The 56,069-nt window shown below is 68.9% G+C and carries 55 protein-coding genes (1 of these 55 running past the window's edge); 20 read left to right on the top strand and 35 right to left on the bottom strand.

Annotated elements, in window-relative coordinates:
- The 5 genes from AC3RX1_RS16990 to AC3RX1_RS16970 form a co-directional block, all read left to right on the top strand.
- On the top strand, positions 1–444 hold the 3' portion of the coding sequence (locus AC3RX1_RS16990) for a RecB family exonuclease (protein ID WP_491502390.1). Its footprint begins 1,197 nt before the window's first position; 444 of the gene's 1,641 nt are visible here — the last part of the coding sequence; its start codon lies off the left edge, out of view; its stop codon occupies positions 442–444.
- 69 nt (positions 445–513) lie between these two features.
- On the top strand, positions 514–1,083 hold the full coding sequence (locus AC3RX1_RS16985; RefSeq protein ID WP_491502389.1) for a hypothetical protein: 570 nt from the start codon (positions 514–516) through the stop codon (positions 1,081–1,083).
- 70 nt (positions 1,084–1,153) lie between these two features.
- Positions 1,154–2,002 carry a hypothetical protein gene (locus AC3RX1_RS16980; RefSeq protein WP_491502388.1) on the top strand — a complete coding sequence of 283 codons (849 nt, stop codon included), beginning with the start codon at positions 1,154–1,156 and terminating at the stop codon, positions 2,000–2,002.
- Between the two features lie 134 nt (positions 2,003–2,136).
- Positions 2,137–3,015 (top strand): hypothetical protein, encoded by an 879-nt coding sequence (locus tag AC3RX1_RS16975; protein ID WP_491502387.1) that lies wholly within the window; start codon positions 2,137–2,139, stop codon positions 3,013–3,015.
- 96 nt (positions 3,016–3,111) lie between these two features.
- Positions 3,112–3,606: a single-stranded DNA-binding protein gene (locus AC3RX1_RS16970; RefSeq protein ID WP_491502386.1), complete on the top strand. Its 495-nt coding sequence runs from the start codon at positions 3,112–3,114 to the stop codon at positions 3,604–3,606.
- Between the two features lie 61 nt (positions 3,607–3,667).
- Here the strand turns inward: AC3RX1_RS16970 and AC3RX1_RS16965 are convergent, their stop codons facing one another.
- The 3 genes from AC3RX1_RS16965 to AC3RX1_RS16955 all read right to left on the bottom strand — a co-directional run bounded on the left by AC3RX1_RS16965 (position 3,668) and on the right by AC3RX1_RS16955 (position 11,905).
- Positions 3,668–4,615: a hypothetical protein gene (locus tag AC3RX1_RS16965; RefSeq protein ID WP_491502385.1), complete on the bottom strand. Its 948-nt coding sequence runs from the start codon at positions 4,613–4,615 to the stop codon at positions 3,668–3,670.
- A 98-nt stretch (positions 4,616–4,713) separates the two neighbouring features.
- The gene (gene dnaE, locus AC3RX1_RS16960; protein WP_491502384.1) at positions 4,714–8,661 is read right to left on the bottom strand and encodes a DNA polymerase III subunit alpha; all 3,948 of its coding nucleotides are present in this window, start codon (positions 8,659–8,661) and stop codon (positions 4,714–4,716) included.
- Between the two features lie 139 nt (positions 8,662–8,800).
- Positions 8,801–11,905, bottom strand: coding sequence for a hypothetical protein (locus tag AC3RX1_RS16955; protein ID WP_491502383.1), 3,105 nt, complete (start codon positions 11,903–11,905; stop codon positions 8,801–8,803).
- Positions 11,906–12,000: 95 nt separating this feature from the next.
- Here AC3RX1_RS16955 and AC3RX1_RS16950 point away from each other — a divergent pair, with 95 nt between their 5' ends.
- The 4 genes from AC3RX1_RS16950 to AC3RX1_RS16935 are packed head-to-tail and all read left to right on the top strand — an operon-like array spanning position 12,001 to position 15,875.
- Complete coding sequence (locus AC3RX1_RS16950) at positions 12,001–13,770, top strand: ParA family protein (RefSeq protein WP_491502382.1); 1,770 nt, start codon at positions 12,001–12,003, stop codon at positions 13,768–13,770.
- Between the two features lie 11 nt (positions 13,771–13,781).
- Positions 13,782–14,651 carry a hypothetical protein gene (locus AC3RX1_RS16945; RefSeq protein WP_491502381.1) on the top strand — a complete coding sequence of 290 codons (870 nt, stop codon included), beginning with the start codon at positions 13,782–13,784 and terminating at the stop codon, positions 14,649–14,651.
- Positions 14,648–15,043 (top strand): hypothetical protein, encoded by a 396-nt coding sequence (locus AC3RX1_RS16940; RefSeq protein WP_491502380.1) that lies wholly within the window; start codon positions 14,648–14,650, stop codon positions 15,041–15,043. The genes AC3RX1_RS16945 and AC3RX1_RS16940 overlap by 4 nt, the downstream gene beginning before the upstream one ends.
- A complete protein-coding gene (locus AC3RX1_RS16935; RefSeq protein WP_491502379.1) occupies positions 15,036–15,875 on the top strand; it encodes a hypothetical protein in 840 nt (279 codons plus the stop codon). Before AC3RX1_RS16940 ends, AC3RX1_RS16935 begins: the two co-directional genes overlap by 8 nt.
- A 10-nt stretch (positions 15,876–15,885) precedes the next feature.
- Here the strand turns inward: AC3RX1_RS16935 and AC3RX1_RS16930 are convergent, their stop codons facing one another.
- From AC3RX1_RS16930 to AC3RX1_RS16885, 10 genes are all read right to left on the bottom strand, one after another.
- Complete coding sequence (locus tag AC3RX1_RS16930; RefSeq protein WP_491502378.1) at positions 15,886–16,122, bottom strand: hypothetical protein; 237 nt, start codon at positions 16,120–16,122, stop codon at positions 15,886–15,888.
- A gap of 51 nt (positions 16,123–16,173) precedes the next feature.
- A complete protein-coding gene (locus AC3RX1_RS16925) occupies positions 16,174–16,380 on the bottom strand; it encodes a hypothetical protein (protein ID WP_491502377.1) in 207 nt (68 codons plus the stop codon).
- Complete coding sequence (locus AC3RX1_RS16920; protein WP_491502376.1) at positions 16,377–16,694, bottom strand: hypothetical protein; 318 nt, start codon at positions 16,692–16,694, stop codon at positions 16,377–16,379. Before AC3RX1_RS16920 ends, AC3RX1_RS16925 begins: the two co-directional genes overlap by 4 nt.
- A complete protein-coding gene (locus AC3RX1_RS16915; RefSeq protein WP_491502375.1) occupies positions 16,691–16,999 on the bottom strand; it encodes a hypothetical protein in 309 nt (102 codons plus the stop codon). Before AC3RX1_RS16915 ends, AC3RX1_RS16920 begins: the two co-directional genes overlap by 4 nt.
- A 31-nt stretch (positions 17,000–17,030) precedes the next feature.
- A complete protein-coding gene (locus tag AC3RX1_RS16910; RefSeq protein ID WP_491502374.1) occupies positions 17,031–17,570 on the bottom strand; it encodes a hypothetical protein in 540 nt (179 codons plus the stop codon).
- Between the two features lie 164 nt (positions 17,571–17,734).
- Positions 17,735–18,361 carry a hypothetical protein gene (locus AC3RX1_RS16905; protein ID WP_491502373.1) on the bottom strand — a complete coding sequence of 209 codons (627 nt, stop codon included), beginning with the start codon at positions 18,359–18,361 and terminating at the stop codon, positions 17,735–17,737.
- Positions 18,362–18,370: 9 nt separating this feature from the next.
- Complete coding sequence (locus tag AC3RX1_RS16900; RefSeq protein WP_491502372.1) at positions 18,371–21,628, bottom strand: TrbL/VirB6 family protein; 3,258 nt, start codon at positions 21,626–21,628, stop codon at positions 18,371–18,373.
- On the bottom strand, positions 21,621–22,091 hold the full coding sequence (locus AC3RX1_RS16895; protein WP_491502371.1) for a hypothetical protein: 471 nt from the start codon (positions 22,089–22,091) through the stop codon (positions 21,621–21,623). The genes AC3RX1_RS16900 and AC3RX1_RS16895 overlap by 8 nt, the downstream gene beginning before the upstream one ends.
- Positions 22,092–22,098: 7 nt before the next feature.
- A complete protein-coding gene (locus AC3RX1_RS16890; RefSeq protein ID WP_491502370.1) occupies positions 22,099–22,386 on the bottom strand; it encodes a hypothetical protein in 288 nt (95 codons plus the stop codon).
- Between the two features lie 44 nt (positions 22,387–22,430).
- Positions 22,431–23,456, bottom strand: coding sequence for a hypothetical protein (locus AC3RX1_RS16885; protein ID WP_491502369.1), 1,026 nt, complete (start codon positions 23,454–23,456; stop codon positions 22,431–22,433).
- Between the two features lie 234 nt (positions 23,457–23,690).
- Here AC3RX1_RS16885 and AC3RX1_RS16880 point away from each other — a divergent pair, with 234 nt between their 5' ends.
- From AC3RX1_RS16880 to AC3RX1_RS16855, 6 genes are all read left to right on the top strand, one after another.
- Positions 23,691–24,203, top strand: coding sequence for a DNA N-6-adenine-methyltransferase (locus tag AC3RX1_RS16880; RefSeq protein ID WP_491502368.1), 513 nt, complete (start codon positions 23,691–23,693; stop codon positions 24,201–24,203).
- 3 nt (positions 24,204–24,206) lie between these two features.
- Positions 24,207–25,340, top strand: coding sequence for a DNA-methyltransferase (locus AC3RX1_RS16875; protein WP_491502367.1), 1,134 nt, complete (start codon positions 24,207–24,209; stop codon positions 25,338–25,340).
- A gap of 2 nt (positions 25,341–25,342) precedes the next feature.
- Entirely contained in the window at positions 25,343–25,783 is a 441-nt protein-coding gene (locus AC3RX1_RS16870; RefSeq protein ID WP_491502366.1) for a hypothetical protein, read from the top strand.
- Complete coding sequence (locus AC3RX1_RS16865; RefSeq protein WP_491502365.1) at positions 25,773–26,051, top strand: hypothetical protein; 279 nt, start codon at positions 25,773–25,775, stop codon at positions 26,049–26,051. Before AC3RX1_RS16870 ends, AC3RX1_RS16865 begins: the two co-directional genes overlap by 11 nt.
- Positions 26,048–26,509, top strand: a complete 462-nt coding sequence (locus AC3RX1_RS16860) for a hypothetical protein (RefSeq protein WP_491502364.1) — start codon at positions 26,048–26,050, stop codon at positions 26,507–26,509. The genes AC3RX1_RS16865 and AC3RX1_RS16860 overlap by 4 nt, the downstream gene beginning before the upstream one ends.
- A 156-nt stretch (positions 26,510–26,665) precedes the next feature.
- Positions 26,666–27,025, top strand: a complete 360-nt coding sequence (locus AC3RX1_RS16855; RefSeq protein ID WP_491502363.1) for a hypothetical protein — start codon at positions 26,666–26,668, stop codon at positions 27,023–27,025.
- Between the two features lie 53 nt (positions 27,026–27,078).
- Here the strand turns inward: AC3RX1_RS16855 and AC3RX1_RS16850 are convergent, their stop codons facing one another.
- From AC3RX1_RS16850 to AC3RX1_RS16810, 9 genes are all read right to left on the bottom strand, one after another.
- Positions 27,079–27,693 carry an HAD domain-containing protein gene (locus tag AC3RX1_RS16850; protein ID WP_491502362.1) on the bottom strand — a complete coding sequence of 205 codons (615 nt, stop codon included), beginning with the start codon at positions 27,691–27,693 and terminating at the stop codon, positions 27,079–27,081.
- Entirely contained in the window at positions 27,690–28,469 is a 780-nt protein-coding gene (locus AC3RX1_RS16845) for a hypothetical protein (protein ID WP_491502361.1), read from the bottom strand. The genes AC3RX1_RS16850 and AC3RX1_RS16845 overlap by 4 nt, the downstream gene beginning before the upstream one ends.
- 34 nt (positions 28,470–28,503) lie before the next feature.
- Positions 28,504–28,899 (bottom strand): hypothetical protein, encoded by a 396-nt coding sequence (locus AC3RX1_RS16840; RefSeq protein WP_491502360.1) that lies wholly within the window; start codon positions 28,897–28,899, stop codon positions 28,504–28,506.
- On the bottom strand, positions 28,896–30,911 hold the full coding sequence (gene ligA, locus AC3RX1_RS16835) for an NAD-dependent DNA ligase LigA (RefSeq protein WP_491502359.1): 2,016 nt from the start codon (positions 30,909–30,911) through the stop codon (positions 28,896–28,898). Before ligA ends, AC3RX1_RS16840 begins: the two co-directional genes overlap by 4 nt.
- Before the next feature lie 517 nt (positions 30,912–31,428).
- On the bottom strand, positions 31,429–31,884 hold the full coding sequence (locus tag AC3RX1_RS16830; RefSeq protein ID WP_491502358.1) for a hypothetical protein: 456 nt from the start codon (positions 31,882–31,884) through the stop codon (positions 31,429–31,431).
- Entirely contained in the window at positions 31,877–32,293 is a 417-nt protein-coding gene (locus AC3RX1_RS16825) for a hypothetical protein (RefSeq protein WP_491502357.1), read from the bottom strand. Before AC3RX1_RS16825 ends, AC3RX1_RS16830 begins: the two co-directional genes overlap by 8 nt.
- Before the next feature lie 113 nt (positions 32,294–32,406).
- Positions 32,407–32,544, bottom strand: a complete 138-nt coding sequence (locus AC3RX1_RS16820; protein ID WP_491502356.1) for a hypothetical protein — start codon at positions 32,542–32,544, stop codon at positions 32,407–32,409.
- 72 nt (positions 32,545–32,616) lie between these two features.
- On the bottom strand, positions 32,617–33,741 hold the full coding sequence (locus AC3RX1_RS16815; RefSeq protein ID WP_491502355.1) for an ArdC-like ssDNA-binding domain-containing protein: 1,125 nt from the start codon (positions 33,739–33,741) through the stop codon (positions 32,617–32,619).
- Complete coding sequence (locus AC3RX1_RS16810; protein WP_491502354.1) at positions 33,742–34,248, bottom strand: hypothetical protein; 507 nt, start codon at positions 34,246–34,248, stop codon at positions 33,742–33,744.
- A 94-nt stretch (positions 34,249–34,342) separates the two neighbouring features.
- On the opposite strand from AC3RX1_RS16810, the gene AC3RX1_RS16805 reads away from it, so the two are divergent.
- Entirely contained in the window at positions 34,343–34,786 is a 444-nt protein-coding gene (locus AC3RX1_RS16805; RefSeq protein WP_491502353.1) for a hypothetical protein, read from the top strand.
- On the opposite strand, the gene AC3RX1_RS16800 is transcribed toward AC3RX1_RS16805, so the two are convergent.
- From AC3RX1_RS16800 to AC3RX1_RS16780, 5 genes are all read right to left on the bottom strand, one after another.
- On the bottom strand, positions 34,783–35,496 hold the full coding sequence (locus tag AC3RX1_RS16800; RefSeq protein ID WP_491502352.1) for a hypothetical protein: 714 nt from the start codon (positions 35,494–35,496) through the stop codon (positions 34,783–34,785). The genes AC3RX1_RS16805 and AC3RX1_RS16800 overlap by 4 nt on opposite strands.
- 53 nt (positions 35,497–35,549) lie before the next feature.
- Positions 35,550–36,005 carry a hypothetical protein gene (locus AC3RX1_RS16795; RefSeq protein WP_491502351.1) on the bottom strand — a complete coding sequence of 152 codons (456 nt, stop codon included), beginning with the start codon at positions 36,003–36,005 and terminating at the stop codon, positions 35,550–35,552.
- Between the two features lie 171 nt (positions 36,006–36,176).
- Positions 36,177–36,533 carry a hypothetical protein gene (locus AC3RX1_RS16790; RefSeq protein WP_491502350.1) on the bottom strand — a complete coding sequence of 119 codons (357 nt, stop codon included), beginning with the start codon at positions 36,531–36,533 and terminating at the stop codon, positions 36,177–36,179.
- A complete protein-coding gene (locus tag AC3RX1_RS16785; RefSeq protein WP_491502349.1) occupies positions 36,523–36,780 on the bottom strand; it encodes a hypothetical protein in 258 nt (85 codons plus the stop codon). The genes AC3RX1_RS16790 and AC3RX1_RS16785 overlap by 11 nt, the downstream gene beginning before the upstream one ends.
- Before the next feature lie 29 nt (positions 36,781–36,809).
- A complete protein-coding gene (locus AC3RX1_RS16780) occupies positions 36,810–37,142 on the bottom strand; it encodes a hypothetical protein (RefSeq protein ID WP_491502348.1) in 333 nt (110 codons plus the stop codon).
- A 59-nt stretch (positions 37,143–37,201) separates the two neighbouring features.
- Between AC3RX1_RS16780 and AC3RX1_RS16775 the strand changes: the two genes are divergently transcribed.
- A complete protein-coding gene (locus tag AC3RX1_RS16775) occupies positions 37,202–37,369 on the top strand; it encodes a hypothetical protein (protein WP_491502347.1) in 168 nt (55 codons plus the stop codon).
- On the opposite strand, the gene AC3RX1_RS16770 is transcribed toward AC3RX1_RS16775, so the two are convergent.
- Genes AC3RX1_RS16770 through AC3RX1_RS16750 form a run of 5 tightly spaced genes read right to left on the bottom strand, consistent with a single transcriptional unit; the run spans position 37,366 to position 44,029 of the window.
- Positions 37,366–38,058, bottom strand: a complete 693-nt coding sequence (locus tag AC3RX1_RS16770) for a hypothetical protein (protein WP_491502346.1) — start codon at positions 38,056–38,058, stop codon at positions 37,366–37,368. The genes AC3RX1_RS16775 and AC3RX1_RS16770 overlap by 4 nt on opposite strands.
- A 26-nt stretch (positions 38,059–38,084) precedes the next feature.
- On the bottom strand, positions 38,085–39,026 hold the full coding sequence (locus AC3RX1_RS16765) for an NAD(P)/FAD-dependent oxidoreductase (protein WP_491502345.1): 942 nt from the start codon (positions 39,024–39,026) through the stop codon (positions 38,085–38,087).
- A complete protein-coding gene (locus tag AC3RX1_RS16760; protein ID WP_491502344.1) occupies positions 39,023–41,398 on the bottom strand; it encodes a transglycosylase domain-containing protein in 2,376 nt (791 codons plus the stop codon). The genes AC3RX1_RS16765 and AC3RX1_RS16760 overlap by 4 nt, the downstream gene beginning before the upstream one ends.
- Before the next feature lie 13 nt (positions 41,399–41,411).
- Positions 41,412–43,622: a DEAD/DEAH box helicase gene (locus AC3RX1_RS16755; RefSeq protein WP_491502343.1), complete on the bottom strand. Its 2,211-nt coding sequence runs from the start codon at positions 43,620–43,622 to the stop codon at positions 41,412–41,414.
- Between the two features lie 50 nt (positions 43,623–43,672).
- On the bottom strand, positions 43,673–44,029 hold the full coding sequence (locus AC3RX1_RS16750; protein WP_491502342.1) for a beta barrel domain-containing protein: 357 nt from the start codon (positions 44,027–44,029) through the stop codon (positions 43,673–43,675).
- Positions 44,030–44,222: 193 nt separating this feature from the next.
- On the opposite strand from AC3RX1_RS16750, the gene AC3RX1_RS16745 reads away from it, so the two are divergent.
- The 3 genes from AC3RX1_RS16745 to AC3RX1_RS16735 all read left to right on the top strand — a co-directional run bounded on the left by AC3RX1_RS16745 (position 44,223) and on the right by AC3RX1_RS16735 (position 46,661).
- Positions 44,223–45,263, top strand: a complete 1,041-nt coding sequence (locus tag AC3RX1_RS16745) for a hypothetical protein (RefSeq protein WP_491502341.1) — start codon at positions 44,223–44,225, stop codon at positions 45,261–45,263.
- Complete coding sequence (locus AC3RX1_RS16740; RefSeq protein WP_498239650.1) at positions 45,260–45,790, top strand: prepilin peptidase; 531 nt, start codon at positions 45,260–45,262, stop codon at positions 45,788–45,790. Before AC3RX1_RS16745 ends, AC3RX1_RS16740 begins: the two co-directional genes overlap by 4 nt.
- A gap of 211 nt (positions 45,791–46,001) precedes the next feature.
- Positions 46,002–46,661, top strand: coding sequence for a hypothetical protein (locus AC3RX1_RS16735; RefSeq protein WP_491502339.1), 660 nt, complete (start codon positions 46,002–46,004; stop codon positions 46,659–46,661).
- A 49-nt stretch (positions 46,662–46,710) separates the two neighbouring features.
- Here AC3RX1_RS16735 and AC3RX1_RS16730 read toward each other — a convergent pair whose 3' ends face one another.
- The 3 genes from AC3RX1_RS16730 to AC3RX1_RS16720 form a co-directional block, all read right to left on the bottom strand.
- The gene (locus tag AC3RX1_RS16730) at positions 46,711–50,577 is read right to left on the bottom strand and encodes a hypothetical protein (RefSeq protein ID WP_491502338.1); all 3,867 of its coding nucleotides are present in this window, start codon (positions 50,575–50,577) and stop codon (positions 46,711–46,713) included.
- Positions 50,578–50,659: 82 nt separating this feature from the next.
- Complete coding sequence (locus tag AC3RX1_RS16725; RefSeq protein WP_491502337.1) at positions 50,660–51,790, bottom strand: hypothetical protein; 1,131 nt, start codon at positions 51,788–51,790, stop codon at positions 50,660–50,662.
- A gap of 19 nt (positions 51,791–51,809) precedes the next feature.
- The gene (locus AC3RX1_RS16720) at positions 51,810–55,871 is read right to left on the bottom strand and encodes an RCC1 domain-containing protein (RefSeq protein ID WP_491502336.1); all 4,062 of its coding nucleotides are present in this window, start codon (positions 55,869–55,871) and stop codon (positions 51,810–51,812) included.
- Positions 55,872–56,069 lie beyond the last annotated feature (198 nt).

Raw genomic sequence — 56,069 nt, 5'->3', positions numbered from 1 at the left:
CCGCAGTTCGCCCAGTACCCCACGAACAAGTGGGCCGCGATAGCGACCACCGGGCTCGCGTCGTTCGCCGCCACCCACCTCGACATCTTCGGTCAGGAGCTGAACCCGGCGAACATCCGCGCGCTCACGAACACCCTCGCGGTGATTGTCGAGCGCGCCTGCCGCGACGTGTTCGGGGTGTTCGACTGGTCGCACGACGCCGCCAGCCGCATGACCTACGCCGTCGAGTCGGCACTGAAGTCCCGGCCTGCCCCGTTCGGGGAGGACGCCGAGGTGTGGGCCGACTGGGCCCGCCGCGTCCAGGGCCTTGCCAGCACCACAATCCGCGCCGGCATCGCCATCGCGAACGAGGACCCCCACCTCGACCCGAACGCCGATCAGTGGACGGACCTCGTCGGCCGGACCCACTCGCCGGCCGCGGAACTCGAACCTGCAGGCGCGTGAGGCAGTTCACGCATAGAGGATGTGCGGCACCGACCGGCGCCGCACCAACGGATGAAGGATACGGAACCAATGACTGAAAGCCTCTCGGAGCAGACGAAGGACCAGGCGATCATCGCCGCGGCGACCATCGCGGGCCCCGGCGCGACCGACTCGGACGTGCTCACCCAGCTGCGCCGCATCGCGGGCTTCCTCGCCTCCGGCTCGCCGCTGCGCTACGAGTTCGAGGCCGCCGAGAAGGCGTCCGAGGACATCGAGAACACCAAGACGTTCCTCTCGACGATCACCGGCGTCGACCGCGAGGTGACCTCCAACCGGGGCATCATCTACTCGACCGGCCTGCCGAGCGAGCGCAACAAGGACGGCCGCGAGCTCGTCCGCTCCGCCCGTCTGGAGGATCAGGCCGCCCGCGACCTGATGAACCTCGGCAAGTCGCTCATCGGCCACAAGGTGCGGTTCACCGTCGACATCATCAAGCTCCCGAGCGGAGACAAGATGCGTCAGGTCCGCCACATTGCAGACCAGGGCGTCGACAACGAGTACGAGGCCGCGCTTGAGCGGTTCCAGCCGAACAAGGGCCTCGTCAAGGACAAGGAGCGCCGCCTCGCGTCGCTCGGCGCGAAGGCTCCCGCCAAGGCGTGACCCTCCCCCGCAGCTCTCAGCGGCCCGCCAGGGATGGCGGGCCGCTGAGGCGTACCACCAGGAGGTCTGGGTGCACGACAGCCGGCCGCTGAACTACGCGCTCGCCACGCTTGAGGCCGCCTACGAGCAGCACGCCGAGGCGCGGATCGACCCGGAGTACCTGCGGACCTCCAACAACGGTGGGCAGGTCATCGTGACCGACATGTTCACGCTCCGCTCATACTGCTGGTGCGACGGCCTGTTGCCCGGCCACGAGAACGGCTGTCCACCCAATTTCACCTGCCCAGCCTTCGACATCGAGGTCGACTGGTACAAGCACGCGGGCCTCGGCATGACCGCCTCGCGCGAGATCACCGCAAGCGAGGTCATCGACATGACGGAGCGGTGCCGCCAGTCCATCCTGCGGCTGCCCGCCGGGCGCCGGGTGCTGATCACCGGGAGCCGGATGTGGGGAGCGGATCTCACCGACCGGTGGAACGTCGTGCCCGACTGGGCGACGCTGCCGAGCGTTCACCGTGACGTCATGGTCGCCGCCCTCCGCGACGCCCGCTCACGGGCCGCAGGCGCCCACATGACGATCGTCCACGGTGGCGCACGAGGCGCAGACACCCTCGCCAGCCTCCTCGCCGGCAAGTCGGACGGCGCCCACGCCGAGATGTGGCCAGCGGAATGGAACATGGAGGACCCCCGCGACCCGTACGACCGCGAGCGGGCGCTGTCCAACATGTTCGTCCGCCGGGGCACCCCGGGGTTCACCTACGTCAACTCCGCCGGCCACCGGCGAAACGCCGCCATGGGAGAGTCCGGCGTCGTGGAGTGCCTCGCGTTCTTCGCCGAGGGCGAGGCGAACAGGGGAACGCAGGGCATGGCCGACTACGCCCGGAAGAAGGGCATCCCCGTCTACGAGTACCGCGCGTGACCGCGTCACGTACTGCGCGGGGCCCGTTCGCCACGCGGGCATCGGGCGCTTCCCGAGCACCGCGAGTCGGTCCGCCCGAGGGCCGACGAGCAGTGAGTGGCGGGCGCCGCCACGAGCCCGCGCATAACAGGTCCATGCAGCAGCCTTACTACGCGTTCATCGACCTGGAGTCTCCGGGCGTCGAACCCGATGACCGCATCTTCGAGATCGCCGTCATCCTGACCGATGCGGGCTACGAGGAGATCGCGCGGTTCGAGACGATCATCCAGCCGACCAAGGCCAGCATCCGCCAGCTCGAGGACGACCCGACGGTCCTCGCCATGCACATGCGGTCGGGCCTGTACGCGGAGCTGACCGGTAAGCGTGCGCTGCGCTTCGGCTTCCCCTCGATGCCGGAGGCCGAGTCGCAGATCCTGGACCTCGTCGACCGGCACATCCCGGCCGACGCACCGCTTGTGATCTCCGGCAGCGGGGTCGCCCGATACGACCACAAGGCCATCGACACCCAGATGCCGACCCTCGGCGCGCGCCTGGCGTACTGGGAGAACGACCCGTCCTCTCAGCGGCGCCGGTACGAGCTGGTCACCGGCTCCCCCATCGTCCCGCCAAAGCCGGAGAAGACCCACCGTGCGATGGCCGACATCGAGGACGACATCCGCTACCTGAAAGCGTTCGACGAGGTCTATCGCACCAGCCAGCTGTCCCCCCTGGTCGGTGAGGACGCCGGCGAGCGGCTGCTGACCGGGATCGCCCTCACCGAGCTCAACAGCCAGTTCGACGCGTTCGCGTTCGACGACGAGGGAACTCTCTGCGCGACGCACGACGTCGCCGACTCAATCCGGCACCTCATCCGGGGAACCAACACGTTCTCCGCGGTCGCCGGACTCATGGATGTGGCATCGCGTCTTGCCGCCGACCTCGCTGAGGCCCGCGGCGTGAATGTCGGTGACCTACTGCACACTGTGCGCCAGGAAGTCCTGAACACCCACTCTCGCGAGGGACTTGACGCATAGAGGAGATGTCCGGCACCGCCGGATCCCCACGGCGCCGACCGGCGTCGCGGGAATTGCCGCCCGAAAGGGCACCGGAAGAAAGATACGGAACGAATCATGGCTGGCGAAACGATCATCACCGTCGTGGGAAACCTGACCGCGGACCCGGAGCTGCGCTACACGCAGGCCGGCCTCCCCGTGGCCAACCTCACCATCGCGTCCACCCCTCGCTCGTTCGACCGTCAGGCGAACGAGTGGAAGGACGGAGAGGCACTGTTCCTGCGCGCGTCGGTGTGGCGTGAGTTCGCGGAGCACGTGGCCGGTTCGCTGCAGAAGGGCCAGCGCGTCATCGCGACCGGCGCCCTGAAGCAGCGCTCCTACCAGGACCGCGAGGGCAACAACCGCACCGCCATCGAGCTGGAGATCGACGAGATCGGTCCGTCGCTGCGCTACGGCACCGCGACGTTCACCCGCTCGGCGAGCAAGGGTCAGGGTCAGGCTCCGGCCGCGACCTCGGCACCCGCCCCGGCTGCGGCCCAGGAGACGGCTGCGGCCGCTCCCGCCCCGGCCACCGCGGCTCCGGCCCCGGTGGACGACGACGTCAACTTCTGACCGTCAACGACAGGACCCCTGGTGCACGAGCACCAGGGGTCCTGTCGTATATGCCGCCGTCTTAGATCCGTTCGAGCTCCCGGGTAAGCAGGGCGTTGCGCTGCGCGAGCGTCTGGGGCGCGTCGTGCCGGCTGCGGCAACGGTGACCGGCGTCTGACTGGTAGTAGGAGCCGCACTCCTCGTGGAAGTCGACGGCGAAGTGCGGGGCGCGCTTCTTCACGAGCCGGTTGTACGCGGCGCCGGGGCTACTCGCGTTCACGACCTCGTCGTAGGTGTCGCGATCGACGTGGTAGCCGTACGCACGGCCGTTCATCGTGAGCACCATCTGCTCGTCGTGCTCGTTGTACCCGCCGCTGAGCCACGAGCTGTTCGCGAGCTGGCGGACGGTGACGCCGGCGGACGCGAGACGCTGGCGCCGGCGGGCGAGGATGTCGGTGGTCTGGGGCAGCGCCTTCATCGGCCGGCGCGACTCGAGGACCGCCTGCACGGACTCGCAGACGTAGCCCAGCTGCGGCTCGCGCATGTTCACGCCGGACACCGACCAGCGGCCCGGGCCGTTGCGAGTGACACGGACGTACCCGGTGACCGGCCCGTGCGGCGTGGCAGCCTCCACGGGCACGTCGAACGTCGTGCCGGCGGTGCCTGCGAACTTGCGCACGGCGTTCGCCGACGGCATCCGCAGGGCGGTCTGTGCGCCCTGGTAGGTCTTCAGGTGCGCGCCGTCCTGGCTCATTCGCACGTACCCGTGCTCGACGTTCTCCGCAAGGTCGGCCACGTTCGCCCACCAGGATCCTGCCGGCACCCGCTTGTAGGGGTTCCCGATCTGCGGCGCGGAGGCGAAGGTGAAGCCGAGCTCGCGCAGGTGCAGGCGACGCGCGGCGAGCCGGCCAGCGAGGCCCTCTCCGGGCACGCCCACCGTCTCGAGGGTCACCTCGGGCTGTGAGTACAGCTTGTGGTGGAACTGTCCGCTGCGAGTGCGGGTCCACTCGCTCTCAACGAAACCGGTCATACGTTCTATGTACGCGGCGAGCGGCGGCAGGCGCCGCTCGTGGTTCGTCGCCCGTGAGCGGACGACTCACCGCACCACGGGGCAGGCCGCCACGATTCTCAGAGAGCGCCGACGAGCCTGCCGTCGGGGACTGTGACCGTTCCGATCTCGATGCCGTCTCGGAGGAGCGCGAACGTCCCGCCTCGGCCGCGGAACGCGGGTCTGCACGTGGCGTCCTGCAGGTGTGCGGGGAGCTTCGCGCGCAACTCGCCGATGTTCGGCACCCAGCGCTCGATGACGATATGACTGCTGCCGGTCGAGGCGGTCGCATCGAGGGTCGGGACCTCGTCGAACACCTGGTCGTCGTGCGCCTCGTCGAACTCGACGTCGAAGTCGATGTCAGCGCCCGTGCCCGCCGGTTCTAGAACCTCCATCGGCCAGGCGTCCTCGAACCCGTCTACCGGCACGTCGAACGACTCGTCCAGGGCGAACGACTCGTCGAGCACCATCGGAACGTCGAACTCGGGCAGCTCGGGTTCCTCGTCGCTGCGGTCCTCGCCCACCGTCAGGAACGCCGGGACCGTGACCTGCGCCTCGGCCGTGCGGTCACGCACTGGATCATCGACCTCGACGAGGTCGATGCGGTTCACGGTGAGCTGACGGACGGAGGTCACGGTGATGTTGCCGAACTCGTCCTCCTGCTCGAACTCGCGAACGGTGACCCTGGCGGTGACTGCGACCGGCCACCCGATGACCGGGACTCCGGCCCCGTCCTTCTGCTCGGTGAGCTCGCGGTCCCACATCACACCCTCGATGCGGTCGGCTGAGCCCTCGAGCACGAGGGCGGCCTTGCGCCCCCCGCGGTAGGAGCCTTCCTTCCACCGGGCGAGGATCCCGATGACCGTGACGGTCAGGCCCGCCTCGGTCGGGATCCTCGTGACGGGAATCGCCGCCTCCTCGATGGTCTGAGCGCCCACGGGGATGCGTTTGCGCCATGCGCGGATCTGCTGGTTGAACGTGACCAGTGGGTTCTCTCCGAGCGCCACGCCGAGCCGCTGACGCTGGCGGGCGCTGCGCTCGATGACGCCCCACTCGATATCCGGGGCAACGCAGCCCTCCATGTTCCCGGCGACCCGGGCGATCATCGTCAGCCCGAGCCGCGGCCCGAACTGATCGAGCGCTCCCGCCTCGATGAGGCCGATGATCTGGTTCGCCTGCAGCGGCTTGTTGCCGTCCTCGCTCAGCCGCGCACGGTTGGCGAGGTTGCCGATGCCGGTGAACGGCTTGCTGGCGCGGGCTCGGACGACCGCCTCACCGGCGCTCCCGACCGACGCGATCTCCCCGAGCCCCAGTCTCACCTTCTCCAGGCCCTCGGGCGCGGAGACGGCCCGTGACAGGTTCACGTCCGGGGCGAGGATCTCAATCCCTTCGGCGGGCAGCGCGATGAGCGCCTCGTACCGCTTGTCCTTGTCGTCGGTGTTCGCGAGGATGGCGGCACCGTACGCGCCCGGCCAGTTCGCCTTCAGGTACGCGGTCCAGAACGCGAGGTACCCGTACGCGAACGAGTGGGAGGCGTTGAACGCGTAGGACGCTGCACCTTCGAACATCGCCCAGACCCGCTCGGCGGTGTCCTTGCGGAACACCGGGCTGAACACGTCGCCGTTCGCGTCGCGGAACTCCTGGCCGGCGCCGTCGAGGAAGGCGACCTTCACCTGGGCCATGAGGTCCTTGTTCTTCTTGCCGATGGCCTTGCGCAACTTCGAGCGCATCGGTGCGTCGAAACCGGCGATCGTCGTCCCGAGCAGCATCATCTGCTCCTGGTAGGTCAGGATGCCGTAGGTCGCCCCGAGGCGCGATGCGATCTGCTGCTGCTCATGCGGGTCAGCGGTGTAGATGCCGTAGTCGACCGTCTCCTTGCCGTTCTTGCGCAGGGCGTAGCGCTCGGGCATCTGGGCGGAGATGGGACCGGGGCGGAACAGGGCGAGCACAGCGCTCAGGTGATCGACGGCGTTCGGCTGGACATCCTGTGACAGCGCGGTCATCGCCGCACCCTCCATCTGGAAGATGCCGGCGGTTCGCCCCTCGCGCAGCAGCCGCCACGCGGCGTCCACGCGGGGGTCGCCCTGCGTGTCCGGGTGCGGGATCGTCTCGATCGACAGCCTCTCCCCTGTGGTCTCCTCGATGTACTGCATCGCCGTCTTGGCGATATCGAGGTTGCGCAGCGACAGCACGTCGAACTTGATGAGACCGAACGCCTCCACGTCCTTCGAGTCCCACAGGGTGACCAGGCGCCGGGTGGTCTTGTGGTACCGGACGGGGATGAGATCCGGCAGGTATTGGTCACTGATGACGACACCGCACGCGTGGATGGTGGCGTTGCGGGTCACCTGGTCGAACGACTGGGCGAGGGCGAGGACCCGCTGGCCATCGTCTCCGAACCGGCCGAGCACCCGGCGGAACTCTGCGGACTGCGCGTTGTCCTCATCGAGCAGGTCCTCGAAGCTCATCGGGTTGCCCTCGATGACCGGCACGAGCTTCGTCAGCGCGGCGCCAGCCTTCCCGAGGTCGAGCACCTTCGCTGCGTTCTTGATGGACGCCCGGGTCTTCGACACGCCGAACGAGCCGATGAGGGCCACGTGGCCCTCGCCCCACCGGGACTCGAGGTAGTCCAGCACGTCCTCGCGGCGGCCGCGCTCGAAATCGATGTCGATGTCGGGAAAGTCGGTGCGACCGGGCTCGAGGAACCGTTCGAACAGCAGGTCGTGCTCGAGCGGGTCGATGCCGGTGATTCCCAGGCAGTACGCGATGAGGGATCCCGCGGCGGAGCCACGGCCGGGGCCGACGAGGATGCCGTTGGATTTCGCCCAGTGCACCATGTCCCAGTCGATCAGGAAGTAGTCATCGAACCCCATGTCGGTGATGACTTTCCACTCGGTGTTCAGCCGCTCTGAGACCGCCGCCGGCCGGTCAGGCCCGTAGATGCGTGTCGCGCCCTCGCTGATCAGGTGCGCCAGGAACTTGCGGTTGCTGGCGAACCCCTCAGGGGTCGGGAACTTCGGGAGCATCGGATGCCCGTCGGGCATGATGTCCGGCTCGAACCGGTCTGCGATCAGCTGCGTGTTGTCACACGCCTCCTGCCACCACGGCTCGTCGCGCAGCGCGCGCATCTCCGACTCGGTGCGCAGGTGGTAGCCCTCGCCGTGGAAGCGGTAGCGGTTCGGGTTGTCGAGGGTGTCATCGGTGCGCAGGGCGAGCCACGCGTCGTGCGCGTGCGCGTGGTCGTGGGCGGCGTAGTGGGAGTCGTTGGTTGCCACGACCCTCAGGTCGCTGTCGTCGGCGAGCTGCTTGAGGGCCGGGATCACCCGTGTCTCCTCGGGGATGCCGTGCTCCATGACCTCGACGAACAGGTGGTCGGCGTCGAACACGTCGCGCAGCACGTCGAGGTTCTCGACCGCGAGGTCCGGCCGTCCCTGGGCGAGCGGGCCGAGGACGGGACCGCCCAGGCAGCCGGTGAGCGCGATGATCCCCTCTGAGTGTGCACGGAGCAGATCGATGTCGCAGCCGGGGTACTTTCCGTTCAGCAGCGTCTTGGTCGACTCGTTGTTGATGCGCACGAGGTTGTGCCAGCCGGCGCGGTTGTACGCGATGAGCGTCAGGTGGTAGTAGTGCTTGCGCTTCTCGCGCTTCGCGCGGGTGGCGACGACCGGCCGGCCGTCCTCTGCGATGACCGGATCGCCCTTGTCGTCGAGCTCGTACTCGACGTCCTCGCCCTTGTCGCCGGAGTCGTCGGTCAGATCGTCTGTGACGGTCATGTGCCCGGGGTTCTGGCGGTCGCCGAACGCTCCGTCCGCGGCGACCGCGAGGTAGATCTCGTTGCCGGGCGCGTAGGTCAGACCCATCTCGGCGGCGGCCTTCTTCGCCTTCCACGCCACGTTCAGGTTGCCGTGGTCTGTGATCGCCATGGAGGTCTGGCCGTCGTCGAGGACGGTGGAGAATGCGTCGCGGACGCGAGCCAGCCCGTCGAGGAGGCTGCCCTCTGTGTGCACGTGGAGGTGAGTGAAAGCCATGGTGACCTCTCTATGCGCGTTGCTCGTTTGCGCTGCTCGTCTATGCGTCGACGAGCCACACGCGCCGCGTCGTTTGCCGAAGGCCTCTCTGTCCGCCGGGGCATGGAACAAGGGCCGGTCAACCGACCGGCCCTTGTCGTCAGTTCGCGTACATGACCTCTTGCAGAGCGCTGAGCCGCACCGGAACACCCGAGTGGCGCACGGTGCTCGTCTCCTCCGCGCTGACCGTCTCGTCCGTGCCGTTGCCGCGTAGCCGCGAGGCTCCGATCTTCATGCGTGAGGTGACGTTGCCCGAGCGCTGCGCCGACGTGAGAGTCAGGCCCTCCTGCCACACGCTCTCCCAGGACACGGCGGCGGTCTGCCCGTGCGGGATCAAGTCCTCGTAGACGCGCTTGGCCTCGCGGAAGGCGTTCGCCGTGTCGAACAGGCAGACGTCCTCACCGGAGGCGTTCTGGCCGAAATAGCCGATCGCCTGCCCGCGGCCGACCCACGTGTTCCTTCCCGCGTCGAACTCCCACCCGAGCGACTCGTTGAGAGCTGCGACCTCCACACCGCCGACGTCACCGCTGCGGGCAGTGACCGGCGGCGCGCCAGGCGAGGTGGGGTTGCGCAGGTGCGCGCGGCCGGAGGCCATGAGCTGGGCGAGGGCGGTGACCAGCGCGCGGCCCGGCGTGCCGTTGCGGGCGTCGATGATCGACTGGCCAGCCGACTTGTACAGGGCGTCCATGTAGGAGCCGTCACCCGCACCGAACCGCGCGAGGATCGGATCCTCCGGGTCGATTCCCGCCCACACCGCCAGGCGGTAGAGGGCCGCGATCGAGACGCCGAGGGACGCGACCTGACCAGCGCGGCGCTTGGACTCACCGGCGCCGATTCCCAGATCCTCCTGGAGGACAGCGACGGCGGTGTCCTCCTCGTCCTGCAGCATCCGCATCGCGGTCTCCACGCGCGCTGCCCACGTGACACCCAGGCCCGTGTCGGTGCGCTGCCACATGCGGATCATCGCTGCGACCAGGCGTGCCGGGGCTCCGTCCATCACCGCGCGCTTCAGCGCACGTTCGGCGGCGCGGTCGTCCGCGTCGTTGAAGCTGCCGGGGGCCGTGTAGATCGAGATGATGCGGTCCTTGATCGACTCAATCTGCGGCGGGTTCTCCGCGGTAATCACGAGCATCGCGACCGGGTTCGGCACCTCCCGCTGTGTCATCGTCCGTCCGTCCATGCGGCGCCGGCCCGAGCCGTTGAACACCGCTCGGATGATGCCCTCGAGCATCGTGGACTGCTCCTCCGCCTTCCGGCGGTCAGTGCGTGGGGCGAGGTCGTCGACGACCCACAGCGGGGTACGGCTGATCGCGTGCTCGGTTGCCGCCATCGTGTCGCCGGCGTCACCGTTCAGGTTCTTCTCGTGCCAGGTGCCCGGCGTGTGCTGCCAGCCGGCGAGCACGTAGGACGCGGAGTAGGACTTCCCGGCACGCTTCGGACCCACGAAGTACAGGGTGATGTTCGTGCGGATCGGCAGGGTCGGGCGGAGCATAGCCGCGAGGATCGACACCGCGTTGGCGGGGTTGGTCCAGAAGCCGTTCTCGATGAACGTGGTGAGGACGGTGCGGATGTCGTCGGCGACCTGACGCTTGTAGTCGGCAAGGTCCATGTCGCGGTAGGTGTCGATCACCCCGAAGCTGGATGCCTCCGCGACCTCGTGGTCGGTGACACCCACCTTCGTGCGCTCCTCGTCCTCCGCGGTGCACCCGAGCACCTGCTGACCGACGATGTACGCCGGGTCGGAGCCGGCGACTGGGACCCAGCCCATCGTCGACCAGCTGACGACCGACTGCGTCTCGTCGCGGCGGTTCGCCTTGATCGCGCTGAGCCAGTCCTCCCCCTTGCGCGGCGGCCAGTCGGCGTGAGCGAGCACCTCGTTCGGCAGCTGCCGAGCGTGGCGAACCCAGTCCTTCGGACTGGCCGAAAGGAGCGCGGCGGGGCCCGTCACCCGGTACAGGCGCGGCTTCTCGTCCGGGGTCGCATCCGGGTCCAGGAGCGCGATCTCGATCTCCACTCCCGAGTCGTCCAGCATCATCTGCTGCGTGTCGTCGATGACGCCGGTACGCCGCTCCTCATGGGTCGGCCGGCGGCGCGCCTCGGTGGAGACGATGCGCCCTCCGACGTGGTAGCGGGTGACCCAGTGCACAGGCCCGAGGCTGCCGTCGGCGGCCTTCTCCTGCACCGCCTCCTCGACGATCGCGTCGTTGTTCGGGTGCACGCGCCACTCGCCTGCCTTCGCCTGCTGCACCTTGCCTTCCGGTTGTGGCGGCAGTTCGTCGGTGATGAGCGGCTGCAGGTCGTTCCATGTGCCGATGTGGCTGAGGTAGTCGTCGATCCCGATCTTCGCGTCCGGCTTGAACGCGCCGCTGGTGAGCTTGGAGAGTTCGATCTCCGGGCTCCACATCGCCAGCAGCCGCGGCTTCGCCTTGCGGTCGGCGAAGAAGTTCATCGCACGCTTGGCCTGGTTGTAGACCATGGGGTTGCTTGACACGTCACCATCGAACGCGAGGATGACGCGGCGCTCCTTGAACGAGATGTGCCGCCAATGCGATGCCTGGTCCTCCCACGTCGTCGATGACGACGCGGAGATTACCGGCATCCGCAGCGAGTGCGGGACGCGGTTCATGATCGCGTTCAGCGCGCGACGGGCGTCGGCGACGGTGGAGTAGACCGTGCTCAACTCCTCGACGCTTGTCACCTCGGTGCTCAGCAGGTGCCCGGTGAGGGCAGCGTCGCCCTTGAGTAGCCCCTCGGCCATCATCAGGTCCACCGACGAGTCGATCCACTCCAGCGGCGTCGCCGGGTGCAGGTCGAGCACCATGCCCTCGCCCTTGAACCACGCGTACTTCATGACCTTGCCGGAGCCGTCCTGCAGCGGCCGGGAGGGGCGGTACTGCGTGTTGTACGACTCGGTCGCCATGCCCGTCTCGGTCACCCGGTTCAGCGCGAACCAGGGCATCACGAGGATCTGCTCCTCGTTCGCCACCAGGGTGTTCAACTGCCGGACCAGAACGCTCTGGCTGAGCGCTGCGGCGGTCGCGCGCTCTGCCATCCGCTTCGTGTCGTCGCGGTCCTCCGCCGTCCAGTAGCCGCGCGCCTGCGCGATGAGTGGGGCCACGGCGCTGTCGGCGAGCTTTGCTGCACCGTCTCCGCGGATCTCACCGTACGAGTCGTCGGTCCAGGGCATGAGGTTCTGCTGGGTCATGCCCCGTCTATGCGTGAGCGAGGCCGGCGGAGGAGCGGTTGAACGACCCTGCGGAGAACTGTCGGTCGACGGGGTGCCTCCACGCATAGACGGGCATGTCCAACGCACATCCCACTGTGGGCGTTGTCGGACTCCCCGAGGTCGCGCAGGCCCTCGCGGACCTCGGCTTCGTCGTCCACACAGATTCCACGTTCCGCACCGCCGCTACCGCGGTCGCCCGCGCGCTCCCCTCGGCGCGGTTCAAGGTGATCGTCGCCACGCTCACCGAGCCGGGATTCATTCAGTGGGCGAGCTCGACCGCCGCCAAGTCCGACGGGCTGATCGTGCTGCGCACGAACCCCGCGGTGGACGTCGCCCGCATCACCGGGAACGTGGCGATCGTCGACACGCCGGCGGTCGTCAACGACATCCTCCCGCTGCTCGGCTACGCCCCCGACTCGCGGCCTGCCGCCTTCGTCTCGGTCGATGGGATCGCTCCGGCCCCCGACGCGCCCGCGCTCCGCCCGCTGCCGCAGCTGCCGAGCCCGCTGACTCCCGCTGAGGCGCCCGCCGGGGCCGAGCGGCCCGCGCCGGAGCCCGTGGAAGAGCCGACGTCCTCGTTCTTCGACGTCGAGCAGCCAGCGCCGGCCCCGGTTCCTGAACCCCAGGCCGAGAGCGACGAGGACGTGCAGTCCTCCTCGTTCTTCGACGTCGTCACCCCGTCGCCGGTCTCCGAGACGCCGGCGCCCACGCCGCTCCCGGAACCGCCGTCGTTCTTCGACGTCGTCGACGAGGCACCCGAGCCCGTCAAGACTGTCGAGCTGCCGCAGGCGCTCGATGACGCACCCCGCCGGCCTGAGCCGGTCGAGCAGTGGTCGCCCGCGGCCGCTGACCCGGTACACGAGGTTCCGCGTACTCGTGCGGAGGCACGCGCCGTGCAGGCGACCCCGCCTGTCCCACAGCCCGTGTTCGCACCGACACCTGAGCCGGCTGAGTCGTTCGCCGTGCAGGCGACGAGCAGCGAGCGCCCGCAGGGGTCGGCAGGCGGCGCGAAGGTGCTGTTCGTCGGGGCCGCCAAGGGAGGCGTCGGCAAGACGACGACCACCCTCATGGTCGCCGCGACCGCGGCCGCCGTGGGCCTTCGGGTCATCGTCATCGACGGCAACCGCGGCCAGGGCGACATCCGCACCAGCCTCCGGCTGCCGAGCACTTTCCCGAGCGTCTACGACGCGATCCACGAGCACCCGTCCGCCGCAATCGCGATGCCGGACGAGATCAACGCGGCACGGGGGAAGGGGCTGGATCCCGTCCAGTTCGCTGTCGCGCTCGCGCCGCTGCGCCACCTCTCCTCCCCGAACCTCGCGACGGCTGCCGTGTACGCGAAGGTCCTCGACTACGCGCGCACCCAGGCCGACCTGGTGGTCGTGGACACCCAGATCATCGAGGGCCACAAGACCGACCTGTTCGCCGAGTTCGTGCTCCCCTCCATCCGCTCTGGCGCGTGGTTCCTCGGGATCATCAGCCACGACTGGTCGGGCGCGTCGAACCTCGCCGACGCCTACCAGGAGTTCTTCGACGTCGGGTTCGACCCGCGGTACAGCCTGCTCATCGCGACGTTCTGGCCGCAGTTCGACGAGGAGGACCGCCAGCAGATCATCGCCCGGTACGGGAAGTGGGCGTCGTTCCTCGGGGTCGTCGGGCGTGACCCGAACATCCACGACCAGAAGAACCTCGGGAACCTGCTCATCAGCTCCCCCGCGGTGAAGCCGGTGGTCAACCTCGCGCTTGCCCGGATGACCGGCCAGCACATCTTCGAGGAGGCCGCGGCCAAGGCCGCGAAGGCGGCAGGCAAGAAGCGGCGCGGACTGTTCGGGCGGCGCCGATGAGGCGCTCGGCGATGCTCACGCTCCCCAGCCCCGGGAGCCTGCGCACGATGGCCCAGAGCCTCGCCTGGGCAGTCGCCGTCGAGGGTTACGACGGCGACAAGGGGAGCCTCGTGCTCCTCCCCCACGCCGCCCGCGTGGCGGCCGGCGAGGCGTACCTGACCTGGTCGAACGGGATCGCCGTCCCCAACGGCTCTGAGGTCGCCTGGTCGCTGACCGAGCGCGGGAAGACGGAGAAGGGGACAGCCCGCGTCCACGTCGGTCACGTCGTCGGCGACTGGCCGAACGCACCGTTGCCTGCGCCCGTGTCCAAGGCCCCGGCACAGCAGGCGGCCCTCTGGGAGTTCCTGACCTCGCTCGAGCGCACGGTCGTGGACTGCCTGGAGCGCGCGAACCGCTACGTCGCCCGCGAGCTCGACAACCGGCTCGGCGACGAAGCGGAGGGGTGGGCACCGACCTCCAACCACGGGGTCGTGGACCAGACCGCGATCACCGCCCTGAGCACCGATCTGCTGTTCGGTGCCGGCACCGCCCGCGACTCGATCGTCATGCGCATGGTGCTCCGGGCAGCGAACACCTCCATCAACAACCAGCCGCTCGGAGCGTGGTTCTCCATCAACCTCCAGGCGCGCGCCGAGGAGGCGGTGCGCAAGGCCATCGGCGATCCGCATGTGGGCCGCAAGATCCGGCGCGTCTGGCGGGAGCAGAACCCGTCCACCCCCGAAGAGCTCGTCCAGCTCTACCGAGCGGCGCACCCGAACGACCAGGTCGGCAAGGAACGAATCGCGGCAGCGCTCTCGGCCGGCGGCCTGCTCGATGCCACGAGCTCCTCGCTGTCGCTGCAGCACCACGTCGCCGATGAGGCCACGGAGCTCGGCCGGTGACCCTTCAGGACGCGAACACCGCGAAATTGGAGGCCGCCCGCACAAGAAGCGCCGCGCTGACCTCTCTGAGTACGGGGGTCTCTTCGGTCCCCGACCTCATTCACGCGGCAGCCCTCGACAGCGGGCGACCGCTTCGCCGTATCCGCCTGGTCACCCTCCTGCGCTCACAGCCCGGGGTGGGCACCAAGGCGGCCGAAGCAGTCGTCGCGCGCACACAACAGACCCTCGGTATCCAGTCCGACCGCAGCGTGACGGTCGCGTGGCTCATCGACGCCCGCGCCGGTGGTCGGCGTCTCCAAGCGTGGGCTGACGCGCTGCAACCGCGGCGCCTGCCCTGGACCGGTTTTCCGTTCGCCCCCTGCCCACAAGGAGGGGGCAACAGCCATGTCTGAAATCGACAACTCTGCACTGAACGCTCTGATCATCGAGATGATCGCCTGTGAGGACGAGCGGCAGAAGCGCCGGATGTTCAACCAGGTGTTCGCCATGTTCGCTGAGTACGACACGTTCCACCGCTGGGCGGTGTCGCTGGCCCGGAAGTTCTCGTACCGGGATGTCACCGGCCTCGCCGACATCGAACAGGTGGTCGCCGAGAAGGCCGTCAAGGTGCTCGGGTCTGCGACCCCGGGATCCAGCGCGCGGATCACCGACTGGGCGCGGTTCCTGTTCGGGAACGCCTCGAACGCGGTCAACGACTACCTGTCCAGTAGCCAGGTGACCTTCTCGTCGAAGATGAGCGGTGTCATCCAGCGCCGCCGGATCATCCACCGCACGGAGGCGGAGCTCTCCCTGAAGCTCGAGCGCAAGCCCACGATGGGGGAGATCATCGAGACGGCAAACGCCACCTCCCTCGCCCGCAGCGCGGACGCTCGCAAGCAGGGCCTGCTGCTGAGCCCGAAGGATTTCGAGCAGGTGCTCGCGGACCCCGCGAGCATCGACGAGGACCCGATCGGCCAGGCCGCCGAGAGCGACGACATGGAGGTGCGGAGCGAAGCGAACCTCGCCCTGCGCCGGCTCGGCGAGAAGGCGCAGGCGATGTTCCCCGGCGACGACGTGCTGTACCGCGTGCTCGTCGCGTGGTCGGAGACGATCTCGGACGGTGAGCGCCCGCACATGACGCTCATGCAGTCGATGACCGGACACTCGAAGGCTGACGTCCGCGCGGCGATGGCCAGGCTCAACGACGTGCTGGAGGCGGTGCGCGCTGACTACGCCGCCGTGTGAGCGGCTCGCGCTACTTCTGGGCGTCGTTGCGTCGTAGCTGGCGTTCCAGTGCCGCTTTCAGCTTGCGCTGCTCCTCCTCGGTGAACCCCTTGGGTCGCGCCTGCTCAGCGTCGTACGCGGCCTGCTTGCGCTGCCGTTCGGCCTCCTTCGCGGCCTCGACTGCCTCGTGCTCCTCTTTCGTGAGCGCGGTCTCTGTGTACCCGAGCGGCTTCCACGGCCGGGGGCGAGGATCTGGATGGCGTGGCATGGGCCGATTATTGCAGCGCGGGTCGTCGCTGTCAGCGGGTGGCGAGGGGCATCATTGAGTCCGGTCGCCGTCCGTCCGCACGGGATCGAACCGGAGCAGCGAGAGTGTCCAGGTGCGCCCGCCCAACAGCTGCAGCGCACGGAACGGGCGCCAGGCACCCGCCATGGGCTTGCCGGTCGGGTCGAGGACGACCCAGGCCGAGGGCTGGCGGAGGCGGTTGGGCAGGTAGGTGAGCAGCCGACGAAGGCGACGCATCATGACGATGTGGCCTTGTCGAACCAGTAGTCCGGCTCGATGCGCACGGCGGTCGTCGCGGCGTCGGTCTCTGCGGCCGCAGCCACCCAGTCGATGTGGGTGAACGGCCAGACATCGACCGGGATGTCCTCGCTCATGACGCCCCGGACGATCTCGCCGATGTTCTGACCGCGCCCAAGGTACCGCCCGGCGAGCCGATCGAGATCCCGGTCGGTGAGCTCGAGAGCGGTCAGCGCGCGCTCGGTGACGTCCACGGGTAGCTGCCAGGCGAGGTCGTTGTGCGCCTCCCACTCCTTCACGGCGCGGGCAAGGCTCACGAGTGGACCACCGAGAAGTCGATGTCGGCGATCGTGTCCGGGACAGCGCTGGTCTCCTCGGCCGCCTTCTGCCCGGTCTGATCGACCTCCTGCTCGGCGTCGCCGGCGAGCCCCAGGTACGCGCGGACCAGGGCGTCGTCCTCCGGGGCCCACGCAGCGCGGTCGCTGTTGAGGTAGGCGATGATGTTCCCGAGCTTCAGCTGCTGCGCGGTCGCCAGGTGCGCGAAGGTGACGGCCTTGCTGGACTCGCCGAGCCGGTTCGATTCGAGGGCCCTGGCAATGAGGTCGGTGGGTCGAGTGGTCACAGTGCTTCCTCCGAGGTCTCGTGGTCAATGTTCACAGCGCGGCCTCTGGGCTGTCGAAGACGATGAGGGGCCGCGGGGGCAGAGCAGGGGTGACCACAGGCCCGCCCTCGCTACGGTCGCTGCTTGCCGCCTGCGCGGGCGACTCACCGAGCTCGATAGCCGGTTCCGCGACGGCCTCGACCGGAGTCTCCTGCTCGCCTGGCTGAACGAACGCGAGGCGCGTGATCTCCTCTGCGGTCAGCAGGGCCGTGACCGGGGCAAGGCCGGCGATCAGCATGCCGAACCATGTCTCGATGCGGGTGAAATCCCACTCCCAGCCGCTGGCGGTGTGCGCTGTGTTGATGGCAGCCGAGATCACGACGTACGTGATGAGGACGGTGAGGGTCCACGCACCGCCCTGCCGGCGCCAGCGGCGCACGGCATAGGAGACGGTGAACGCGATCATCAGACCGTCGATGAACAGCGCCGCGAGGAACTGCGCCCACGGCGGGTTGTACGTCCACGCGGCCGCCTCGGTGATCGCAGTGAACGAGAAGATCATGGAGGCGAGCATCACTACCGCAACGAGCACGATTGCACCGATCGCTACCCACGGTCGGTCAGGGCTGATTGTCGCTCGTTTGACCGGCGCGGCGAAGGCGGGCGCAGGGATATCCGTCATGCACCCTCTATGCGCGGGCGCCCCAGACCCGCAAGCGCCAGTTGCTGACGGAACGTGTCCGCGGCTCGGGGCCTTCAGCGCACGTCGGCGAACTGCCGGCGCTGCGAGTAAAACTGGTCGGTCAGACCGTCCGGCATGATCTCGTCGAGGTGCCAGCGGTCCCAGAGCTTGCGGACCGTCCACCCGTCGCCGGCGCTGTTGCGGTAGACCACCGTGTTGTCGATCGCCGCCCGCTCCTCGGCGTTGAAGCGGTAGACGTTCGTGTGCATCTGCGCGGCTCGCGCGACGTTACGCGCGTTCTCGAGCGTGATCCGGCGTGGCCGCTCGGCGTCGAGCTTCTCGATCTGTGCCTCGCGGGCACGGTCATGGAACGCCTGGATCTCGTCGGGGCTGCGCCGGCCGCCCTTGAGGAACGTGATCGCTTCCGGGGAGTCGCCGAACCACTTCGCCCAGCGCTCCAGGTGGTCGTTGGCCCACTGGTCGCGCCGTGCGGCGTAGGCATTTGAGAGGTTCGTGAGCGTCTGGTCGTCGATCGCTGTCGTCTTCCAGAACGTCAGGTACTGCTCGACACCTCCCGGCCACTCCTGCGGGGGGAAGAGAAAGCTGCCACTGGCGCTCGACGCCAATTCGACCTCCGGGTAACTCTTGGGGACCGGGCCGTAGCGTCCGGCGTCGTCCCGCGGCTGCTCATCGACGGTCAACTCTATCTCCTAGTGGTCTGCGGCTTCGCTGGTCTGCTGGTGGTTGCCGTCGCCGGCACCCGTTGTCTCAGATGTACGCGGCGCTGCGGCGGGAGCCACTGCAGGCGCCGGACGCTCTGCGGCCTTCTTGGCCACGTAGTCCTGCACGAACTGCTGGCGCTCACCGAGAGGCGCCTGCCGACGGCGCTCTGCGGCCTTGCGTGCGGAGCGCAGTGTCATCGCCGCGGCGACCGGGGCTGCCGCTGGGAACACCATTGCCGCACCGACGGTTGCCGCACCCAGAGCGAACGGTGTCGCGGCTCGTGCGCCCTTGCGGACGGCCGCCGCGCCCCGGCTGATGCCCTCCGATGCGGTCCGTGCGGCGCTCGCACCGCGCCGGCCGAGGTCGGCGGCTGCCTGCGCCACAGTTGCGGTGTTGTGCTTGGCGAGGGCCAGCTTCTCACTGGCCACCGTTGCCACCTCGGACACCGACTGCCCGATGCGGGCGCGCGGGCGGTTGACCCGGGGCTCCGGGGCAGGCGCGGGCGCGGCGCTCTCGCGGGTCATGTCGAGCGGCGCAGCCTTCCGGACGGTGTCGCCGGCGCCAGGCGCTGCCGCCAGGGGCGCGGGCGTCGCCGTCGGTTCCATGAGGAACCCGGACAGGTCGTTCCCGTAGCTGGGCTCCTGCTCCTGCTGCACGCTCTCGACGCTCTGCACGGCACGGCGCTCAGTGCGCTCTGCCCGCTTCTGCGCCGTGTAAGCGACGATCGCTGCACGCTTGCCGGCAGGGCTGAGGTCGGCCCAGGCGAGCGTCTCACCGGTCGGTGCGTTCGTGCCGTACGCGCCGCCTTCGATGCCGGGTTCGAGCATGAACCCGTCGAGGTCACTGCCGGCCGCGTTGAGGCTGCCGACCCGCTCCCGGCCGCCCTCACTGAGGTAGACGGCGTCGGGGTCCATGCCTGCAGGGAGCGCCCCGCCGGCTGCAAGCGACGTCTGCAGGGCGCTCGCCCGATCTGCGTCACGCTCCGCTCGACGCTGCTCCCGCATCGAGCGACGGGTGGGGGCCTGCCCGTGCTCGGCACGCCACAGGTCCTCGGCTTCGGCCTCCAGCTGCTTGCGCTCGCGCTCCGGAAGCGCCTCGACCTGGGATGCGGCGTCCGTCGCGCGGTCCGCGCGGGTGCGCAGCGCGCCTTCCGCTCCCGTGCCACCGGTGACCTGACCCGGCGTCTCGGGTGCCTCCGGACGGCGGGTGCCGTCACCGGTCCCCCGGACGGCCTGCCGCTGACGGTCTGACATCAGGGCGCGTGTCAGACGGTTGGAGTTCATGGCATGGGCCCCGGCCTCACGAGCCTTCTCGCCGGCGTGGCCGCGCACCTGCCGCAGCTTGTTGGTCACAGCACCCGTGACGGCGCCACCGAGCGCTCCCCCGGCGAGTCCCCATGCCGCCGCGCCGCTGAGGGTCATCGGCGAGGGCACCTTCAGCACCTTCGAGAACAGGAAGTGGAGGGCGACGACCGCCATGACGGGGCTGAACGCGATCCACAGGGCCGCGCCCGGGCTGCCGGCAGGGCCGAGCAGGCTCGACAGCTGCGAGATGATCGCACTGAACAGTGCGATCACCGACAGGATGATCGAGGTGGCGAACGCGAACAGGGTGACGCCGATGAACCGCTGTGCCGGGCCCGCCATCTGGGCACCGAAGCTGTCGTTTCGGAACAGGGACATCACGAGGACGATGAACAGCATGCCCACCGCGAGCACCATGAACAGCTTCGCGCCAAAGGTGATGAGGGATAGCAGGCCGAAGATCAGCATCGCGACCAGCGATCCGAGCGCGTAGATCCCGCCGACCACGTACCCGCCGAACACGGCGCCGCCGTTGGACCCGTGCAGCGAGGTCAGGAAGTTGTCGACGTCGGGGTCGCTCGTCTTGCTGGTGATGTCGGACTGCTTGCCGCCGATGTCGAAGACGTTCCCGTTGTAGTTCATGTCGTCACGGGTGCCACTCCAGGCCGCGTAGCAGTCCGTGGGGGTGATCCACGCCTTGCCGTCACGGTCCTTCGCCCACCCGTTTCGCACAGTGAAGCTGCCGGCTGCGTTGGGCGCCGCGGTGTTCGGCTGGCAGGCAGCCCAGAACACCATCGCCCGGTCATTGACCTCGTTGTCGCCGGAGGCGGCGAACAGCGGGTTGTCGCGGCCGTTGCCGAGCCCCGAGACGGTGTCGGTGGTAGCCGGCCAGCCGCCGCGACTGCCCATGATCGCCATCTGCATCTTCGAGTACGTGCTCTCACCGCTCTGGCGCTCCAGCTGGCGGCACGCGACCTCCTCGGCGAACTCGTTCGAGTCGCCGAACTGGATAGCCTGGTAGGCGGGCATGACGGAGTTCAGCCACATCGTGTTCAGGACGTTCACGATGGCAAGCGTGCCGGGACGCACGTGCCCCGTCTTGCCGCCGATCGACGCGGTGGCGCTGCGCTGCGCGAGCCCGAACGACGCGGTCTCGAGGCGCGAGCAGGACCACGGGTTGTCGCCGGTGGTGTCGGTGGCAGTCACGCTCGTCGTGATATTGCGCACGCCCTCCATGAGCGGGGGCACGGCGCCGGAGGCGACGGTGTCCACCGAGTCGCTGAGAGCCTTCGCGACCCACACCGGTGAGCCGATCTTCGGCTGGTAGGCCTGGCTTCCCGATGGCGGCGCGCCGTTGGTGGAGGCGGCGGCCTGCGCGCTCATCACCGTGATCAGCGCGATGACGATTCCTGCCTGCACGAGACGGCCGAAAGGGCGGGTGCCGGGCCGGCGGAGCGCTCGCCAGATGACGATGATCAGGAGGAACGCCACGATCATCGCGAAGATGACGGTGTTGTCCTTCAACACCTCTCCGACGATGCCGCTGAGCTTGTCCACCTGGTAGCCGAGCGGTCCGTTCAGCGCGTCGAACGAGGTTGCCGAGCGAGTCCAGTTGTTCGCGATCTGCCACATGCCGTTACCCGTGGACAGTGACATGCCGCTCATGCTGCGGCCGACGAAGGTCCCCATGGCGCCCACCGGGTCCCAGGAGTTGGTCCGGGAGTGGACGCCCATGTTCGACCAGCGGGTGATCACGAGGAACGGGCTGTTCGCGAACTTCGTGTCCGACAGGCTGTCTACGGCGTCCTGCGGGTTGTCACTGGTGTCGGCGTACACGACAGCGCTCGCCCTCACCTCGGTGGCTGCGGCGGGGGCCGCAGCCATTCCCATCGTCAGTGCGGCGACGATCGGCAGGATGATGAGGGCGAGCAGCTTACGCATGGAGGAGAGAGGCCTTCTTCTCACGGGTCGCAACGTCCTGGCCCACGGCGATCACTGTCAGCTGATCGCGGTAGGCGGTGACGAACTGCGGCACGAGACTCTTCATCTGCGGAGCCTGGACGGGCCGGCCGCAGATATGGATGGTGTTCGCGCGCTTCTTGGCGCGGCGCGCATCCATATATGCGTGGCTGCGCCACAGCTGGAGCCCGCGCTTGGTGCGACCGTCGAACAGGAACAGCCCGACTACCACGGTGATCACCGGGATGATCGCTGCGATCGCGAACATCTTCGGTGCGAGCAGGGCGATGATCGTCCCGACCACGAGGGCCAGGATCAGACCGAGACCGGCCGACACAAGGCTGACCCAGAACGTGCGGCGGTTCATCTCGAAGGTCGAGACGATGACCGAGCGTTCGTCATCCTTGCGCCGGCCGGTGAGCCCGGTCAGCGAGTAGGCGTACACGCTGCTCTCAGAACAGCCCGATGACCCAGTTGACCGCAGCCGAGCCCATCTTGATGATGACGTCGGTCAGGTTCATCAGGATCGGGATGATCAGCGCGGGGCCGGTGAGGATCGCCGGGAGGACGACAGCCGCCATCCACGGGAACGAGCTCATCCCGCCGCCGCCCTTGCGCTTCTGCCAGATCCACTTCCCGAAGTAGATGACGAACAGCAGTGCACCGATCGTGGCGAGCACGCCCGCCACCGCTGCCTGCTGGGGCACCATGCCCCACAGCTTGTCCCAGCCAGCCTTCATAGCCGGTTCCTTTCAGGAGGTTGTTGGTTGTCGGTCGACGCCGCTTACCCTGCGGAGGGTGCGGTGCCGACCTCCGCGGCCGCGGTCACGGCGGCGTCCCACAGGCGCTGCGCGTATGCGGAGTGCCGGCGAAGTGTGGCGGCGATCTGGCCGCGCTCGGTCTCGGTGGGCTCACCGAACGGGGCGAACAGCACGTCCTCATCGGCCGGGCTCAGCTCGCCGAGCTCCCATGCGGTGGCCATCGTCAGCGGGCCACCGCACGCCGATGCGTGCTTGCGGACCGCCTTGGCGTCCGTGATTGATCCGGCCGAGACCTGGGGGCCGTCGCCGGCGACCAGGTCCCAGGCGTTCTTCCGCAGGTCTGCGGCACCTGCCGCGGGTACCTCGTCCTCGCCGTACTCGTGGTCGTCGTGGTTTGCCCGGTCCAGCTGGTCCATCGCGGAGGCGGCGGCCGACGTGGAGGTGGCGAACCCGGAGGTCTGCTCGGTCGCCGGCAGCATGTCGCCGAGGGTCGTGTGCGACTCGCCCTGGCCGATCTCCTGGTCCAGCGACTGCGCCGCCTGACGGTTGTGGTAGCCGATCGGCGGGCGCCGGCCGGCGGGGCGGGAGACGCGCACCTCCTCCGCGAGGTCCTCGTACTCGCGGTTGGAGGGCTGACGGCCGTTCTCCTGCACCCAGCGGTCCAGCCGCTCCTTCAGGAGCCGGCGGCCGGTGAGGGCGGAGTGGTGCTCGTCGGGCGCGAGGAAGCGCGAGGAGACGGCGGCGGTCGCACGGTTCAGGAACGCGCCCTGGAACGCGTGTGCGGTCCCCCGGCGGTGCTGCGCGAGGACATCGACGATCGTCGTCTGGACGATGTCGTCCTCGTCGGCGAACGAGTGGCCGCGCTTGATGGAGTAGCGGCGGGCGTGCTCGCGGATCTTCTCCCAGCCTTCGATGATCTGAGCGTCGTCGAGGCTGTCACGGGTTGGGAGGGTGATGTCCGGTGCGCTGAGCTCCTGCTCGCCGAACTGCCCGTTGGCGGTGCGGGCGGACTCACGAGCGGACTGCGCGGTGGCGCTGATGATCGTCATGCCGAGGATGTACGCGGCGTCGAGATAGCGGCGATCGCCGCCATGTCTCCGGAGCTCCCGCGCGCCGCTGCGTGACACGCGCTCGACAGCGGTCGACGCCAGCGCCGGGTTACAGGACACGCGCTCGCTATCGGCCAGCTGTTACGAAGGCCGAACGCCGCCGAGCTCCGGTCCTAGCGCATAGGCGGGGGTGACATCAGCATCCTCGACGTCTGGCGGCGCCCTGTGAGCGGCATGAGCTCGCACCAGTCGCATGCCGCGCAGACAACCACCTGGCTGACGCCGCCGGAGATCATCGGGGCGCTCGGGCCATTCGATCTCGATCCGTGCGCGGCGCCCTCCCCCAGGCCATGGGCGACCGCTGCCCGCCACATCGAACTGCCGACCGACGGACTCAGTGAGCCGTGGTCGGGACGCGTGTGGTGCAACCCGCCTTACGGCGCGGCCACCTGGTCGTGGCTCTCCCAGCTCGCCTCGCACCCTGGAGGCGGGATCGCGCTGATCTTCGCGCGCACGGAGACCGCCGGGTTCGTCCGGGAGGTGTGGGGCAAGGCGACCGCGATCCTGTTCCTGCACGGCCGGTTGCACTTCCACCTGGCCGATGGGACGCGAGCGAAAGTGAACAGTGGCGCGCCCTCGTGCCTTGTCGCCTACGGTACGTGGGCAGCGGAGCGTCTCCGGACATCGGGCCTTGACGGCACGTTCGTCCCGCTCCGGGAGGCAGCGATAACCGAGCCTCACGCATAGGCGATGGTGAGTGAACCGACCTTCTCTGTGATCAACGCGGACGCGCTTGTCGCGCTCCGGGAGTTCCCCGACAACAGTGTGGATGCGGTGGTCGCCGACCCGCCATACGGGCTCACCGGGCTCACGACGAAGAAGGTCACCGATGTCCTGTCGCGGTGGACAGCCGGCGAACGCGACTACGTGCCGTCTGGCCGCGGGTTCATGGGGCGCGAGTGGGACCGGTTCGTGCCCCCGCCCGCGCTGTGGGACGAGGCGTACCGGGTGCTGAAGCCCGGCGGGTTCCTGGTCGCATTCGCCGGCGCGCGGACCACTGACCTCATGGGCCTGTCCATCCGGCTCGCGGGGTTCGACATCCAGCGGAACCTCGCGTGGCTGAGAGCGGATGCCTTCGCGAAATCGCCCTACTCGCTGAAGCCCGGCCATGAGCCGATCACGCTCGCGCAGAAGCCGTGCGAGGGGTCTGTCGCCGCGAACCTCGAACGGTGGGGCGTGGGCGCGCTGAACATCGAGGACTGCCGCACCCCGTATGTCTCACAGGCCGATGAGGCTGAGACGAAGACGAAGAACGCGCACGGCAGGTTCGGCACACGCCACGGCGGCAACAGCGTCTTCGGCGACTTCGGCGACGAGCTGCGAGACGACTACAACCCACCCGGCCGGTGGCCCTCCGACGCGATCCTCGACGAGGCGGCCGCGGACCTCCTGGATGCCACGAACCCGCACGCGGTCTCCCGCAAGGGCAAGGCGCGCTCGGGTGCGGCGGGCCACGGCTGGGGCATGACCGCGTCCGGCACGGAACACGACGACGCGGGAGGACCTTCGCGGTTCTTCCCCCGCCTCGACGATGGCAGCCCCGCCGGGTTCCACTACGCAGGGCGCGCCACGGCGCGGGAGCGCGTCGTCGGGCCGGATGGCACCAAGCACCCGACCGTGAAGCCGCTGTCGGTCATGCGATGGCTGGTGCGCCTGGTCGCTCCGCAGGGTGGATTGGTGATGGACCCGTTCGCCGGCTCCGGGACGACTCTCGAGGCCGCTCTTGTGGAAGGACGCAGCGTGATCGGCATCGAAGCGCACACCCCGTTCATCCCGCTGATCGACCAGCGCATCGCGCGAGCCCTTGCACCTGGAAAGGACTGACCATGGACAGCCGCATTCCCGTCACCGTCGTCTCGGGCCTGATCCTCCACCCTGACAAGCTGACCGAGGCCGGCAAGCGGCTCATGGGCCGCGACCTGCTGAAGTTCCTGTGGGCAGGCGCCGTCGCCCTCGGGCTCGTGCTCTGGTACATCTGGTCTGACGCCATGCTCTCGGTCATGTTCGCATCCACCGGCCTGGCCCTGGCCGGCCTCACCGCGCTCATGCTGCTGCCGCTTGCGTACATCACCTTCGTCATCATCGTCGCGTTCAAAGAGGTCCGGATCCTGAAGGGTCCGCCGACCGAGCTCGTGGACGACGGGCTGGCACTTCCCGGCCGGCTGCTCTGGGAGAGCCCGCTGCCTGCGGGCCTTGACGACGTGCAGGCATACGAGCACCTGTCCGCCGCGTACGCGGCCGAGAAGGAGGAGAACCGTGAACACTGAAGTTGCAACAGCCGTCGAGGTGAGGACCGTCACCGGCACCGTCTACGTCGTCGACCGTGAACAGCGCACCCTCCGGCGGATCCCGTCGGCCCGCCGCCCCCGCGGCGTCGCTGGCTCCGTCGGCCGCCCGCACGACTTTCAGACCGTCGAATACACCTCCGTCGACGAGCCCTCCGCAGGGAAGGTGATGACGTACAGCTACCTGGACGAGGACGGCCAGGTCCACGTCTACAGCTCCGACGTGATCGAGGAGGTCACACCGCGATGAACCGGATCATCTCCGCGGGCTCCCGCAGCTGGGACCTCGACAGCCAGCCCGGCATCCTCGTCCCTCCCGCCATCGCTGAGAGTCTGGCGCTCGCAGCCACCGACGCTGGCATCCCGCTGCTCCGGATCACCGAGCACTCCCCCGCGACTCTCCGCGCTCTCCTCGAAATGGTGGTGTACCGTGCCGGCCTGCTGGAGCGGTTCGGCCTGGAGCGCACCGCGCTTCTGCCCACGGCGTTCCGGCCGCACCCGGTGATCGTCCTGATGAGCGCCCGGGATCTATGGTCTGCGGGCGCCGACTCGTTCTTCCAGAACCAGATGAGCGCGCTGATGCACAATGCCGGCGGCGGGGACGTCTTCTACCTCATCTCGTGCACCGACGACGATGCGGTGCCCGGGTGGGCGTGGCAGTCGTTCGACTACGCGTTCGATGACGAGGAGCAGACAGAGGACGCCTGACCCAGTGTGCACAGCGTGTCCATAGGGTCCGATATCCTGCTGAGACCCTTGAAGGAGTCCTTGATGCACCGACTGTCCCGCCCGCTCGCCGTTCTTGCCTGCGCTGCAGCCGTCCTGTCTCTCAGCGCGTGTTCCGCGCCCTCGAGCCCCGCAGCGATGAAGGCCGCCGAGCAGGTCAACGCCGCAGGCGAGGGCCCGCAGTGCCTGGACAACTCGAAGCTCGCGGGCTCGCCGCAGCTCATGCGCGACGTGCACGCCGTGAAGAGCGTGAAAGTGAACGCCGAGGACCATGAGACGGTACTGCCCGCCGGGACGAACTGGATCGTGACGGCCACCTACTCCACCGATGACGTGACGGACTCCACCGCGTACTTCACGGCGCACGAGGATGACAAGGGCGCGGTCTGCATCAACGCGGTCCACTATGACGAGAGTGACCGCGGCGACGTGTACGTCCAGAGCTACGGCGAGGACTACATCAAGCTGACGCAGGCGATCGCGAAGCTCGCCGGCTGATCCTGATCATCGGCGGGCCGTAGTAGATGCGAGCCCTCGGCTGTGTGGCGGCGTCAGCCGTCCCGCGCTCCGTTAGCCGCGGCTCCAGCCGGTTCGAGCCCTGCGAGTCGTCGCAGCTGCTCCAGCTCGCTTGGGCCGATCCCGGTGTGCACATCGGGGCTGATCATCTTCAGCCGAGGGTCGGCGATGAGGCGGTCGCTGATCTCGCCGGACCTGATCGCGTGGCTGATGTCGTCGTCGATCCAGACGAGCAGGTCGTTCGCCGTGGACGGGTGCTCGACGAGCCATCGCTCGACGGCCACCAGCTTCCACCATCTGCCGCCGTGAGCGCGGTATTCGGCCTCCGTCGCGAACATGCGCTCCAACCCGCCGGCCAGCTCCGGCACGTCCAGCGCGCCCGCCAACTGGCGGGGAGCCTCGGTCCACCACGAGGTGTGCCACAGCACCCGAACGAGGGGCATGTCGTCGTCCCTCCGCACGGACGTGAGCTCTCGCAACGTCGCGGCCACAGGCTGAGCGACGAGCGGCCTGAAGGCGGCGTTCAGCGGCGTGAACGACCATCCCGTCCGCTTCTCGTGGCGCAGGGGATCATCGGGGTGCGGAATCGGGCTGACGACGCCATCGAAGTCGATGGCGATCGTGACGTTGTGGGGCGTCCCTTCAGTCACCGCGCGGGGTCCCCGAGGCGCATGACGATGTCACCGGCAAGGGCGTAGTCCCCGGCGTTGAACTGCCCGGCCCGGCCGGGCTCCGGCCACTCCCCGGACTCCATCGACCAGAACGAGTCATGGATGATCTGCGCGATCACCGCTGTCCCTGCCGAGGCGATGCCCGTGGTGATCCGCTCCACCTCGTCTGTGTGGCGGTCGGGGTCAAGGTGCTCCCCCGATTCCACCACGGCGCCGCCGCACAGCAGGCAGACGCCCTGGCGCACGTACTCTGAGCGCTCGCGCTCGACTGGCACTTCAGCACCCTCGACCTTCATCGCGGTGAGCAGGATCGCTCGCGCACGCTCGAGGTACGCATCCCGCTGCACCCACACCTCGAGATCGGGGGCATCCCACGGGATCCGGCCTCGGACATACGACCCGACGGGCTTCTGCTCGTAGAGGACTTTGGCGGCTGCCCGCACCTGAGCTTCGCTCGGTCCGACCGGCTGGGGCAGCCGTTCGACCGCCGCGCTGGGGTTCGCGTCCTCCCAGAAGACCTGGTTCAGAGCGTAGAGAACCGCTCCGCGAGTCATCCCCGCGTCCTTCATCCGCTCAAGCGTCTGTGCGATGTCGCCGAGTGTTGCCTGCGGGTTGTAGGGCGCGTTGAGCGCCGCGCGGTATCCGCCCTCGAACCCTCGCCTGGCAGCCTCGGCCAAGGCGTTTTCCAGATTTTCCTCGACGCTCCGTGCCGGCACGTACGGCGCAGGGTGCGCCTCGTCGGCGATGTCGCTCACAGGGCGAGGGCGGTCGTGCTGTTGCATGCCCGGTCTATGCGCGGTCACCGCAAGTACCCCCGCCGTCGATGATCCGTCGTGTAGCGCAGGGCCACGCTGTGCCGCAGTGGCTGCAGATGACGTACGGCTCGAAGTGGGTAGGTTCCCCTGTGCGATCCCAGTCGTCGTGCGCGTACCGAGCCACCTCGCCACGCTTCTCGATGTGGCCGGCTGCGATCTGTGCGAGCTTCGCCTCGGCCGAATCGCTCCCGCCTTCTGCGGCGGCCTCTTCGATGGCACTCTCGATCTTGTCCGCCACCCTCTTGAGCAGCGCACTGTTCGCGCGAGCAGCGTCGGCCTCGGGCCCCGCATACGCGGCGCCCGCTGTGATGTCCTCCTCCCGAGCAACCTCTCGGATTGCGAAGACGATGGATGACGCGATGCCGCTCACAGCCCGAGCCTCTCCGCGAACTCGTCCGGCGTGATGGTCTCGATGCCAAGATCGGTCGCCTTCGCGAGCTTCGATCCGGCGCCGTCACCGGCCACCAGCAGCGAGGTGTTCTTCGACACACTGCCCGATGCCTTGCCGCCGTGGCGCTCGATGAGCTCGTTCATCTCGTTCCGGCCGTACGACTCCAGCTTCGTGCCCTTCGTGGACCCGGTGACGACGACGGCCATACCGGCCAGCGGCAGGGCTGCGGCGTCCGTGTCGTCCTCGACCTCGCTGGTGACGCCGAGTTCGATGAGGTCACGGATGACCTTCCTGTTGCGTTGGAGGCCCGCGTAGATCACCTCTGCGCGTCCCGCGGCGATGCCCTCGACCTGCATCAGGTCGTCGGGCGTGGCCGCGAGCAGCGCATCCAGGCTTCGGAAGTGCGCGGCGAGCCGGCGGCCGAACGTGCGTCCGGTCAGCCGGATGCCGAGCGCGGTGATGACCCGGTTCAGCGGCTGCAAGCGGGCGAGGTCAATCTGGTCGATGATCTTCCGGGCGGTGGCCTTGCCGAGTCGGCGGACGTTCCCCGTGCTGGTGAAGCCCATGTCGAGGTCTGCGAGCTCGTCCACGTCCAGCGAGAACAGATGGGCGATGTTCCCGACGACACCCTCGCTGACCAGCGCGTCCGCGACCTCGCGGCCGAGCCCGTCAATGTCCAGCACGTCACGGGACGCGGCGTACGCGATGAGAGCGCTGACCGAGTCGGCAGGGTTCGTGGACCGCCAGATGGTCTGCTTCGTGTCGTAGGGGAACCCGTCCTTGTCCTCCGTCGGCGGCGTCCACGGCTCGGTGTCCTCGCCGTTGGTCACGCTGAGCACCTGGGGGATGATGTCGTTCGCCTTGTACACGAGAGCTCGGGAACCGATGCGGACGTCCTTCGCTCGGATCTGCTCCACGTTGTGCAGGGACGCACGGCTGATGGTGGACCCGTCCACGAGCACGGGGTCGAACACCGCGGTGAAGCTCAGGTTTCCGGTGCGGCCGACCTCGACCAGGATGTCGCGGATGACCGTCTCACCGGTCTGGGCCTCGTACTTGTAGGCGACGGCCCACTTCGGGGCGCGGGAGCCTGCACCGAGGGCAGAGCGGACAGCGGCGCCCGTGGCCTTGATCACCGCTCCGTCCGTCGGGTACGGGTAGTCGGCGCGCATCTGGCCGAACTCCTCGACTGCAGCGATGACGGACTCGGGGTGGCTGGCAAGGTGGGTGACCGCACCGGGCAGGCTGTCGGCGAAGATGAACCTCTGGTCTGCGGACGGAAAGCCGTCGTGCTCGTAGGTCACGAAGGTCATCTCGACGTCGTATTCGAGGGTCTCTGCGCGCAGGGACCCTGCCGCGGCGTTGCGGGGGTTCGCGAATCCGCCCTTGCCCGCCGCGATGCGGTTCGCGTTCGACGCAGCGAAGTCCGCATCGCTCATCAGGAGCTCACCGCGGACCTCGAAGCTGTTGTCGAGCGGAGCGCCGCTGCGGTACTCCAGGCGGCCGGGGAGACCCTTGACGTGCACGTTCGCGCGCGTGATGCGGTCGGTGACGTCCTCGCCTGCCTGCCCGCTGCCACGGGTGACGACCTGCGCGAGGAGGCCGTCACGGTAGACCGCGCGAATCGCGAGCCCGTCGAGCTTCGGCTGCATGGAAACCGTGGTGTGCCGGTCCCCGCCTGCCTCGACGACGCGCAGGAGGAACTTGCGGAAGTCGTCCTCGGTCTTCACCTTCTCGAGCGAGAGCATCGGGCTCGGGTGCGGCACGTCGCCGGTCCCGGCACCTGCGGCGACCTCGGAGAGCTGGCTGTCGGCCGTGACCTCAGGGTGCTGATCCTCGTAGGCGCGAACCGCGTCCAGCAGACCGTCGTACTCGGCGTCGGTCAGCGGCGAGTTGTCGTTGTCGCCGGCCGGCTCGTAGTAAGCGGCCGCGGCCCCGTGCAGGGTAGTGAGGGCCGAGGTGTACTCGTCGTACGTCGTGATGGTCGTCATACTGCCTTCTATGCGCGGCTCCCCTGCGGGTCGCCGCTCCTCGTGAGCTGCGCCCACGACTCGCCGGGCTCCGTGCGCCGCTGTTCGATATCGGCCGGTCTGGTTGCCGGCTCGGCGAGCCTAGCGATCGCGGATGACGCACCGCGACCCGCGGGACCACGAGCGTCGCGATGAACGCGCATAGAGAGCACGTCCCACGCGCACGGCGCGTCACCCGTGCGGCACCGCCGCACCAACGTAGGAGCTCTCTAGGGATCTGTTCGCCCTCGGAGCAGCCGGCCTCGCCGGGCTGGTCGTCTTCCTCGTCCTCGGCGCGATCGCCGTGATCGCCTACCGCCTCTTGTACATGGTGCCCAAGGCCGACGAGGCGTCGCATGTGAGGGTGACGAACCGGAACGCGGTCATGGCGCCTCCCACGCGTCCGGCGCCTCGTCCTGAACCGTGATCTTCCCGTCGGCGGCGCGCACCACCCACTGGCCCGGCAGTACCGTGACGTCGCCATGTTCCGAACCGAACATCATCGACCAGCCCGGTCCGTAACCGTACCCGTACGAGCGTCCGTCGGCGCTCGTGAGGAGGCGGACGACCTCACCCGGAACCCCATCCAGGGGGTTACCGCTCGGCGCCCAGTGACGGCACGCAGCGGCGTCTTGCCGCACAGGATGCATTGTCCGAGGCGACTAGCGAAGTCGGGAACGCTGTCCGCGGCAGCCGGGACATGGCCGCGCAGGGTGTCGTCGCACGACGCCCACTGCAGGTCCAGCACCGCCGTCCGGCGGTGCGCCTCGTACGCCTCGGGCTTGATGCCGGCTGTCGCGAGCTCGCGGTCGGTCCAGTCGGCCCACCGGTGCCTTGGCCACTCGTGCTCGAGCTCGCGGTACTCGTACCCGCCCTCGATGCCGCAGATGGTGATCCCGTCCCGCTTGAGCGACGCGCGGGTCTGCCCGCAGTGGAGGCAGGACCGGTCAGCCACGCGCTGCGCCTTCGCCCCGTGCGGATTCCAGTTCGCGCTGTGCGCGGCGAACCGCTTCTTCCAGCGCGGCGATACGCTGCTCACGGTTGCGCTGCTCCGCCGCTCGCTTCGCGTTGATCGCGTCCCAGTACTGGCGGCGCGCCCAGACGTGGATGTCCTGCTCGGGTGCGTTGAGCAAGGTGCGCGGGATAGTGGTTTCAATCGGCTGACACCAGGGCCAGCTCGTCACGCTGAGTTTCACGGTCTCTCTGCCGAGGCGGAACATCACATTCGGGCGCTTCCAGGCTGCCCAGCAGAACGCCGCCGGCAGGGTGTGCGCGGGGAACTTCCGCATGACACGTGCGATGTGTTCCAGGATGTGCTCGATGCGTCCCTGAGCGTCGGCGATCGCGTTCTCGTGATTGTGCATGAGGTCCCCTGGGTCATTGGTGGCCGTCAGGGGCGGGCCCGTCCTCACCGCCCCTGACGGTCGTTCGTGACACCTCTATGCGCGTGGCTGCGACGTCGCGGTATCCAGGACCATCAGTCCGCCGAGGCGAACCGCTGGTCTGCCTCCGTGTCGGCTGCGTACTGCTCGGCCTGCTCCTCGGCGGCCGGCCCGGAGAACTCGAGCGTCTCGCCGGTCGCCTCGTCCTGGAGGTAGATGATGTCGTCGGTCATGCTGTTCACCCTGCGGCGATCAGGCTCCCTACGATCGCTGCTCGTCGTTCGCGCAGCGGGCGACGCACTGGCTCATGCTGCTTGGGCTGCGGGCGCCGCGGCCACCTCGGTGTTCCGCCACGCGGCTCCGTCCAGGGCCGCCTTCACGGCCTTCTGCACGGTGTTGCCGGTTGCGCGCAGGTCCTCCTGGGACCGGCGTCCCCAGCCGGCGACGTACTCACTGGCACCCCGCAGGTGCGCCTCCATCCCGTTCGCACGGCTGAGCACGTAGGCGAAGGACTCGGCCTCCATCTCCATGTCCCCCCGGCGGCCGGCGTGCCCGGTGTGGTACTGGCCCTTGTTCTCCTCGTCGAGGTGTCCGCACATGATGTGCCCGAGTTCGTGTGCGAGGGTCGTCGCCTTCTCCCCGTCGCTCAGCCGGGAGTCGATGACGACCCGCTTGCCGGCGCCATCGCGGCCTGGCGAGGTGAACCCCTTCGCGCCGCTAGAGATCTCCTCGAACGAGACTGGGTAGCCCTGCTTCTCGATCGCAGTGATCAGGTCGTCGGTGTAGCCGGCGGGCGGCTCCTCGGTGAGGGGGCGGTCCCACTCCGCCTCAGGCAGCGGGGCGCCTTCTGTCTGGGAGATGTCGAACACGGTGGTCGGAATGGACCGCACGTACTTCTTGATGACGTTGCCGTTCGCGTCGCGCCGCACGTTCCCCTGCTCGTCCTTGTCGGCCACGAGCATCGGGGCGAAGATGGCGATGCCCTTCTCGCCCTTCTTGGGTGCGCGGCCGAGCTCCTTCCAGAGCTTGAACGAGGCGACCTTGGTGGCGGTCGGGTGCTGGATCCAGATGAGCATCTGGTTGTTCAGCGAGTACCGGTGGAACTTGCCCATCGTGTTCAGGTACCGCTGCCAGCCTTCATCGTCCGCGAGCTCGTCGACGGCGAGCTCCAGCTCGTGCTGCATGACCTTGATGCGCTCGTCCCGGTCGGCGATCGCGTTGAAGTGCACTCCACGCCCAGGGCTCGCGATGCTCGCGTCCGGGGTCTCCCCGAGGGCGATGTCGGGGGTCGAGTGCGCCTGAGGTCCGAACCGACCGTCCGTGGCGCGAGCGCCCTCGCGTGCGGCCTCGGCTGTTGCGCTGATGTTGGTGCTCATGAACAGGATGTACGCGGCGGCCGACCAGACAAACAGCGTGGCGATGAATGGCACTCAGACGAGGATGTGCCGGAGCAGAGCGTCACCTTCGAGGGCGGCCAGATCGGTGGTGTAAGCGGCCTCCGTGGCGGTCAGGTGGGGCGCGCAGGTGCCGGTCGCGCGCAGCTGGGACAGATTCAACGAGAGCCGGACAGCGTGCCGGCGCCGTTTGAAATCCCCGAACGCGAACTTCACGATCGTCCGCCGGTACTTCGAGGTGACATCTCCTCCGCAGACGCGATACGACTCGATCAGCGGGCGCAACGCGGCTCCTGCTGGCGCCCATTCCTTCAGGGGGCTGAACAGGGCCTCCGCCGACTGGTGAGAGCCGCTCGCTGCCATCTCCAGGAAGGTCCGCCACCCGACCTGTGTGATGTCGGTCACACCATCCGTGTGCTGGCGGGCGCGACCGGTGTCAGTGTGGGTCACGATGAAGGTGTCGTGGTCGGTCCCGGCGTGTGCGAGTCCGTACAGATGCGAACCATGCACCGTCCGGAACACGATGTCATTGCGCTGAACCACGCTTCCCTATACGCGATCACATGGTTCGTTCGCGGAGCGGGCGATGAATAGTGAGTGGTGCGCGGGCCCTACGAGCCCGCGCATAACACCAGGCATGACGACGCATGCAGAGCCCAGTGAGTCGTTCGCGCAGCGAGCGACGAGCAGCGACCGCGGGGAGCCCGCACAGGACATCTCGATCCGCTTCGGTCAGATCATCAGCTCGGTGATCGCCGACATCGTCGAGCACGTCGATCCCGACGCGCCCCGCCAGGTTCCCGACGAGAGCACGGTCACCCGCCTGTTCGGCGAGAACGGGGTCGCGGCGCTGAGCGGATTCCTGCAGGCGTGCGCCGGCGGCTATTCGGCGGGCCTTGCCGACACGCTGGAGCACAGCGATCGGGCAGACATGCTGGCCTCCACGATCCGCGCCTTGCACCAGAAGGACATGTTCGGGGACTGCATCGCCGACGGGGACCGCTACCCGTGCAAGTCCGTGCGCGCCTGCGACATCGTCGTCGGGCTCGGCGAGGCCGACGTCGAGGAGCCGGTGGTCTAGCCCCCGATCTCGCGCTCGGTGCGGATCCGGCGTTTGATCTCCTCGCGCACCCGACCGCTCGCCGTCTCGTCGAGATAGCGCGCGTACTGCTGCTCGACGGTGTGGCCGGTGAGCGACGGTGTGAACTGGTCGCGTGGGACGTTGACCCGCAGGCTCAGCTCGACCAGGTCCCACTGACCGGCGGCCGCGTGGACCTCCATGCCGAACCAGTCGTTGTAGACCCGCTGCACGATGTGCTCGTACTGGTCGAGCGTCGCGCTGTCGAGCGTCAGGTCATCGTCGCCGCTGCCGGTCTCCACGATGTCGTCGTCGATCTCGACGTTGACGAGGACAACATCGGGATCATCGAACGAGGAGTAGGCGCTCACCTCGCGCACCCGGGCACCTTCGGGGTCGATGCGCGTGCGCACGTCGCTCAGTGCGAGATCGTAGAACGGGTAGTCGGTCGAGTAGAACGCCTCGTAGGCGACGTCCTCGTCCCCGAGCTCGCTGATGTCGGCGACCCGCGGCGCGCCGAACTCATCGACCAGGACGAGCGCGCCGTCGCCGTCCTCGACCATCGCGCGAACGTGCGCGGCACCATCGCGTTCGTCCGGTGTCGCGAATGGGAACGGAACGTCGGGCGCCGAGTGCAGCTGTGCTCCGAAACGCCCGTCGGCCGCGCGGGCGGACTCGCGCGCCTGCGCTGCGGTGTCGCTGATGATCGTCATGCCCACGTATGTACGCGGCGGCGCTGCGCAGCCCCTTGCATAGGTGGACAGGCTCAGATGCGGTGCGGAACGGAGCCGACGTACTTCCCGAGCGTCGCGAGGTCGATGGGAATCGGGACTCGGACCTGACCGCCATGCACCCAGTCGTCGGCACGGAAACCGGACACCTGCTGTCCGCTCTCCGGCGCCAGCCGAACGTTCCCATGTTCCGTGATCTCGATGATCTGGCCGATGACGCCCCTCTGGTACCGCGTACCAGAGTTGACGGTCAGCATGACGATGAGGCCGGGGCGCAGCTTGTCGAACGGCAATCGGGCCCACGTCCAGACCACAGCTTCCGGATCGCATGCTGCGTCGAACGCGCGGTCGAGCTGCCGATACTCGTCGATGACGGCGTCCGCAGCGTCGAGGGCGGCTAGCTCTAGATCGAAGGGGTTGAACGGGATCTCGATGCCCAGCGGGTTCCCATTCATCACGCCGCTCAGGAGGTAGTCCTCGGTGTCGGGCATCAGGCGGCGCCGATCAGCTTCGGGTCGATGACCTGCCAGCCGGTGACATCTCGGCCGACGATCTCTCGCGCTCCCCGTCGGGCCGTGACGTACCGGTAGTCCTCCGCGATCTGCCCGAGGCTGTTTCGGACGGGGCCGCCGGGCAGCTCTCCGGGCTTGCGCAGCAGGTACTCACGACTGCCGGGGGTCGTAGGAACCGCGCACGTAGCCTGTGGCCCACGCCCAGTTCGTACCGTCCCACGCGTCTTGCGGCACCTCGTAGACGGTGAGCCCGCCGCGGTGCGATGACTCCCACCAGAGACTGCGGAAGAAGGTCGCGTTGATGCGGGATGCGAGAGCCTCGTTCCCAGACCATCCGTGCGTGACGAAGGATACGCGGATCACCGGACGGCCGAGCTGACCGGTGGCCTCCTCGTACCTCGCCGGGTCCGCCCACCCGATTCGGTTCCACTCGTCGACGAACTCGTGCGGCGTGCCGGTGAACGCATCGAACGCGGCCCACTGCTCGTCGGCGATATCAGCGATCATCGCCTGGCGTCGAGGTATCAGCATTCGGTTCAGTGGTCGTCAGATCGTAGCTGTTGAAGTCGTTGGCGACGAGCCAAGCCATGGGCGAACCGCTCTCCCGTGCGTCATCGACGAGCGGGATGACCGGCGGAGGGAGCAGCCGCAGACCTCCGCCCCACTCGGGTTCAGCGGGCAGCGACTCGATGGCCGTGCGCAGCGCGCTCATGATCTGCAGCGCGTCGCGCAGATGCGATTCCGTCAGCATCATCGTCCCGCCCCTCCTGTCGTTGTGGTGGCCTATGCGCGAACGTGCGCACGGAGCGCGTCGGTGAACGCGACGACCGGGTCATCGGCAAACAGCGCGTCGGTCATGGCACCGGCGATCTCCCCGACGCCCTCGGTGAACGCCGTGAAGTCGTCGGTGGTGATGAGGTCGTGGCCGGCGAGCATGATCGCCGCATCGACAGCCTTCTGCTTCAGGTCGGGTCGGTACGTCTCGATGAGCACGACACGCTGTGCGGCACGGCCGGCTGTCCGCAGTTCCTCGGTGCGGCCGGTCTTGTGGGCGGCGTCCCAGAGCCGCGAACGGGCGGCTTGCAACGGAGTCATGTCGGTGATCGTGTTGCTCATGCCCCTGTTATGCGCAGTGCGGACGCGACGCGGTGGCGTTGAGCGAGTAGCGTGACCCCATGCTCGACGACGTGGATGGCCAGCCCCGCTGCCACCAGTGCGGAACCGTCATGCGAGACTCCGACGGCGGGTTCCTCTGCGGGTCGTGCGGCTCGTTCATCCCGTACGCGGTGGCGCCATCGCATCCGGGCGACGGGCACGGCGTCGTGGAGTTCGGCCGCAGCTAGCCGAACACCCGCCGCCAGAAGCCCTGCGGCGCTGCCATATCGGGAAGCGGGTGCGGGGCGAAACGGAAGACCTTCCGCTGTCCATCGACCATCTCGAGCGCGAGCGGGTGCACGCACCCAGCGATCTCAGAGAGACGGGCGCCGTGGACGATGGCGCCCTGCGGGTCGCGGGCGACGACCAACTCGACACTGTCGCCGACAGCACGCAGCTCGACCTCCCCGCCACCACTCGCCTCGTTCAACTCCTGCAGGACTCCGGCCTTCAGGCGGCTTGCTGATTCGTAGTACTCGTCGGCGGCCGCGAAGACGTCGTCGATGCGACTCGGCTGCGCATGGCTCGCCTCACACTGTCCGCCGACCGGCAGGCTGACCAAGTACGCGGCGGCAACGCCCGCCTCGCCGTCCCCGGTGTAGCGGGTCCACTCTGAGCCATGGCGAATCTCAGTCACCGAAATCCCGTCACCAGCCTGTTCGAGGCGTGCCGCGTCCGCGCCCAGCTCGCGCAGAGACCACCGGAGATGTCGCTCGGCGGTCTCCTGCACACGCGCCGCGGCCTGTTCAATCCGCTCGCGCCGCTCCATGAGCTCGACGAGCGTGTCGTCCTTTGCAATCCCGATGTCGGGCGCGGAGTGGGCATGGGGCGCGAAGCGCCCGTCGGCGTGGCGTAGGAGTTCTGTCGGTGCTGGCACAACGGAGATGTGCGCTGCTCGCGCGCTTACGAGCGCGCGGCGAGGTACTGCTCGGCGTCGAGTGCGGCGACGGCGCCGGAACCGGCAGCGATCACCGCCTGCCGGTAGACAGGGTCGATCGCGTCGCCTGCGGCGAACACACCGGGCACGGACGTGCGCGACGAGCGTCCGTCCACGACGATATGACCGGCGTCCGTCACCTCGACCTGCCCGTGCACGAGGTGGGTGCGCGGGTCGCTGCCGACGGCGATGAACACGGCGGCCGTGTCGAACATGCAGTCCGGAGCGCTCTCGCCCGCGTGGAGCACGACGCCGTTCACGCTGTCCTGCCCGAGGATCGCGCCCACGCGCACGCCGAGGCGGACGGTGATCCGCGGTTCTGCGGCGAGCCGGTCCTGCAGAACGCGCGAGGCGCGCATCGAGCCGCGCACGAGCACGGTGACGTGGGAGGCATGCGTTGCCAGGTGCAGGGCCTCCTCGGCCGCCGAGTCACCGCCACCGACCACGACCACGTCCTGGCCCCGATAGAAGAATCCGTCGCACGTGGCGCACCAGGAGACGCCGCGCCCGGTGAACTCCCGCTCGCCAGCGATGTTCAGGTGCCGGTAGGCAGACCCGGTCGCCAGGATCACTGCACGCGTCCGCACATCGTCCTGACCGTCTGTCCTGACCACCTTCTCGGGCCCGGACAGGTCGAGACCGATCGCGCTGCGGTAGAAGGTTCGTGCGCCGAACTGCTCAGCCTGCTCCTGCATCTGCGTGACGAGCTCAGGTCCTTCGATCCCCTCAGGGAACCCCGGGTAGTTCTCGACGGTCGTCGTGGTGGACAGGTCCCCGCCGGGCATCCCGGACGCGAGGACGAGGGGGCTGAGCCCAGCGCGCGCCGCGTAGAGGGCGGCGGACCATGCGGCGACTCCCCCGCCGATGATCACGAGGTTCTCGGCGGTGCGCTGTGCGGTGGTCGTCATTTCGTCTCCACGAGGATCGGCGTGCCCGGCAGCATCTGTGCGCCAGCCTCCGGGCTCTGCGCAGCGATCAATGCGTTCTCGGCCTGGTCAGCGCCTATGCGTGGCACGACCTTCGCGCCGGCGTCCCGTGCCGCAGCGATCGTCTTGCCCACGAGGTTCGGGGCCACGGTGACTTTGACCTTCCCCGGTGTCGTCGCTCCTCGCGGGAACTGCGTGCCGCTGTAGAGCTTGTCGAGCGTCGCCTGTGCACTCCTCGCGAGCGTGTACCGGACGTCGGAGCCGGGTACCCCGCCGATGCGGATCCGGCTGAGGTTGGTGTGGCCGTTCGCGTTCCCCACCCACACGGCGGACGCAGCCGCCGTGGACGAGGTGACGAGCATTGTCTGGGTCTTGTCGTGCGTCCCGGTCTTCCCGATCAGCGGGGTCCCATCCGCCGGGTTCGCGCGAGCACCGGTCCCCGAGCCTTCCATGACGCCGCGGAGAGCCCTGGCCGCCGAAGCCGCGACAGCCTTCGAGGTGACTCGGCGGCACGAAGCATCGGAGGTGTCGACGGTCTTCCCGGAACGGTCGATCACCCGGTCGACCGCTCGCGGCTCGCACCAGATGCCGCCTGCGCCGATCGCGGCGTACGCGGACGCCATATCGACCGGGGCGATCGCTTTGCTGCCCAGCACGTCGTAGACGTTGTTCGACGATGTGACGGCGCTGCCGTCACCGAGGCGAACCCCGAACCGGGCCGCGGTCTGGTTGATAGCGCACAGGTCGAGCTTCTCGGCCATCGCGAGGTACCCGGAGTTCAGCGAGTCACGGGTGAACGACATGGGAGATCCCCACCACCCGTACCCGTTGTCGAAGTTCCTGATGAACGTGTCGTTGGGCACTCGACGGCCACCGCAGCTGAGCCCGGAGAACACACGGTTCGTCCCGTTCACGTAGTCGTACACCCCGCGGCCGGACTCGAGCCACGCGACGAGGGTGAACAGCTTGTATGTGGACCCGACCGAGAACCCGATCGACCCGCCGTGCGCGCTGTCGCCGGCGTACACGAGGCCCGTGCGGCCGGACCCGGAGGTGGCGGCGCCCGCCGAGTACTCGGTGTTCTGGGTCAGCGCGAGAATGCGGCCCGTGCCTGCCTCAACCTGCACACTGGCGGCGGCGACATCCGTTCCAGCGACGGTCTGAGGCACCGCGCGGTGCATGTCGGCGGCGGTCGCCTTCAGGACCCGCTCGTCGAGCGTCGTGTACACGCGGAGCCCGCCCGTGCGCAGCGTCCGCTCGCGCTCCGCTCTCGTGCCTCCGAGCGCCGGGCTGCCGAGCAGCTCGTCGACGGCGTACCGGCAGAAGTAGGCGGCATCGCCTGCGCCCTCGCACCCGGTGGGCAGAGGGACGATCTTCGCTGCGATCGGCTCGGCCGCGGCCGCGTCGTGCTGGGCCGCAGTGATCCGCCCCTCAGCGAGCATCCGGTCCAGCACGTACGCCCGGCGCCGTTCAGTGAGTGGGTAGCCATTCTGCTTGCCGTTCGTCGAGCCGTCCGGCAGGTCGAGCCGCAGGTCGTTCGGCGACTGCACCATGCCGGCAAGGGCCGCCGCCTGAGCCAATGTGAGCTTGCTCGCGCTGGTCCCGAAGTACCGCTGCGCGGCGGCGCCGATTCCGTAGACGTTGCCACCGAACCCGACGGTGTTCATGTACCCGGTGATGATCTCGGTCTTCGACATCTGCCGGGTCAGCCTGGAGGCCTGAATCGCTTCGGTGACCTTCCGTGCGATGCCATCCGCTCCGTCGGAGGCCGCTGCCTGATCCCAGCAGGAGGCCACGGCCTCGGCGTCCGCGGCGCCCGACGCGCACGACTGGAGCTTCACCGTCTTGACGTACTGCTGAGTGATCGTGGACGCGCCCTGGTTCGTCCCGTTCATCGTGTTGCTGAGCGCGGCCCGCAGGATCCCCTTCGCATCGACGCCCGGGTTCGTGAAGAACGTCGGGTCCTCCGCGGAGACGAGCGCGTCCACGAACAGCGGGGACACCTTGTCGAACGTCACCGGGATCCGGTACTCGTCGTAGATCGTCGCCAGCGCCCGGGACTTCCCCGTCTTCGGGTCGGTGGCGTAGATGATGCTCGGCGCGTCGACCGGTGCGACGGCGATGTCGGCGACCTTGTTCACGATCGTGATCGCCGCGCCCGCTGCTGCGCGCGTCGCGAGGATCGAGGGAAGGGCGCCGAGGGTGACCATGGCACCTGCGACCGCGGCGAGCAGCACGATCCCGAGGAGACCGCGGATCGGCTTTCGTCCGGCGGGCCGCTCGTCGGCCTGGTTCATCAGCTCGGACAGCACGAACAGGGAGTCCGCGTGAATCAGCGGTTTGCGGGAGGGCATGGCCCTCTATGCGCTACGCCGCCAGTTTGTCGACGACCTCCTGAACCATCCCCCAGACGATGTCGCGGGGCTTGATCGCCTCCTCGGCGCTGGCGACGGCCACGTTGTTGCTGTCGTCGCCGAACACCACCTCGAGGGTCTGGCCCTTCTCGGCGAGTTTCGCCTGCACGTGCTCATCGAGGGTGCCCTCAGCAGTGAGCACCGTGGTCCACACCGTGCGCTCCTGCCCAATCCGGTGCGCCCGGTCGATGGCCTGCAGCATGATCGCCGGGGTCCAGTCGCTCTCCACGAACAGCACGTCCGATGCGCGGGTCAGGGTGATCCCGACGCCGGCGGCGGTGATCGACAGGAACAGGGCGCTGAGCTTCCCAGCCTGGAACTGGTCCACGACGCGGTCGCGTTCTGCGCCCGTCACCTGCCCGTCGATGACACCGAAGGTGAACCCGGCTTTGGCAGCAGAGTCCGCGAGCGCCCCGATCACGTCCTTGTGGTGCGCCCAGACGAGGATCGGCCGGTCCGGGTTGCCGTCGATGTGGTCGGCGACCATCTCGATTGCAGCCGGCACCTTCGTCAGTCCAGCGGCGTGACGCAGTTGGGAGGCGAAGCGCAGGTTGTCCTCGGCGTACTCCTTCTGCTCGTCAGGGCTCGGGAACCGGCCGAACTCCTTGCGGAAGGCCGTGACCCACTCGGTGATGGTGTCGATGACCTCCTTGTGGGTCTTCCGGTACTCAGTGAGCTTCACGTCCACCACGACCTCGCGCGGCGGCATCCGCTTGGGGAGGAACGGCAGGACGTCGTCCTTGGTCCGCCTCACCCACACGTGCTCATTGAGCATCCGGTTGAGCTCTGGCAGCGCCCGCTTCATCGGATGCCAGGCGCCGTACCGGTCCTGCCGGCAGAACTTCTTGAGAAACGGGCCCGCGCCACCGAACACGGGGGCGAGATGACCGGTGAACTCGAGGATCGGCACCAGCTCGTGGGGACCGGACAGCAGCGGTGTCCCGGTGATCGCAACGGCGCGGGCGTGCGGCGCGCGGCTGCGCAGGTCGAGCACCGCGTTAGAGCGCTCGGACCCCATCGTCTTCATCCGGTGCGCTTCGTCGTACAGCATGACCGCCGCGGGAGTCGTGCCGCCCTCGACCGGCTCGTTGAGCCATTCGGCGATCGCCGTGAGAGCTGCGGGCCTGGACGCGAGTGTCGAGTCGGAGATGACAACGACCCGCGGCGGGATGAACCTCGCGGTCTCGCGCGCCTTCTTGCTTCGGGGCGGTTTCCAGTCGCGTTCATGGAGCGCCGGTTCCTTGCGCCCACTGATGAACACGGCGATCTCGTCCGCTGAGGCGATCCCGCTCTTCACCGTCTCGCGCTTCCAGTTGGTGAGGACGACCGGCGGGCAGATGATGAGCATTCGCCCGAACCGCATCGCTGCGGATGCGGCGAGGCTCTGAAAGGTCTTCCCCACGCCCGGGGAGTCGGCGAGGAGGGTGTGGCCGCCGGCGACCGCGTACGCGCCGATCACCTGGTAGCCATAGAGGTCGACCCCGAAGCTGCCAACCGGGCCGCCCAGATGGTTCTGGATCGCGCGGATGTGCTCGGCGACCTCGCGGGGTTCCAGCGCGTTGGCGAGGGCCGCTACATGCTCGTCGAGGGCCGGGTCTAGCGACGGGGTGATCCCGTGCACCTCGTAGGACCGGGCGATCGAGCGCTCGTCCCACGGGATGCCGTGTCTCGGGCTGGCACCCAAGACCACGTCGGAGACCGGCACCTTCAGCAGGCGGCGCTTCCCGTCCCAGATCGCGGAGCCGTCGGTGATCTCCTGCACACCCTTGGTCCCCATGAACCGAGGGCGGACGAGAACGGTGCGGTTGTCGGAGGCGAGCATCGTCACCGGCTCGTACAGCTGGGAGAGCTGGCTGACGCCGGCGTCAGCGAGCTCGCCGTCGGTCGGCAGAATCAGCTCGATGCCAGCCTCGGCGAGCACGCGATCCGGGCCGGGCCCCAGACTGTTGACGGCCCACGCGTTCTCGTCGGGATCCCAGCGTCTGCCCGGCAGTGCGCGCACCCAGTCCTGCAGGGTGAGGCTGCGGCGTGACGCGTGGTGCGCGCCATAGGGGAACGTGACGGTGATGTAAGGCTCGCGGAGCGTCCCTTTCAAGTGCGCGGACCCGGTGACCGTGGCGAGAGCCGTCGACGCGAACCGCTCGGCCAGGGACGAGCCGCTCATTCGGCGCTATCCTCGGCGCCGGTCAGGGCCTGCGTGTTGGGCATGTCCGCCTATGCGCCGTCGAGGACGGCGAGAACGCGTTCCAGGACCTCGAGCGGCTGGCGGTAGCCGCCGAGGCTTGCCGGAGCGATCCCGTGCTCCTTCAGGCGCCGGCGCGCCTCGACTCCGCGTTCGTGCGCGGCCCATTCCTCCAGCGTGTAGAGGTGCGCAGGCGACCCTATGGCGTTCGGACCGCGGTTCTCGGTGCCGTCCTCCATACGGAACGGCAGCTTGCGGCCGTACCGCTCGACGTAGACGAGGGAGCGCCCGACGCCGATCACAGGGACCTCGCGGGGCCCGCCGCGCCCGCTCGGGTCGTCCAGGACGACGGTCTGTCCGATGGTGAACTTCGGCTCTGTGTTCGACATGGCTGCCTCCGGTCTCGCACGGCCGGCGTTGGGCCGGTGAACGTTCTATGCGCGGGGCTCACGCCGCGTCCGGCGCCGTTCGCTGTTCATCGCTCGCTGCGCGAACGATTTGCTGCCGCAGATGCCTCCGGCGCGCATAGGGCTGGCGCACTCGCCGCAGGGTGAGCCTCCGGAAGCCGTACGAGGAGAGCCGATGACCGACCACCGCCGTCGCTTCCTGAAGCGCGCACTGATCGCCGCCACCATCGTCGTGATCGGCGCGATCGCCGTGGCCGGCTCGGTCCTCGTGAGCCACGTCATGCGCTACGGCGAGAACGGGCTACCACGCGTCCAGGGCTCCGATGTCATCGGCTCCGTCGTCGAGGCGCAGCAGCGCTACCACGAAGCGCACGGAGCGTACGCGTCGAGCATCGATGAGCTGACCAACGGTGCGGGATACCGCGTCACCGACGATGTGACCACGTGGACGAAGACGAACCGCAACGGATCCGCGTACGTCGCCGGTGCCCTCGGATTCAGCGGCGACTACGCAGCGGCCATCCGCTCCGGAACCCTCAACGGCGACGGTCGCGGCCAGACGTTCAGTGTCGCGCTCGCCGACGCTGGCTGGACCGCCGAATGGGCGGCGGCACAGGGGTTCACTTCGCAACCCGCCGTCGACAAGTTCTACGGCGGGTTCGCCTTGCGTGGCGCGGACATCTACCGTGTCCGGATGGACGACACGACCGGTTCGTACACGGCTGCCGTCCTCAGGGTTCCCCTGGCCGGCAGCGGCCCCACCTGGCAGGATGCGGTCGCAGATGCCGGGGTAGATCCGAAGCTGTTCCGCTGGGACGGGACCCCGACCGACGACCCCGCGACAATCGCGTCGGCGGATCGCTCGGCGACCATGATGGTCAGAAAGAGCGAAGGCCGGGTCGTCGTCCGCATCGACTTCGCCGGCACTACCAGCGGACCCGCGACCACCGCAGCGGGCGCCCTCGACGAGATTGGAGCCTCCGGCGCCATCCATGAAACCGGCGGGCTGTGGCGCTGCGCGAGCACCCAGAGCAACGACACGCTCCAGTCTGTGACCGCGTGCACGAGTGCGCGTGGCGAGTTCGTCGCGTACGCGACCACCGGCAGGGCCGCCTCCGACTTCGACCTGCTCACCACCATGGAGTCCGCCGGCGCGACCGAGGACTGGGCAGCCGAGAACGGCGTGACGCTGCCGACGACCGCCGACCTCCAATGAGCTGGCGGCTCCTCGACACGGTGACCGCTGCGACCGGCGTGGGCGCGGCACTCCTCGCGGCGCCTACGGTCGAGGCTTCCGGCCTCCGACTCGTGCTTGTGGTCCTCGCGGTCGCCGCTGTCATCGACGTCCGCCAGCTGCGCATCCCGAACGTGGCGACAGCGACCATGGCGACGCTCGCCGCCATCGCGTGGATCGCTGCTGGCGCGGCACTCGCGCCGCTGGTCATCGCCGCAGCGGCCGGGGTGTTTCTGCTCATCGTGTACGTGTTCGGGGCGGCCGGCGCCGGCGACGTGAAGGCACTGCCTCCGCTCGTGCTCGCGGCGGGCGCCGCGATCCCAGAGCCCGCGCTCTGCGTGCTCGCGACAAGCGGACTCCTCGCCGGTGTTGGCGCCGTCGGTCTCGCGTTCCACTGGCTCTCGGCGGCGGGCGCCAGGGCGCACTCCGCCCTCGCCCCGGCCATGCTCGTCGCCGGGCTCTGCGCCCTGGCGGCGCGGCCGCTCTTTGAGTTCGGCGCGCCCATCTAGGGGTGCCCGCGGACGTGGCCGCGCCGGGTCGGACCCATGGCCGGATATCCTGGTGCCCGGCCTTCTTGGGGCTTCTCCGCAGGGTAGAAGGGGTCGGCGCTCGGCGAGATGGTCCGCGCCTCAAGCGAACCGAGCATCATAGCACACTCTCGCCGCGCATAGACACAGTGAGCTCGCAACACGCGGGTGAACACCGACCAGGAGAAGACCGATGAACACCTCGAAGACCATCAGTGTGGCGGCCGTCGTGCTCGCCGGCACCATTCTGCTCGCGAGCTGCACGCCGGCGCCGCAGAACACCGACCCTCCCGCGGCCGATCCGACCTCGACGCAGGCGCCGGCCAGCCCCTCCAACGCCCCCAGCACGCCGCCGACCCCGAAGCCTGCCGAGACACCAAAGGTCAGCGCGAAGGCTGGAGATGTCATCGACAAGACGACCGCCGAGCAGCTGAACTCCCAGGTGCGCAACGCGGTCAGTGACCGGGCGTACAAGCTGGACGGCAAGTACGTCTATGTTCCCGGCGGCAAGCCGCTGCCCGAGAAGGTCAAGGCTGCCGTCGAGACGAAGGTCAAGGCACCCGCTAAGCGGTTCTCGACCGCCCGGGAGGCCAGCGCCATTGACGCGACACTGAAGGCGACATATGCAGCACTGGACGCGGAAGCCGCGGCAACGGGGAGGAACATCGTCCCCGTTTTTCACCGGCTCTCGTGGGACGAGGCGTCCCAGAGCTACGTTCCGACATGGACCATCGGCGAGCCCGGTCCCGTCGGCCAGTATGGGTCGCGTGCGGAGGCCATCGCCGAGGCCAAGGACTGGGTGAGCCGGTCCCCAGGAACCCGAACCTACATCGTCGTCGACTCCTTCCAGTAGGCCCAGAACAAAGAGGGGCGGTGCCTGTGGCACCGCCCCTCTTTGCGTATCAGCCGGTCAGGCAGCCGCCGGCCTGGCCCACCGTGGTGCTGCTTGATCCTCCGCTTCCCCCGGAGCCGAACGCCTGAACGGTGACCGCCAGGTTGACAGAGGATCCAGTAGACCCGCTGTAGCCGAGCCGCATCGACGTTCCGGAGGTGGTTCCGTGCGATACGCTGATTCGCGACCCACCCTTGTCGTTGTGCGTGGTCCGGACGGAGTAGTAGTTCGCGTAGGAGGACGCATTCCAGCCGACGTAAGCGGTCCAACCGTTGTTGCTGCAGTAGCGAGTAACACCGCCGTCGAGGTTGCGGATGCCGCCGGGCGCGGACGGTGCCGGATAGGGCCGGATCGACGACCAGGCGGTGTAGTAGGTGCCGGGGCCGTTGGCGAACTGGCTGACGCAGACCACGTGGACCTCGATGTGGCCCTGGGCGCCGTAGCTGAGGGTGCGTGCCCACTGGTTCGAGGTGGTGGACAGCCACGACCAGGTGCCGCCCGAGCCGACCTTTGTGCTCGTGTGGCTCCATGCCGACCAGCCACCGTTGCCCTCGGCGTGTCGGAACCGCCAGCGGTAGCTGGTGCCAGCCGGGCAGCTATTGCGGCTGACGACGTTGGCGTAGAGGTTCCCGTCGCTGCGGGGAGCGGACGCGGCACCGGTCGCCTTCGAGGTGATCGGGCGGACCTGCCATCCGGCCCCCCGGGTCACGCCCGACGAGTCCGCGTAGGTGCCGTTGCATCGTGCGGCGATGCCAGCTGCCCACCGCGCGCCCTGCGGCACACCGGTGACCGAGGTGACCGTCTTCACGCCGGCGGCCGCGTTCGACCAGGCGCGCAGGTGCCAGCTGGATTCGCCGTTGGCCATGTACGCGCTCGTGATCTGGAGCGTGGTGCCGGCGGCGCACGCACCGATCGTCGAGGTCGCCCGCAGGTCGTCGCCGGACCAGCTGGCGGTCGCTGTAGTCGTGGACGGGTTTGAAACGGGACGCACGCGCCATCCGGTGGTTGCACCGCCGACCTCGGAGGACTTGGCGTACGCACCGTCGCAGCGGGCGTAGAGGCGTCCCGACGCGCGTTTGCCCTGACCGAGGCCGGTGACCACGGTCAGCGTCTTGCTGCCGGGGCTCATCGCGGCAAACCCGGGCTTCTTGCCCCATCCGGCCGACTCCTCGTTCAGGAGGTAGCCGCCTGCCACCATGAGCTGCGTTCCCGCGGCGCACGAGCCGACGGTCGCGGTCACCGGGAACGACGAGCCGCTCAGTTCGCCGCTCGCCGTACCAACCGATGGCGCGGTCACCGGGCGGATCACCCAGCCGGTCGTCGCCTGAGCCTCCGGGCCCTCAGCGTACGGGCTGACGCACCGCGCCTTGATGCCGCCGGCGAACCGGTCGCCCTGGTTGAACGTCACGGTCGAGCTGTAGCTGACCGTCCCGCCGTTTGAGGCGGTCCAGCCGGCCTCCGACCAGGTCGTCTCCGCGTTGCGCTTGCGCATCCCGCGGTACTCGTAGCTCAGGTACGACGGGCACGCGGCGATCGTCGCCTTCACCGTGCCGGTCGAGCCGGAGATGGACGCGGACGGGCTCGACACGGTCGGCTTGCTGGTGATCGGGCGGATCACCCAGCCGCTGCTGCCGGTCGCGTCCGGACCCTGCGTGTACGGGCTGACGCAGCGTGCGGAGATCCCGCCGGCGTACCGGTCACCCTGGTCGAACGTGTCGCCGGAGTTGCGGCTGACGCTGCCGGCCGCCGCCTTCGAGTAGGCGCCGTACGTCCAGCCGGTCGCGGCGTTGCGCTTGGACATGTTCCGCGCCTCGTACGTCGTGCCCGTGGGGCATCCGCCGATCGTGGCGGTCGTCTTGCCGGTCGAGCCGGAGATCAACGAGGTGACGTTCGTGACGGTCGGGGTGCTGGTGATCGGACGCACGTGCAGCGTGGTGCCTTCCTTGCTGGCGACCGGGCCCTGCGCGTACAGCGTCACACAGCGCGCGTCGAGTCCGCCGCGGAACTGCGCGCCCTCGTTGACCGCGGCCGCCGTGAGAGAGGCAGAACTTGCGACACCGACCCAGGTGCCAACCTTCGCGGTCGCGGAGCCGTTCACGTACGACAGCGGGCGCCCTTGGTAGGTCATCCACGCCTTGCACCCGCTGAGGGTCGCCCGGATCGTGGGGACGCCGGAGGCGGCCTCGAGCGACGTCGCCACGGTCCCGATCGAGGGGGACGTGCGGATCGGGTTCACCGTCCACGGGCTGCTGCCTGTGGCGACCGGTCCCTGTGCGTACGGCGAGACGCATCGCGCCTCTGCTTGGCCGGCCACCCGGTCGCCCTCACGGACGGTTGTCGCGTCGTAGGACGGGTTGATGCTTGCGCCGATGAACGCACCGGGCACGGTGAACGACGCGTCCTCGTTCAGCTTGTAGCCCCAGCGCACCTGGTAGGTGGTGCCTGCCGGGCAGCCGGCGAGGGACGCCTGGAGCGTGCCTCGGTCCTCGGGCACGGCGACCGACGCGGTGACCCTCTTGACGGTCGGTGCGGTGGTGATCGGCTGGACTGCAGTCGGGTTGGCGGTGGAGTTCGCGACCCAGATCGAGTCGGTGTACTTCGACGAGCAGCGGGCCTGCCCGTTCGCCGTGATCTTCGCGCCCTCGGGCACCGTGACAGTCTGGGTGAACGGCGCGGTCGCCTGAGCGGTCCAGTCCGTCCAGTCGCCGCTGTTGACGAACGAGCGGGAGCGCGTGTTCGAGGTCGTGCCGATCGGGCACGCGGCGGGGACCACAGTGATCAGCGCGGTGCCGGCGGCGGAGTTCGGGGTGATGGTCACCTTCGGCGGGGCAGGTGCGTCGATGGGGCGGATCCAGGTCATCGTGACCGTCTCGGACTCGGCGCTCTTGTCGTCGAGGACCACACGGTACCGGGCCTGCACCTGCCACTTGGAGCCCTGCAGCACCTCGGAGTCGAAGTGGTCGAGGGTCGTCCACGACGCCCACTTGCCCCACTCGGACTCCGCAGGGTAGCCGGTCGAGGTCGTACCGGCGTTCTTCGCCTCACGCCAGGACCACTCGATCGTCGTGCGCGGGTCGTTCAAGATCGTGACCGCCGACATCTGGGCGCGGAACATGTTCCCACCACGGGAGATGCGTTCGATCAGCGGCGGGCCGAGCTCTGCCAGGTCCGATGAGACCACCCCCGGCCGCAGCTGACGCAGCGGGGTCTTCGCCGTGTAGTCGGCGGCGGTCGAACCGAACACGTGGTTCAGCTGGCCGGCAAGGGACACGAAACCGGGCGATGCGTAGCCCCACTCGTTGTTGAACAGGCCGTCCGGGCGCTTGTTCTGGGACACCTTGATGCCGCGCTCGGCGCCCGAGGTGTAGTGCAGGTCGCGGCCGTACGCGTTCTCGTAGTCGAAGTGCGTGTCGGGGGTGAACCCGCCCATGGCCCGCTCCTCGGTGCGCACGACCTCGGAGTCGCAGGAGTCTTCGCTGTGCACGCTCTTCACGTTGCGGAGGGTCCGGGTTGCCCCGTCCACGGCGAGGGTCCACGAGTTCGTCACACACACGCTCGGCATGTTGGCCGCCGGCATGTAGTACGCGGCGCGCTTGGACGGCTGGTCCTCGGCGGTGAACGAGTACTCGTCCTTCACGTCCATGCCGGTGGTGTTCGTCAGCTGCGTCTGCATCCGCTCAACGAGCTGGGCGAACACGGCGTCACGGTTGAACGCGGTGGTCAGGTCCCCGCCCAGGCGCACCGCGGTGATCGCGCCGAGCGCGAGGGCGCCGGCGACGATCGGTCCGACCACGAGCGCGGCAAGCTGCAGGAACGTCAGAGCGCCGCGGTCATGCGACGGCAGGTCGCGGAGCCTGCGACGGAGGAGCTGGATCATGTTCACGTCCCGTTGCCGATGGTGGGCGAGCGCACGCGGCGCTCATCCAACACCCTGCGAAAGGTGGGCGAGGGCCGGGCGGTCAGCCCTTGTAGGTCTGGGAGGCGATCCCCGATTCGACCCATCCGGAGTCGTCGGAGGCCGACACGATCCGCACGCGCCCCTGCGCCTCGAGCGTCTGCCCGGCGCGCAGCGGGACGGTGGCAGTCCCCGACTGCGACCAGGTGGACCAGGAGCCACCCGCCAGGCGCACCCGCACCTGCTCGGTGACCTCGACGCCGGCGGTCGGCCGCGCGTCGGAGAACGCGTTCACCGTCGTCTGCCCTGTCTCGTCCATGTCGAACGACACGGTCGGGGCGTGCGGCACGTCGGCGGCGCGCATGATGGAGGCCGCCTGCATCACCCAGACGGAGGCGACAGTCCCACGCAGGCACGCGGTCCGCGCCTCGAACGACGCCTGCTGGCCGGGTTCGACGGCGCCGGATGCGGTGGCCGCGTCCGACCAGGCGGACCAGGAGGTCTCACCGGCACGGAATCGTGTCTGCAGGCGGATGGTGTCGCCGGTCTTGCAGCCGCCGGCGGCGGTCGCCCGGAACGAGGCGACACCCCCGACCATGTCCTTGGTAATGGTCGCCCTGTTCGGCACGAGCGGGATCTGCTCCCCGTCCGGGTCGAAGATCACCATGTCACCGGCGGTCCACAGCGCCACCAGCTGCTCGGAGTACTCGTTCTTCCCGGACTGTGCGGCGTAGTCCCACACCGCCTGCCCGTCGATGATCCGGGCAAGGCTTGTGGCGTGCACGAGCTTCAGTGTGGCGGTGCCTTTCCTGTTCCATTCCACCCGCCCGGTGGACACGAGAGAGACGTCCATGTGGACCTCTGCCCCGTCGAACCGTGCCGCATCGATCGTCGTGGACACCCGGACGGGTCCGGTGTTGCCGGTCGTGAACGACTTCCCGATCATCGAGGCGACGGCCACGTCCGTGTTCTTGCCGTTGTTCACCTCCGCAAGGACCGTCCCGACCGCCGCGCGCATCCCGGCCTCAGCCGACTGGGAGACCCGCTGGCTGAGCGCTGTCATGCCGCTTGTGATTGCGAACGAGGTGAGCCCTGCCATCACGGACACGGAGATCACCGCGAACCCGAGCACGAGCAGCGCCCCTCCCTGCTCACCTGCGGCCAGGGCCCGGATACGTTCTGCGATCCTCTTCATGCCTCTCACCCTGCGAAGCTCAGCCCGCGTACACGAGCGGGACGATGAAGGCCTGCACGTCGGCCGCCCGTGCCGGCGCACCGTCGAGGACGGCGGCGATGGTCGGCGCGGAGCACCCGGAGAGGTCCTCGACGGAGAGGTTCGCGTAGAAGAACTCGCCCGACGAGCTGAGCGCGGAGGCGGAGCGCTTCCGCGACCCGTCGGCGCACACGATCACGACGCTCTTCAGCGGCATGCCGGCGTTCACGTTCACCTGAACAGCGCCCGACGCACCGGCGCCGATGCGTGCGATCGGCCAGGTGGTGGTGGCGACCGCCGGTGAGTTCTGCTGTGTGAACACGGTTCGGGTCGGGTTCCCGACGACGGGGATGACGGTGGCCGTCCGCGGGTCGCCGGAGCGTCCCAGCGCGTCGGAGGCGACAGTCCCCCACGTCCACACGGTCCCGTTCGCGTCGATCCCCACCACGTGGCCCACTCCCGCGTCGACGTTCGTGAACATCGAGGAGGTGACGGTCGCAAGGGCGGCCGTGGGGATTCCGTACACGTGGGCGGGGTTCGTGCCGCCGCGGACGGCTGCGGCGACGACAGAGCCTGCTGCGCGGATGTCGGCGTAGCTTCCGGTCAGCGGGCTTGTGCCAGTCCACGGCCCGTGCCCGAGGGTGGTGACCTGGGCGGAGGAGTTGAGGACGAGCGTGTAGCGGTCCCCGGCGGCAAGGCCGGTACCGACCGCGACGGTCGCGTCGGTCGGCCAGGAGTGCGAGGTGCCGGCGGCGATCCCGAGCTGCCCGTCGGCGTTCCTCCCCCATCCGAACAGGACGACCCCGTCCGCGGACAGCGCGACGGTGTGTGCGGTGCCTGCCGCCACCCGGGCCACCGGCTCGCCGAGCAGGCCGCGCACGGGAACGGTAGTGGAGAACGTCCGGCCGGTCTGCCCGTCCGTTCCCGCACCGAACAGCCACACGGACCCGTCTGCGGCGCGCGCCGCGGTGTGGTCGGAGCCCACGGACACGCCGGTGAACTTCACCGAGCTCGCCACGAGAGCCGGGGTGCTCTGGTCGCCGGATGCGCCACTGCCGTTGCGGCCGGCCGCGCCTGCTCCCCACATCCACAGGTGCCCGTTCGCGTCGATCGCCGCGGTGTTCGCACCTCCCGCGTCCACGGACGTGAACACTGGCGCCTTCCACGCGGTCGCGCTCTTGGCGTACGACGGCTGGTTTCCGTCCACCGCAGTCTGCCAGTTGGAGACAAGCGTGAACACGGTGTCAGAGGCGGTGCTTGCCCGGCCGAACTGCCCGCCCTCACCGTCTCCGGTCAGGAGCACGCGGCCGTCGGCGGCGATGAGGGCGCTGTGCGTCGGTCCGGTCGCAACGTCCACGACGTTCAGACCGCTGAATGTCTTCGTCGGGACTGTGGTCGTCGCCCGGCCAAGCCGCCCGCCATCGTTGATGCCCCACGCCCAGAGGTCACCGTCACGGTCGATGGCGAACGTCTGGTGCGCGGCGCCGGCTACCACCTTCGAGAACGCGGTGTCCTTCGTCGATACGACCACCGTCGGGCGGACGACGTCCGTGGTGCCGTGCCCGCTGTCCTGGGCGGCCGACCCGCCCCAGGAGACGAGCTGCCCGTCGGCTGTGATCCCGGCCGAGTGCGTGAGCCCGCCGGTCACCTGGACGAGGGGTGCGGGGGTCCCGACCTGAGCGGGGATCGCGCGCCGGGGGCTCGCGGTGCCAAGGCCCAGCTGGTTCGTGTCGTTGCGTCCCCACGCCCAGAGCTTCCCGGTCTCGTCGACTGCGAGCATGTGCTCGGGGCCCGCGGCGATGGTCACGGCCTTCGCGCCGAGGATCGCCTTCACCGCGGTGGTCCTGGTCGCGGTGGACCCGTCGCCGAGCTGCCCGTAGGCGTTGCTCCCCCACGTCCACACGTTGCCGTCCACGTCGAGGGCCGCGCTGAACGTCGCGCCGGCAGCAACCTGCACGATCCTCTCGGTGTCGGGGATCCCCTTCACCGTGACGGCCGACGCGGCGTTCGTGGTGGTCCCGTTGCCAACCTGGCCGTAGTCGTTCTGACCCCAGCCCATGGCCCGGCCGGTGGACCGGTTGATGCCGACGCTGTGTCCGGTACCGGAGGCGATGTCGGTGTACTGGACCGTGCCGCCGGCGACGGGTGCGGTGGTGCTCACCGTGTTGCCGTTCGCAAGCTCTCCGTGCGCACCGGCGCCCGACGAGACGATCCGGCCGAGCGTGCCGGCAACGATCGTGAACCCGTCACCGACGGAGACGTGGAGGGGCCGGTCGGCGTAGGTCGCGGATGCCTGCACGCTGGTGCTCGAGGACTTGGCTGCGCCGTTGCCGAGCTGTCCCTTCTCGCCAGCACCCCAGGTCCACACAGTGCCGTCCGCGCCGAGCGTCACCGTGTGCGCGTCCCCTGCGGCGATCGCAGCGACCGCGACCCCTCCGCCTGAGCGGATGCGGTTCTGCTGGGCGAGAGCGCGGGCGGTGGTCGTCGTGGTGCCGTCACCCCAGGTGCCTTTCGCGCCCTGACCCCATGCCCACAGCCGGTGGGTGGTGTCCATTGCCCAGATGCTGCCTGTGCCTGCGGCGGCGGCGACCTTGATGAACGTGCCGTCCTTGCCGATCACGGCGGGCGTCGTACGGTCGGCGGTGGTTCCGTCGCCCAGCGCGGCTGCACTGCCCGCACCCCAGGAATAGGCCGCACCGTCGCGCGAGACGGCGTATGCGGTGGCGCCGCCTGCCGCCACGTCGCGGAACAGCACGTTGTCGGCGATCCGCACCGGCACCTGCCGGCGGATGGTGGAGCGGTCGCCGACCTGTCCGTTGCCGTTGTCGCCCCATCCGTACATCCGGCCGTACGCGTCGATCGCGTAGGTGGTGGCAGCTCCCGCGGCGATGTCGGTGATCGTCGCGGTGAACAGGGAGGAGCGCACGGCGGTCGGCTGGGTGGCGTCGCCAAGCGACGTGCCGTTGCCCAGCTGCCCTGCCGAGTCGGAGCCCCACGTGTAGACGTTCCCGGAGTCATCGATTGCGGCCTGGTGGCTGCCGCCAACGGCGACGGCCGTGAACCTCGTGGTGTTGGTCCCGGTGTCTCCTGCCGCGAGCACCTGCACCGGGCTCACCGCGTTCGCGGAGCCGTCACGCCAGCGCCCGGCGCCGGAGCCCCAGCACAGGAGCGTGCCGTCACGGGTGACACCGCACGCGTGCGCGTCGCCGGCCGCCACGTCCGCCCACGTGCGAGCCTCCTCGATCCGGGTGGGCCTGGTCACAGAGCCCGCCGAGCCGTTACCGAGCTGGCCCTGCGAGTCGTCGCCCCACACCCACAGCTTGCCGTCCTTGTCGAGCGCGTACATCGCGTTCGCCGCGGCGGCGACCTTCGTAAACGTGGTCGTCATGCCGGGGATCTTCGTGGGCGCGGTGACCGCGGTCTTGTTCCCGGTGCCGGCCTCGCCGTACGCGTTCGTGCCCCAGGACCACAGGGCGCCGGCGTTGTCGATCGCGGCAACGGTGGTCGCCCCTACCGCCATGTCGGACCAGACGATCTCGGTGGACGCGGGCACGTTCTTCGACTGGTCGAGGGCGGTGATCCCCTCCACTGTCGGGAAGGTCTGAGAGAGGCTCGGGACGGCCGTCTCGCTGGCGGTGACGCAGTTGCCGGGTGTCGTGGTGCACGTCTTCGGGTCAGCCCACCCGCCGCGCGCGTACTTGCCGGCGTGGATGGTCACCACGGCGGTGTTCTTCCCGCTCGTCGTGATCACCCGCTGGGCCGGGACCTTCGCTCCGGCGATCGTGATGGAGATGTTCGTCGTCGCGGGGAGGGCGGAGACGACAGGGAAGCCGAGGCTCGCGTCCTTCATCGCGATCTCGGAGACTCGGGAGGCCAGCGCGGAGTTGATCTTCTGCTGCTGCATGGTGCTCATCGCCGCCTGCAGTCCGCTGCCGAACCCGACGGCCACGATGCCGAACACGATCACAGCGCCCATCAGGAGCATTGCATTCGCCGCGCCCTGGTCGCCGGCTACGACCTGGCGCAGCCGGGTGAGGAACCGGCCCTTGGCCTGTGCGTGCATCAGCGTCTCCACCTGTCGTCTACCTGTCTCACCTACCCTGCGGAAGCGCCGGGAGGCGGTCCTTGATCTATGCGTCGGCGGTCTCCGCAGGGTATGGGCGTTCACCTGCCCTAGGAGTGCCTGATGTCTGCGAATCCGTTCCTGATCCTCGGCGGTGTTGCCGTCGGGATCATCACTGCCGGTATCGGCGTGCTGACC

The organism is Microbacterium altimontanum, assembly GCF_058349865.2.
The sequence above is the reverse complement of the archived record's forward strand: the minus strand, read 5'-3'. Positions and strand labels throughout refer to the sequence as shown.

What these genes read in the sequence shown, in the direction of transcription:
- AC3RX1_RS16985 (WP_491502389.1), top strand. Translation starts at nt 514, where the DNA reads ATGACTGAAAGCCTCTCGGAGCAGACGAAGGACCAGGCGATCATCGCC.
- AC3RX1_RS16975 (WP_491502387.1), top strand. Translation starts at nt 2,137, where the DNA reads ATGCAGCAGCCTTACTACGCGTTCATCGACCTGGAGTCTCCGGGCGTC.
- AC3RX1_RS16970 (WP_491502386.1), top strand. Translation starts at nt 3,112, where the DNA reads ATGGCTGGCGAAACGATCATCACCGTCGTGGGAAACCTGACCGCGGAC.
- AC3RX1_RS16965 (WP_491502385.1), bottom strand. Translation starts at nt 4,615, where the DNA reads ATGACCGGTTTCGTTGAGAGCGAGTGGACCCGCACTCGCAGCGGACAG.
- dnaE (WP_491502384.1), bottom strand. Translation starts at nt 8,661, where the DNA reads ATGGCTTTCACTCACCTCCACGTGCACACAGAGGGCAGCCTCCTCGAC.
- AC3RX1_RS16955 (WP_491502383.1), bottom strand. Translation starts at nt 11,905, where the DNA reads ATGACCCAGCAGAACCTCATGCCCTGGACCGACGACTCGTACGGTGAG.
- AC3RX1_RS16950 (WP_491502382.1), top strand. Translation starts at nt 12,001, where the DNA reads ATGTCCAACGCACATCCCACTGTGGGCGTTGTCGGACTCCCCGAGGTC.
- AC3RX1_RS16945 (WP_491502381.1), top strand. Translation starts at nt 13,782, where the DNA reads ATGCTCACGCTCCCCAGCCCCGGGAGCCTGCGCACGATGGCCCAGAGC.
- AC3RX1_RS16935 (WP_491502379.1), top strand. Translation starts at nt 15,036, where the DNA reads ATGTCTGAAATCGACAACTCTGCACTGAACGCTCTGATCATCGAGATG.
- AC3RX1_RS16930 (WP_491502378.1), bottom strand. Translation starts at nt 16,122, where the DNA reads ATGCCACGCCATCCAGATCCTCGCCCCCGGCCGTGGAAGCCGCTCGGG.
- AC3RX1_RS16925 (WP_491502377.1), bottom strand. Translation starts at nt 16,380, where the DNA reads ATGATGCGTCGCCTTCGTCGGCTGCTCACCTACCTGCCCAACCGCCTC.
- AC3RX1_RS16900 (WP_491502372.1), bottom strand. Translation starts at nt 21,628, where the DNA reads ATGCGTAAGCTGCTCGCCCTCATCATCCTGCCGATCGTCGCCGCACTG.
- AC3RX1_RS16890 (WP_491502370.1), bottom strand. Translation starts at nt 22,386, where the DNA reads ATGAAGGCTGGCTGGGACAAGCTGTGGGGCATGGTGCCCCAGCAGGCA.
- AC3RX1_RS16885 (WP_491502369.1), bottom strand. Translation starts at nt 23,456, where the DNA reads ATGACGATCATCAGCGCCACCGCGCAGTCCGCTCGTGAGTCCGCCCGC.
- AC3RX1_RS16880 (WP_491502368.1), top strand. Translation starts at nt 23,691, where the DNA reads ATGAGCTCGCACCAGTCGCATGCCGCGCAGACAACCACCTGGCTGACG.
- AC3RX1_RS16875 (WP_491502367.1), top strand. Translation starts at nt 24,207, where the DNA reads ATGGTGAGTGAACCGACCTTCTCTGTGATCAACGCGGACGCGCTTGTC.
- AC3RX1_RS16870 (WP_491502366.1), top strand. Translation starts at nt 25,343, where the DNA reads ATGGACAGCCGCATTCCCGTCACCGTCGTCTCGGGCCTGATCCTCCAC.
- AC3RX1_RS16860 (WP_491502364.1), top strand. Translation starts at nt 26,048, where the DNA reads ATGAACCGGATCATCTCCGCGGGCTCCCGCAGCTGGGACCTCGACAGC.
- AC3RX1_RS16855 (WP_491502363.1), top strand. Translation starts at nt 26,666, where the DNA reads ATGAAGGCCGCCGAGCAGGTCAACGCCGCAGGCGAGGGCCCGCAGTGC.
- ligA (WP_491502359.1), bottom strand. Translation starts at nt 30,911, where the DNA reads ATGACGACCATCACGACGTACGACGAGTACACCTCGGCCCTCACTACC.
- AC3RX1_RS16825 (WP_491502357.1), bottom strand. Translation starts at nt 32,293, where the DNA reads ATGCACAATCACGAGAACGCGATCGCCGACGCTCAGGGACGCATCGAG.
- AC3RX1_RS16820 (WP_491502356.1), bottom strand. Translation starts at nt 32,544, where the DNA reads ATGACCGACGACATCATCTACCTCCAGGACGAGGCGACCGGCGAGACG.
- AC3RX1_RS16805 (WP_491502353.1), top strand. Translation starts at nt 34,343, where the DNA reads ATGACGACGCATGCAGAGCCCAGTGAGTCGTTCGCGCAGCGAGCGACG.
- AC3RX1_RS16800 (WP_491502352.1), bottom strand. Translation starts at nt 35,496, where the DNA reads ATGACGATCATCAGCGACACCGCAGCGCAGGCGCGCGAGTCCGCCCGC.
- AC3RX1_RS16795 (WP_491502351.1), bottom strand. Translation starts at nt 36,005, where the DNA reads ATGCCCGACACCGAGGACTACCTCCTGAGCGGCGTGATGAATGGGAAC.
- AC3RX1_RS16790 (WP_491502350.1), bottom strand. Translation starts at nt 36,533, where the DNA reads ATGATCGCTGATATCGCCGACGAGCAGTGGGCCGCGTTCGATGCGTTC.
- AC3RX1_RS16785 (WP_491502349.1), bottom strand. Translation starts at nt 36,780, where the DNA reads ATGATGCTGACGGAATCGCATCTGCGCGACGCGCTGCAGATCATGAGC.
- AC3RX1_RS16780 (WP_491502348.1), bottom strand. Translation starts at nt 37,142, where the DNA reads ATGAGCAACACGATCACCGACATGACTCCGTTGCAAGCCGCCCGTTCG.
- AC3RX1_RS16775 (WP_491502347.1), top strand. Translation starts at nt 37,202, where the DNA reads ATGCTCGACGACGTGGATGGCCAGCCCCGCTGCCACCAGTGCGGAACC.
- AC3RX1_RS16765 (WP_491502345.1), bottom strand. Translation starts at nt 39,026, where the DNA reads ATGACGACCACCGCACAGCGCACCGCCGAGAACCTCGTGATCATCGGC.
- AC3RX1_RS16760 (WP_491502344.1), bottom strand. Translation starts at nt 41,398, where the DNA reads ATGCCCTCCCGCAAACCGCTGATTCACGCGGACTCCCTGTTCGTGCTG.
- AC3RX1_RS16755 (WP_491502343.1), bottom strand. Translation starts at nt 43,622, where the DNA reads ATGAGCGGCTCGTCCCTGGCCGAGCGGTTCGCGTCGACGGCTCTCGCC.
- AC3RX1_RS16750 (WP_491502342.1), bottom strand. Translation starts at nt 44,029, where the DNA reads ATGTCGAACACAGAGCCGAAGTTCACCATCGGACAGACCGTCGTCCTG.
- AC3RX1_RS16745 (WP_491502341.1), top strand. Translation starts at nt 44,223, where the DNA reads ATGACCGACCACCGCCGTCGCTTCCTGAAGCGCGCACTGATCGCCGCC.
- AC3RX1_RS16740 (WP_498239650.1), top strand. Translation starts at nt 45,260, where the DNA reads ATGAGCTGGCGGCTCCTCGACACGGTGACCGCTGCGACCGGCGTGGGC.
- AC3RX1_RS16735 (WP_491502339.1), top strand. Translation starts at nt 46,002, where the DNA reads ATGAACACCTCGAAGACCATCAGTGTGGCGGCCGTCGTGCTCGCCGGC.
- AC3RX1_RS16730 (WP_491502338.1), bottom strand. Translation starts at nt 50,577, where the DNA reads ATGATCCAGCTCCTCCGTCGCAGGCTCCGCGACCTGCCGTCGCATGAC.
- AC3RX1_RS16725 (WP_491502337.1), bottom strand. Translation starts at nt 51,790, where the DNA reads ATGAAGAGGATCGCAGAACGTATCCGGGCCCTGGCCGCAGGTGAGCAG.
- AC3RX1_RS16720 (WP_491502336.1), bottom strand. Translation starts at nt 55,871, where the DNA reads ATGCACGCACAGGCCAAGGGCCGGTTCCTCACCCGGCTGCGCCAGGTC.